This is a genomic window from Psychrobacter sp. NZS113 (assembly GCF_015864825.1).
Taxonomy (GTDB): domain Bacteria; phylum Pseudomonadota; class Gammaproteobacteria; order Pseudomonadales; family Moraxellaceae; genus Psychrobacter.
Genome location: NZ_JADYWL010000006.1, coordinates 57672 through 115342, shown reverse-complemented (window position 1 = coordinate 115342; position 57671 = coordinate 57672). Strand labels below are relative to the sequence as shown.

The window sequence follows — 57671 nt, the reverse complement described above, 5'->3', positions numbered from 1 at the left end:
ACTCATATTCAATATCGATACTAGCAGGTTGACTGATAAGGGTTTTATGTGTTTTCTCATCTATAATTTTGATGATACTGTTCGCCTCATAGCCATACTCGCCTACTTGATCAATGACTGCATAATAATCGTCTGAGAAATCTTGGATTTGATAGCTTTGCGCTAAGGCTGAATAGGACAAGAGTGATGAAGCTAGCAGTACCGTCGGTAAAGTAATTGGTTTACGTCTCTTGCTAGGTATGAGAGCAATGTTCATATAGATATCCTTAGCACCAAAGATGATAGAGAAAAAGAAACTGCCATTAAAGCGTACCATGACCACCACATTAAAAGCATTTATCACAATAGTTAAAGCCACTTAGCAATTCCTGATACAAACAGTCATACAGACAGCACAATCTGGATGCTGCTATGATGCGATTAATACTGACTATTGATGAGAGTTGACTGTGTGGCAGGTGTACCTTTTTATATTACCGATTGGCTTGGGGATTATGACCTTGGCAGCGAGCTTACTTTGTTTATTTGCTTACCTTATGTCTGATGATAATGCCACACGCTTACCAGCCTTTAACTGGTTTAAGCGCTTAATCGTCGTGGCATTTTTATTGTTGAGCGTGGGGCTATTTATGACCTTTAGATATTTTTGGCGTTGATTCAGACATTATAGTTTTAAGTGTCTTTTCGCTAAAATAATATAATCAGCTAACGATTTTTTCTAATTCTAATAGCTCCAAATCTTGACGCTTTGGCTCGCCATTATTGCCATCGTTTGGAAATGGCATTTTATTACCATTTAACTGATAGCCACGGCGCTCATAGTAGGCTAATAACTCAGGACGATGGCTTAAAATAGACATGGTTAAACGGCTCGGCTGATTCTGTGACTGTAAATGGCGATCTGCAAAGGTCTCTGCTGCTTGCAGGATCACATTACCAACGCCCTGCCCTTGTAGTACAGGATGTACTGCAAACATACCGATATAAGCTTTTTTATTTGAGGTAGCATTGGTTTTGATATCAACAGCGATACAGCCAAGTATCTCACCTGTTTCTTCTCCATCACGGTCGCCGGTTATCGTTTTTGGATAAACAAAGTAATAGTGGTTAGGGTCATTGATAACGGCAGCAAGCTCAGCTGCTGTGGTTCTAATACCACCAATCAAATCTGCCTCATTGGTCCAACCTGCTGTCTCGCGATAGCAGCAATTCAATAGCTGCTCAAGTGCGCTAATATCTTCTAACGTTGCTTCACGTAAAAATACAGAGTCTTTATCAAATTGGTCTGTTTTTGTATGACCTTGATTTATATTATTTTCGCTCATATTATAATTTTTCCTTTTTCGTCTATGTATAGTTGAATTCAAATAATTTCGATACAAGGAAACCGAGTGCAAGTTATACATGAGTATACTTAACGAGGATGACGATGTAGCGGATTTATATGGATTTGACTATATAAAAAACTGGCTTAGATTCCTAAGCCAGCCTAGGGCATGTCATCAATTAGATTGTGAGGCTTAAAATGAGAAAAATTGTAGATAAATGAGGAAGAAATTGTCGTGAATATGAATATATTGACAAAATTCCTGACGATATTTATCAAAATTTAGCCATTTTAAGACCACTAAATGTATTAATGTGTTAATTGATGACATGCCCAAGATACTAATACTTATTGCTTTGTAGTGCTAGAGTGATAACACTTTTGCTTGATTAATAATATCGAATCCTGAGTTGATTTGAGCACGAGTTGGGGCTTGACCTATACGTAATAGCTCAGCAAAAGCAATTAGCTCTTGGTCGCGCCCTAATGTACTGGCCGCAGTGGCTCGGCTGTCCTCGCCTTCGTCATCGAAATAGTACTCGATATAATCGAGCGTGTCTGGCGTACCAAATAAAATACTGTGCTCGGGTGTGGCCGCATGACCGCTATAGCGTAGGCTTTTGCCATATTGCATGGTCCAAAAAAACGGCACACGAGCATCTAGTGTTTCTACCGTATCATCTTTTAATATTGCAGCGGCCGCCACAAGCCCATGCTGTAATGCCACGCGCCAATGCTCAATACGCATACGTCCCATCTGTCCATATGCCTTTGCAATATCACCCAGTGCATAAACTCCATCACGCAATTGCAGTTTACTGTCGACCTGTACACCATCAGGATCATTGACCTCTTCTAACAGCGCAGTATTGGCAGATACTCCTGTGCCTAAAATCACAATATCGGCATCAATCTGCTCACCATTTCCCAGTATCACACCGCCCACTTGTGAAAAGGTTTGGTTCTCTTCTTTATTCTCAGACTGATTGACAACCCTCTTAACCTCAGTGATTGCATTGACCGTGGCATCAAATACAAAGTTAATGCCATTTTCTTCGTGCAACTTGATAAGTGCATCACTAACGGTTTCTGAGACGATATTACCCATCACCCGCTTGTCTTGACCAATTACCGTAATCGAGGCCGTCGTGCCTGCCTGTGCCAAGGCTGAGGCCACCTCCATACCAATAAAGCCTGTACCAATAATCACTACTCGCTGATCATGACTGGCCGCCTTTATCAGCTTGGCATCATCCATACTACGTAAGGTATAAACCCCATCCAAGTCTACCCCTTTAATTGGGGGAATAGATGGCGACGATCCTGTTGCTACCACCAAATAATCGGCAGATATGGTTTCATCACTACTATTATCATTGTTGCTGTGACTACTGTCACTAACAACCATTAAAGTACGCTCATTGGGCAATACTTTGCTCACAGTTTGATTCAAGCGCAAATCAATATTATTGTTCGTGGCCCAGTCGCTACCGCCAAGCAGTAATTTCTCTTCTGGCATATTCCCTGCCAAAAAAGCTTTGGACAATAACGGACGATTATAAGGAGCTCTATTGTCAGCACTAATCAATGTGATATCACCGCCATATCCAGTATTACGCAAATAATGTGCCGTCATAAACCCAGCCGCACCGCCACCAACAATCACGGTATGAGTGTCTATCAATTTATCATTTGGTATATCGGTCTTTTCTTTGACTGATGTCGTCACCATCAACTCATCGCCAGTATCAGTCAGTTGATATTGGGTCAAGCCTTCGGTGGCGATTGGCTCTAACAATGTGCCATCACGACTATCAAAAGTAGCATGATGCCATGGGCAAACCACACGGTTGCCACAGCGTAACCCGTTGCCTAAATCTGCCCCTGCATGTGGGCACTTACCATCAAACGCATGAAACTCATCGTCGTCTCGGGTGATTAAAATGATACTATCATCCTCTTGCTTGTATGATTTCATGCCGCCACTTGGAATGTCTGCCTTGCTGATAGTAACTGTGTTAATCGTTGCATTGGTCATAAGTCTTCCTTAACAGTTATAATAGATTTCTAATAAAAACGATATGAAAACAACTCTATGATCTTTTCATACCCTATTCATCGATAGTAGCAAGACCATTTAGCACACGCTGTTTTTTTGTATGTTTACTGCGTTGCAAAACGTAATTTTCACGTTTCATCTAAAACCCTCTATTACCCTGACTTCCATTTAAAACTTACAATCAAAATAAAAGATTACTTTATGACTTATCCAGACAACCATCTCGAAACGCCTACGACCTCTACTTCTGAACCACATTTGGAGAGCAAGCCAGTTACGAGTACATCCGTTGATATAGCTGATATTGATATTACAGCAGCCTCAGATACTGAGCGGTTGCCGCAGCCGATGCAGCCACCATTAAAACGGGCAACTTATAAGGCTAATACTACGGATTTCATCGTTAATGAGATATTGCCATTAGACTTCACCAATGAAGGTGAGCATCTATGGTTGCATATCGAAAAATCAGGTATGAACACTGCTTATTTAGCCAAACTATTATCAGAGTGGGCAGAGATTCCATTACGTGATGTTGGATATTCAGGACTGAAAGATCGTCATGCACTAACGACACAGTGGTTTAGCCTACGAATACCAAAGAAGCAGTTACCAGCAACTGAGTTTGCACCGATAGATATCGGAGAGACAGAGTCAGTCACTATTCTCGCTCAGTATTGGCATAACAAAAAGCTCAATCGTGGTACGCATCGTGCCAATCAATTCGTGATTACCTTACGTGATATTCAGTTTGAAAATATTGATACTGAGACACCAAAACCTGAGCAGCTATTGTCTGCAAAAAAAACAGTCGAGCAGTATTTATCGAATATTAGCCAAAGTGGTGTCCCCAATTATTTTGGTCCACAGCGCTTTGGACGTAATGGCAATAATATTAGAGAAGCCTTATCACTATTTGCACGTCCACCGCGAGCGCCTCGCCCATCGTCTAAAAAGAGTAAAAGCAAGCGTGCGCCACGTGAGCAAAACACGATGGAGTTGTCTGCCGCCCGTAGCTTGATATTTAATGAGATATTGGCAGTACGCGTACGAGATGGTAGCTGGAATACTGGTCTATCTGGTGAAGTGTTTAATCTAGATGGCTCAGGATCGATCTTTACCAGTGAAGAGATAGATGACACATTACGTGAACGAATGGCTAGTGGTGATATTCATCCAACGGCTGTGATGTGGGGCATAGACAATGATAAAGTCAGTAGTGCGGCGGCTGACGTTGAAAATGATACCGTACAACATAGCCCATTACTGATGCAGTTAGCAGCAGGATTAGAGCAGCGTGATATCAAAGCACAACGACGAGCGCTGCGTCTACCTATCGAAGCGTTAACATGGGAATGGCATGATTCAGAAGAAGACTCGCAAACGCTAGTATTGAATTTCACGCTAACGACTGGCAGCTTTGCAACCAGTGTATTGGCAAGTTTGGTACAGCAGTTAGTTTTTTAATCAACTATAGTATAGTCGGTAGATACTGATTACGACCTTCATAGATGGCAGTAGTCATCTATGAATGTTCAGCTGCTTGATTACTTTCTAATGACTATAAAGCGAATCTATCTTGTCATCGCCTGATTCTGACATCTCGTTAGCACTCACAACTTGATTGCGCCCGAGGCTCTTAGCCTTGTACAAAGCCTTATCTGCCCTACAAATTAAACGCTGGCAAATATCTTGGGGCAATTGTGTGAGTTCAGTTTGGTTATCAAACGTTTTTCCAATATACGATTTATTTAGCTGTGAATGATCAAGCTGACATCCCGTTTCTGTTTTGCCTGCCGCTCGATTCGCTTTCTTAAAAGACATGCATTCTTTATAAGTCAGCGTGTACAATCCGAGACTAGCGGTCACATTAAAGGTAATATTGTCATCGACCATGATGGTTTGTTCAGCAATGCTTAGCCGTAGTTGCTCAGCAATGACCATCGCACTATCATGCTTTGTATTTGGCAGTACAATCAAAAACTCTTCACCACCATATCGGCTAACAATTGTATCATCCGTTAAAGACTGCGACAGCGTCTGTGCCACTGTGATCAAGACTCGATCACCCACATCATGCCCGTAATTGTCATTAACTTCCTTAAACCAATCCAAATCCAATAGGATAACGCTGATATCTTGAGACTCCTCTATCGTCACCAATGCTTGCTTCATTTGCATCAGACCATAACGACGATTCTTTAGTTGTGTCAGCTCATCTTGATTGGCATGTTGTAAGGTTTCTTTTCTACTGTCATCTAATATCACCAACAAAGTACGGAACATATAAATAATAAAAATAGCTTTTGGTAGCGACATATAAATATGTGTAGAGCGCCACAACAGATTAGAAGATTGACGCAGGTAATTGACACTATCCCAATTTAACCTTCCATTTGGCAGAACAGTGGCAGCAGTAGCGTCTTTCATCATAGCCATCTCACTATAAGTCACATAACTATGAATATTAGGAGGCAGCGTCGTGGCTATCATTTGGCGTAAATTGGGTATCGTAATGCCAACATAAGGAATGAGTGTTACCACCAAAATAGCAATGATTTGCCCTATAAATGCTCGCCATACATACCGCCGGCTAATGAGCATCATACCCAACATCGTACCACCTACTAACGAGACACCCGCTACCAAGCTGCTATGTCCCAATACTGCGACAATAAAGGTAATATAGGCACTATAAATAGTGATGAGTATCGCTTGCCATGTATATATATTGCTCTTGGCTTTTCTAACTGGTGAAAAACGACTGGACATCCATAGTAAGAATACACCTACCACAGACACACCGATCCATATTGGATACAGCAGATTCATATCAATGTAATTACTATAAGCATCACGGCGATACCAAACAAATAAGCACCACAGCCAATGCGAAAAAACATCCATCACCATGAATGCTGCCAGTAGTGCCGTCCTATCAGCTGCTTGCCATTCAAAAACTGCTTTAGAAAGCTGTTTGTAGCCTAGATAAAACTTAGATACAGCCATAATGGGCTACCGCAAATAAAAAAATTGATAGAGCTAAAACCAGAATAACAACTCATGATTGCTACTTAAACCAAAACTACTTATTCAGTGTGGACATTTATGCCCGAGTTATCAATCCATTTGATAGATTCACACGTCAATACTTGACGCTTTGTTTTAAACATTATTTAAATCTATATATTAACTCAAGCAACGTTTAAGATTAACCTATAATCAACCACTTTTCAGTGGATTTTATAGGTATTTTTTGAATAGTTGTAACACAGATTAAGCAAACATCTTAAAAGACTGCCAAACCCCTTGCTGTTCAGGGTTCAAGGTCGGTACATCACCCAAACGTCGCCACGGCATATTACTACCATGAAAGTCGCTACCGATTGATGTGACAAGATCGTGCTCAGCGATACTACGATCAACCATTCTTCGGGTGCTAACTGGTTCACTATTAGAGGGCAGCTCACAAGCATCACCGCCCAGTTGGGCAAACTCTTCGATCAGTTTACGCACACGAGTTGCTGAGAGTTGATAACGAGTCGGATGCGCCAGTACAGCCTTGCCACCACACGCATGGATTAGCTCGATACCATGCTGCATCGTTAGCGCCTCGATCGCCACATAAGCAGGTTTATTGTCCGCCAGATATTTATCAAAGGCTTTTTGTACGGTTTTTACTTCACCACGCTCAAACAATACTTGACCAATATGCGCACGCCCTACTGCTTGAGGATTACCACCTGCTTTCACAAGTACAGCCTGCCATAGCTCGTCATAACTGATATCTAGCAGTTCACTGAGCTTTTCCGTGATTTTCTGACCACGAGTGGCGCGACTGTCTTGCAGTTGCTGCAATGTTGCATGCATTTTGTCTAAGTCTGTAAAATCAAGCCCGAGTACATGGATAATCTTGTTGGTCGATTTGTTTTTACCATAACCACCGCTGAGCGTATGCTCACAGCTTATCTCAACACCATTAATGAGTTGCATATCACAGGCTGTAGCAGCGACTCTCGCCTCATCAATCCCCGCCAGTGTATCGTGATCAGTCAATGCCAATACATTGACGCCAGCCGCATGGGCGCGTTGTATTACTTCCGTTGGTCCATAAGTACCATCAGAGCAAGTACTGTGGCAATGTAGATCGAATTTCATAAATAAGCCTTAGCATTTTAAAATAATAAGCATTAAAGAGAGTAAAAAGAGAAATACAGTGGTAGCTAGCCGTTGTGTTGTGTAGTCTATTCAATACGAAAGTCATTCAAGCAAACCGAGTGTAGATGTATATTAAATAATTCAAGCGAGATTAACGCAGTGACATTTTTATAGTGGAGTGACTGTATTTAATATATATAAAACTACTGACATTATCGAATAGTTATATTTGGCAGTAGTGCTGCTCATGAGCCATAATCATAAAGTGTTACTAAGCCAGTCCGCTATATAGTACGATTATCACGTTGATTGCTTTTTTTTGGTGCAGTAGACGTGTAAACTACACCCCATACGTTTTTGGTGGACACCCTATTTGTTATGAAAGCCCTATTAGACTTTATTCCTTTAATTGCCTTTTTCATTGGTGCGCGTCACAGTGGTATTTTGGCAGGGGCCGGTGCTTTACTCATCGCCACGATTATCGTTTATGCGATTCATTTTATTCGCCAAAAAGGCAGGTTTGATAAGCAGCAATGGGTTGTTTTATTATTAACCATTCTGTTTTGTGGTGGTACCTTAATCTTACGTGATGACATCTATCTGCGTTGGAAATCACCAATTATCAACGGTATCTTTGCCTTGACTCTATTAGTAAGTGCTGCGATTAATAAGCCTCTGATGCAGCTAGCAATGAAAGATGTTTTTTCGCTCACAATGAGTGGCTGGAAAAAACTCACCATCGCTTGGGCATTGTTTTTTGCCATGATGGGTGTCTTACATTATATCACAGCGTTTACGATGTCAGATGAAGCATGGATCAACTTTAAAACGTACGGCTGGATTCCAATTATGTTGGTATTCGTTGTGGCCCAGTTTGCGGTATTGAAAAATTACTTAAATCCAGAATTGACAAATAAAACCACTAAGTAAGAATTAGGCTATTATTTTATAATAAATACTATCTATAAATATCCGTATTAATCGCTATAAATTAAGCTTTATTGATTAGGGTCTGTTGAACATTCAATAGACCCTAAACACACTTTACATCAATCATCACTTTATTGAGGAAGTCTTATGTCCTTATTTGCCATTATTGGTCACGATGTTGCAGAGAGCAGCGCGCAACGTCAGATTACCCGTGTTGAACATCTTGACCGTCTTAAAGCATTGAACAATGAGCAGCGACTCATTATTGCAGGTCCAAACCCTATTGAGCATGGTCAAAGTGCTATGTCAGGCAGTCTAATCATTGCTGATTTTGACTCTATTGAGGCCGCGCAAGCATGGGCAAACGAAGAGCCTTACTTGCGTGATGGTGTGTACAGCCATGTAGATATCAAGCCATTCATTCAAGCACTACCAAAACCGGATGACAGCACATCAAACAAAGTAGCAGCGTCGTGAGCCAGCGTGTCTCTTATTTGAATACACGTCATTATAAACTCAGTATAGCTACCCTAATGTTTATGGCTGCTGCATCGGTACAAGCTGCACCAACAGTCACTACTATGGATGTGACCGACCCATTAGCAACGATACCGGTGACAGAACCTGAAGCACTAAACGCGCCACCAACCAGTAACTCGGCATTGGATATCAATCGTACTTTAGCAGCGCAACTGCAGCCGTCTAAACAGGCGCTGTCTGATGCCAATCAAGAATTACTAAGCCGCAATGCACAGCTGCAGCGCCAAGTAAACGACTTGCAGACTCAAGCAAATGTCTTGGTTTATGAAAGTAAAGGTCAGATTTTCTTATACGGGGCATTTACAGTATTAATCAGTCTATTGGTTGGTATCTTTATCTCGTGGCTAGTGTTTGTCCGCCGTGAGCGTTGGTAGCGCACTCTCTCTTTATTGCTCTGTCCTATGTGAGTGTCTATGTCTATTATGTTCACGTCTAAGTCCACGTCTGCACCTAAAGAAACGCCTGATTCTCCTGCGCAATCTAAAACTGCTAATTCACTAAACATCATCACTCCTGCCAAGATTAATTGGCAGGTAGACGATACGGGTAATCAAGTACCCGTATCAGGTGAGTTTGGCGATGTGTATTTTTCGCATTCAGACGGTCTAGCAGAGTCACGATATGTGTTTTTGGCATACAACCAACTACCAGAGCGACTGGCAAACCTTGCTCCAAAACAATGTTTTACGATCGCTGAATTGGGCTTTGGTACGGGACTTAACCTATTAGCCACTTGGCTGCTATGGCGACAGTTACGCGAGACTAATCCACAACTAGCAACGGCTCGTCTGCATTTTATTACCACTGAAAAGTTCCCGATACCCATTGCAGATTTAACACACATACTCACACTGTGGGCGCAGCGTGCGCCTGAGCTTACAGAGTTAATCACACCACTTTTGGCCGCCTACCCGCCCCTGATCGCTGGCTCTCATCGTTTGAGTTTTTTTGATGATAATTTGACCGTTGACATGTGGTTTGGTGATGCTGCTGAGAGCTTGGCTAGGTTAGCATTAGACACCTCTATAAAACCTACGCCCTGCGTTGACGCATGGTTTTTAGATGGCTTTGCCCCTTCTTGTAATAGCACTTTATGGGCAGAAAATATCTTTGCTCAGATACAACGCTTATCAGGCCCAAACACCACCGCTGCGACTTATAGCAGTGCAGGTATCGTTAAACGTGGGCTAAGAGAGCATGGCTTTGAGATTAGTAAAGTAAAAGGCTTTGGTCGAAAGAACCAAATGCTAACAGCCGTCATGACTGAGACTGCATTGGAAAGTTCATCTGCAGTTAATAGTCAGAACAAGCCTGCTAACATTACACAAAATATTCCTACTTATAGCAACCTTAAGCCTGATCACAGTATCGTCATTGGTGCTGGTGTCTCCGGATTGCTAACGGCTTGGTCACTGGCCAATCGTGGTATCCAAGTCACTTTATTAGACAAATCCGCACCCTTAGCAGGTGCATCAGGAAACCCCCGTGCCTTACTTGCTCCCAAAATGACACCTATTCATCATGTTGATGAGCATTTACATACTATGGGGTATCTCTACAGCAGCAGGCTGTATCATGTGCTAAATGAAACAGCTGCACAGCAAAATACAGCACCTATACTAGAGCCAACAGGCGCCCTTGATTTACTGATCAAAGCCAATATCGGCCCAAAGCAAATTGCAGATTATCCTGATGACATGGCAACCACGTTATCACTTGTACAGGCGCAAGATGCCAGCGGATTAAAGACGCAGGATGTATCGGAGAATCTATATCTACCGCAGTCAGGCTTAGTCAATCCACAAGCCTTAAAAGATACGATTCTGAACCATCCGCTCATCCACTTTCAGCAGTTAGCCGTCAATGATATTAGCGAGACAGAAAATGATGTTTGTGTTGAAGGGTATGATCAAAATCAACAAGTGACATCCATAACGGCTGATAATGTGGTGGTTTGTGCGGCATTTGAAAGCCATCAATTAGATCAGCGTATTTTTGACTGTCGAAAAATTCGTGGGCAGCTTTCTTGGTTTACGCCGACAGCCGAACAACTCGCAAGCTTACCTAAAATACCACTCAAATATAGTGGTTACTGTACGCCATTCACTGCCCAAGTATATGACGGACAATTAAACGATGTTACAGAGTGCAGTCCTCAGTTTCTACTAGGGGCGAGTTTTATACGTAATGATACGGACACGGGTATCCGTCAGGAAGAGCATCAGATTAGCCGTGATAAATTGGTCACTGCCATTCCTGAGATGGCGTCGGTTGTGCCGACAGATATAAGTGGATGGCAAGGACGTGCTGGTGTTCGTACCCAGACACCTGACTACCATCCTATCGTAGGACAATTGATTGATAGCGAACGCGTTTGGGTAATGAGTGCGATGGGTGCTAAAGGCTATGCCATTGCACCACTATGTGCTGAGGCTCTAGTAGATAGGATGCTAGGCTCGTTTACACCTTTATCAACCGCGATGCTAGCACGCCTATCACCAAATCGTACGCGTTTGCACACACCGCTGACTTAATTTTTTCTTGTAGTCGAAGACTTTACTCATTGCCTTCCATTCTAGATTTAACCGAACCGAAAAGCGATTTTCCAGAATCAGATTCAGGTGCCCCTTGATGAGCAATTTTAGCACTGCCGTCATTTTTCACCGTAGTCATAGGGCTAGCAGTCAAAGTTCGAATTTGTGCTTCGTCACGCGTGTTCTTTTGAATGGTCACAGCGGCAAACAAACTCATGGTAAACGCCATCATATAAAAGCCTTTTTCACTGAGACTTAAGCCTCCAGCATTCATTAGACCCATCACGATAAGTGCAATAGACAATCCTAAAGCTGCCCAACTGATTAAGTAATACATATTCGTCGTTGGGATACCCTCACTACGATCACGCAGGGTTTTTTGCAAACTGATTGCCGAATAAAGACCAAGCGCTAGCACTGCTAGATAATAGCCCTTTTCATTCAATAACATACTTTGTGCATTCCATAGTCCCAGTAGATATGCAAGCACACCGACCAGCATGACTGCCCAAGAAGTCCCAACATATGCAGTCGTCGGCTTATATGCGGCTAGCTGACTCTTAGTAATCGTGTCGTTGTTCATCATGGTCCTTAATTAAAATAAGCAAATATTCAGTAAAGAGATACAACTTTTATCGACCTCTGTTTTGCCTTAACATAACACAAGCGTGTTATATTGTAATCTAAAATTATTTTTAAGATAAACAGCCTTTTTAACGCCAGAGTCCCAACATGTCTTTTTTTGCCTTACTCATTTTGCTTAGCCTAATTCTTATCGTACCTATATTTTTTGTGATAAAAGAAAAATCTAAGCGCACTCAGAATGACTCTATACAACGTCATCAAGAATATCTAGCATCTGCGCATCATATCGCGTCCCAGTCTCAAGCAGAGGTGATCTCAAGAGAGAAGGTAGAAAACAACCAAACTAACAAGCTTGACGTTATTAATTTTTCAGCTCACCACCCCTTTATTAAGCTGCTCTATGATGAGCAAGTTCCTAAGGTCTTCCGAGCCACGATGGATGATATTGGGCAGCAATACGAATCGACTCACCATGATGAAATCACTGAATCGCAATTATTTACCCTTAATAAGCTCATCGCGACACGTGTGCCAGAATTGATTACGGATTATCTGAGCCTTAATCAACATTATGCAAAAACGGTCATCATTGACAGAGATCAACAAAATACCAGCTATGACGTCGTGTTGAGTCAGCTAAACTCAATTTTAGACTTTTCACAAAAACTGAATACCCAAAGCCAAAATGGGGTCGTTGATAAGTTACTGGCCAGCCGCCGATATCTGGATGATGTCTATAAAGAAAGTGGCATGGCAGCCGATAGTCTAAAGATAAAGTGAGCCTCGTATGTCTTATCACCAAACCACCCTTACGTTACCTGCTTATGCGCGCGGTATTCATATTATCACTCCGGTAATTGAAGACGCGATTGACCAGCTGATACCTCACTCTGACAATGCAGGGTTGGTGCATCTGTTTTTGCAGCATACCTCTGCCAGCCTAGCCATTAACGAAAATGCTGATCCCGATGTCAGACTAGATACCGAAGACTGGCTCAACAAAATCGCACCCGCTGATCAACCAGAGTATCGCCACACCCTAGAAGGTTCAGATGACTTGCCAGCCCATTTTAAAAGTATGCTGTTTGGCGTGAGCTTGACCATTCCACTCGTCAATGGAACGCTAGGATTAGGGACGTGGCAGGGTATTTACTTGTGTGAACATAGAGACAATCTTGAAAAATATGGCGGGCAGCGAAAGCTGATTATTACGGTTAATATTTAACAGCATCACTGACTCTTACGTTTTACTGTGCTTAAATAGAGCACGCTTATTGGATAATTGCCTTATTATGAACAACGTTACTGTAACCCCACTAAAATTCAAGTCCTACTATAAAATAATCCCCGCTGTTTTCTTTAGCGCACTACTACTGACTGCCTGCCAAAAAGACCCAGAACCTGAAACTGCCAATGAAGTACAGACGGAGACAGCTGTACAAACAACGCCCGTCATGACTAACATCAATGTTGCTGAGGATGCCGAAAGCATAGATAGTAACCCAGCACAATTACCAGAAAATTCAGAGCGCAACATTAATTTAAATAAGTTAGAAGGCGATCTTGAGACTACTAATGCCGCAGCAAACAATACTGCTGTAGCACCCGATCCTGAGCAGGCCATTAAAGGTGCACAAATCACGGATGTCCGTTATAAAAATGCAGCAGGTGAAACTCTATCCGTCGTCTTTGAAACCTCGGCGGCAGGTACTCTCAATGCTATTGTCACCTTGCCCAATAAACCAAAGCTGACGCTAAGCGCACCAGAAGGTCAAGGTAATAACCCTACGTATCGTTCAAACGATGGTAGTATTCAGTTAGTCAGCCATGCTGGCGGAGGCACTGTCGATCTCGTCCAAAATAACAAAGTCACGAGCTTTGATGCGGTCAGTGCAGAAGCAGAAGTCATCACTGAGTAATATCTGAGCCTTAACATTTATAAAAATTTGCCATAAAAAAGGCGGCACACGTTAAAATAATAACGTGTGCCGCCTTTTTGCTTATTCTTTTATTTTAGCCAAACCCAGTGGTTTGCCCAAACAGGCTGACCAACCAACTGATCATTGCCCATAATCCCCAACCAATCACCACAATAACGATTAACCCTAAAATATCAGGGATATGCAAATACAGCCAAGCGACGATTGGCTTACGCCAAAAAAAACCAAAACGACTTTGCTGTTGCCTATCTTCTAGTGATTGATGCAAAAATGGTCGATCCATATGCATCGTTTCGGTGATGCCATATTCATCACGTAGATGCTCATGCACGATACCCAATGTCTTACGACTCGGACGCATAAATATATCGAGCAGCGTCCCAATACCAGGCACGATACCGACTACCATATCAATAAGTGCTAGCCTGACTGCTGGTGTCATCTTATGCGCTGGCACACCTAACTGACGACCCAATATAAACGCGTAGCTCGTCAATGCTAATCCGGCCAAATCACCTGCCAGCGGAATGGTTGAAAGCGCCGCATCCGCACCCATACCTTGTTTGGTAAACGGTATCCGTACTAGCGAATCCATTGTATTGGCAAACTTTGCCAGTTTACGCTCGGTCGCGATGACTTGCTCGCGTGTTAGACCATGCTCAGCCAACCTTGCCTGATAATCTATAACTGACTCATTCGCCTCAGTTGGTCTTTTTGCTTTGAACCTCGGCAATTTATTGAACTTATCCATTAAATGTCGTCCATATACAAGCGATCGCAATGAGAGCAAAGATGTAACGGCCTACCCAGATATTGGCTAAAAATGCCTGAAAGCAAGCCAATGCATTGTAGCTAGCACAAGCACTGTTTTGCTTGGCAAACATCATAGCCACTAGCGCCAAACCAAATATTGGCGTAACACCCAATGTAGTCGGCGCAAAATAATGCCACATGACCACGCCCATAATGAGTAAAAACAATGTTTGTAGCAGCGAGATGATAATCACATCATAGCGGCCAAACAGTATCGCCGTTGATTTTACCCCAATTTTCAAATCGTCCTCGCGGTCAGCCATTGCATACTGCGTATCGTAAGCTACCGTCCAGCACATATAGGCTAAAAACAATAACCAACACCAGATGTCAGGAGCACCTTGTACCGCCACATAAGCCATCGGTATCGCCCAACCAAAAGCTGCTGCTAAAAATACTTGCGGCAAATGTGTATAGCGTTTCATAAACGGATAAATGAACGCCAATATAACGGCACCAAGCGACCAATAAAACACAGCAATAGGCAAGAAAAATAGCAGACTGGCACTTAATAACACCAACACTAAAAATGCAGCGATGGCTTCTTTACCTGATAAACGCCCGTCCGCTAATGGGCGTCCTTTGGTACGGGTCACATGGCCATCTACTTTTCGATCAGCAAAATCATTGATGGCACAACCAGCTGCCCGCATAAAGATTGCGCCCAATGCAAATATTATAAATATTTTGAGACTGGGCAGCGCTGCCGTTGCTCCTTGCTGCTGTGCTTGACCCATCGCAGCCAGCAGCACGCCCCATAATGTTGGCCATAGCAGCAACTCAATGCCCACTGGCTTATCAAAACGGGTTAGCTGGATGTAGGCCTGTAATTTGTCTTTAAATGTCATGGCTTTTTATTATCATCAATAGAATATGTTGTATGCGCCCTTATAGACTTTGCTAAGAGCGACTAGAATGACTACTTAATGAACTGACTACTGGCTACTGAACTTGTTGCCATAATCGATTGGCTTCGATTAGTGACAGCTCAGGATACTGTTTGCGTAACGCTTTAATCGCCGGAATCTTATCTTTCTTTACTGCTTGCTGACGCAAAAATGCCAATTGCTCTTGTGGATTGCTCAGCTCTTTTAGACGCGCTTCAAGCCGAAGGATTCGGGTACGCAAAATGATATTGATCAATAATAGCACCGCACCCATGGCCCAAATAATTAGCGTTGACATTCCTTGCTCCTAAATCCATTTTTTTAAACTTAATGATTATAAACCTGCTAACTAGGGCGCATCCTCATCACTAAATACCCTAGTTAAAGCGTTCTAAACAAAATAACCATCAAAACGTACTGCTTCATTATGCCAGCTTTCATTAGGTTGTTGGCTTGCTAACAATGGCGCATGCTGAGATCGTTTTACGATAACGCGCCCAGATTGCTGCTCATACTTACTGACAACCGCTTTTGCGGATATTAACAGCTGGCATTCTTCGTCCAATGTTGGAGGGCTTGCCAATTGATGCAATGCCTGCATGTGCTTACCAACTTTAGCACCCTTGCCTGTCTTGCTATCTTGATAGCTATCCTCTGGAAACATAGGATCCAGATAGACAACATCGATGACGTTACTCTCACTAGTATCTGAATCAGCTTCTAGTCTTTCAAAATAACTAAGCGCATCCGTATTTATAATCTGTAGACGCGACATCAGCTTTTGCCAATTCGGCAATGCACTCATGCGCTGCTGCTCTACCAATAATAGCAATGCCATCAATGGCTGCTGCTCAAGCATGATGACTTGGGCGCCCGTACTGCCCAATATCAAGCTATCATGCCCAAAACCCGCCGTCGCATCAATGATGCAGCTATCCGATGTGAGTTTGGCAGCTTGTAATAGCAATTCAGACTTACGTCCTGCACTCACCACACGACGTTGCAGTTTGTCCCACTCTGGTGCGACACTCAATCCATCACTAAGCCATGATAGTTTATTTTTATCGTCCAATAACAAAATAGGTTGAATGGCTATTTGGCTTAATTGCTGACGACGTTTTTGCGTCAACTTATCGACAGACAACTCAGCTTTTAATTCGATTGGTAATCGGTGCTGCTCTATCAATACTTGCAAGCTATCCACTTGGTCTTGTTGCGACTCACTCACATAGAGTAACTGGCACTGCATAAAGGCATTAGCCTGTTTAGAAGCTTGTTGCAAACTGCTCATGACTACTCTCTTTTTTACTACTTATAAAGCCATCAATCATCGTGAGGGCTTAACCTGCCATTTGATAACCAAAGCCCCAAGCGGCGACCAATACAATGATACCAGTGATAATGCGCAACCAAGCAAAGATCGTAAAGTCACGACGGCTCACCCATGCTACTAGCAAGCGAATGCAGAGTAAAGCAACGATAAATGATACGACTGTGCCAACGCCCAATACTAGCCAGTCTTCACTATTGGTCAATACGTCACCATGTTTGATTAAATCTAATAGTGCCGCGCCTACGATAACTGGAATACCTAAAAAGAATGAAAACTCTGCTGACGCTTTGCGCGAGACACCAAGCCATAGCGCACCAATAATAGTCGCACCTGAGCGTGACGTACCTGGTATGAGAGCTAAACATTGAAGCAAACCAATCATCAGCGCAGTTTTTAGACTGACGTCTTCTGCTTCTTCTGCAATGACCGTCTTAGGGCGTTTTTCTACATAAAATATCAGCAGACCGCCGATGATGAGCATAATCGCAACGACGATAGGATTGAATAAATAGGCTTTTATTTCATCGGCAAAGGTAAAGCCAACGATCATCACAGGAATGGTGGCGACAATTAGGCTAAGTCCCAGCTGTCTTGGATTGGTCATGCCTTCTGCTTTACCCGTTAGCAAGCCCATAAGCGCTTGCCATAGTCTGCCCCAATAGTCATAGATAACGGCCAAGATAGCACCTAGCTGCACAACGACGACAAACAAGTCGACCTTTTCTTTGGTCCAAAATCCCATCACATCTGCTGATAAAATTAGGTAGCCAGTGCTAGAAATGGGTAAAAACTCAGTGATACCTTCAACGATACCCATGATGACAGCTTGAATTAATAAAATGATATCCACGGTGGCTTTCCTAGATACAGACCTATTGGTTCGTACAGTTTTTAGTGTGTTGTTATATTTTACATAGCGTTAAAAATAATAGGGATTGACTACGCTTTACCTTGCTCTTTAAGGGTTTTCCAAGCTTGGTTACGTAAGTATTTCGGTAAAGCTTGTGATGCTTCGGTCCCACCTACCGCTATAAACTGGGCGATACCGAGCTGACCGATAACTACTGCATCCGGCGACACGTCTTCATGAAAAATCTGATTATCGTGCAATGTTAATAGACCTGAGCCATTACCAACAATGGCTATATCGAGCATAGTCTGACTGTCATAATCTAATAGCTGCTCAGTGCTATCACTATCAGCAATCAGCACTGGCTGCATAATGGCTGCTTCACTATCGATTACTGCATACTGCCCAAAATACACTTGCTGCATACGGGCATCAAGCGCGCTATATACTTGTGTCAGACCATACTGCTGATACGCACACTGTGCAATTGCTTGCAAGCTAGATACGCCTACGCAAGGGATGTCATGTGCCACAGATAGCGCTTGCACCACTGCTGTATTGATTCTAATACCACTAAATGCACCAGGACCTCGATTGAATGTTAATGCCTGTATATCAACAAGCTTTAACTGCGCTTCATATAAGGCCGCATCAATCATTGGCAAAATCTGCTGAGTCTGCTGACGTTTACCAGTCTCGGTATGACTCGATAGCACCTGACCATTCGAATCCAAAATTGCGATTGAGCACTGATCAAACACGGTATCCATTGCTAAAAACATCATAACCTCGGCTTATAGTCTGGGCATTTTAAAGTAACTTGATAACTGAATATTATAAAAGCGTGCTAGCTTCATAAAATAGCGCCTATCATAGCATTTAGGGCTGACGAATTTTATTACTTTCTGCGTTTTCCATACTTTATCCATGAGCGCTGAATTGAATTAAAGAAAAAGAAAAAACCTCAAAACCATATCAGTTTTGAGGTTTCCATCAGAAAGTCATAGACAGTACAGTCAGCTATAGTTGATTCAGTTTAAAAGAGATACAAGGCAACCGAGTACAGATGTATATGTGATACCTCAAGCGAGGTTAACGCTGTAGCTCTTTTATAAAGGATTGACTATATTGTTTAAAAGCGCGTTTTAAACTTTTTCGGCGCTTGATTCTGCATTTCCTGCATCTGCTTTTGCATCTCTTCGGTGCTCGGCATATTATTTGGATCAAGACCCATCTGTTTTGCCATTTGCTCTGGATTCACATCCTTTGCGCCGCTTTGCTGACCACCGCCACCGAATAGTGGGCCACCGCCGCCGCCACCTGCTCCGCCGCCGCCCATCAGTCCTTGCATAGATTTCATCATTTTACTGATGCCTTCAGGCTTGGAGATCATTTTCATCATTTTTGCCATTTGCTTATGTTGCTTGAGCAAGCGATTGACATCTTGAATCTCGCGACCAGAGCCCGCAGCAATACGGCGCTTACGGCTTGGGTTAATCTTATCGGGATTTTTACGCTCAAATGGTGTCATAGAATTGATTAACGCTTCCATTTCACGCACTTTTTCTTCTGGCTTGGCATCTTCGACTGCTTTTTGCATGTCAGAGCCGCCCATGCCTGGCATCTTATCTAAAAATCCTGCCATGCCGCCCATACTTTTCATTTGCTGGAACTGCGTCAAGAGATCCTCAAGGTCGAACTCGCCGCCCTTTTGCATCTTTTTCGCCATTTTTTCGGCTTTATCACGGTCGATTTTTTGCTCGACTTCTTCCACCAAACTCAGTACATCACCCATACCAAGAATACGCTGAGCAATACGTTCAGGGTGGAACAGTTCTAACTCATCTAACTTCTCACCGCGACCTAAAAACTTAATCGGCTTACCTGTGATCGCACGTACAGAAAGTGCCGCACCACCGCGTGCATCACCATCCGTTTTGGTCAGAATAACACCCGTCAACGGCAACGCATCATTGAAGGCTTTGGCGGTATTTGCAGCATCTTGACCTGTCATCGCATCAACGACAAACAGTGTCTCAGATGGATTGACGGCAGCTGTTAGCGCCTTAATTTCATCCATCATCGTGTCATCAATATGTAGACGACCAGCAGTATCGATAATCAAAATATCTTGATATTGGATTTTAGCTTCTTCGATAGCACGCAGCGCAATATCGATTGGGTTTTCGTCAGCGCTTGAATTCACAAATTTGGCGTTAACCTGACCTGCTACTTGCTCAAGCTGCTTGATGGCGGCTGGCCGATAGACGTCAGCTGAAACCAACATGACTTTTTTCTTATGACGCTCTTGTAAAAACTTAGCCAACTTACCAGCGGTAGTGGTTTTACCTGCACCTTGCAACCCTGCAAGCAAATAAACAACAGGTGGCTTACCCGTCATCTCTAGCTGCTGATTGGCACTGCCCATCATCTCAGTCAGTTCGTCATGGACGATTTTGACAAAAGCTTGTCCTGGCGCTAGCTCTTTTAGGACTTCAGCACCAAGTGCTTGCTCTTTAACACGCTTAACAAAGTCGCGAGTGACAGGTAACGCCACATCAGCTTCCAGTAGCGCCATGCGCACTTCACGCATAGTGTCTTTGATGTTGTCTTCGGTCAGCTGTCCAGTACCCACGATATTGCGCAGGCTCGACGATAAGCGTTCTGTTAAGGTATCAAACATAAATAACTCTCAGTTAAAATAATTCTCGGTTAAACCATTTGAATGGCTTATAAATAATATTAGGGTACATTATGAGGTATTAGCTATTGGCTCACATCCTCTAAAAATGCCCTATAAAAATTGTATTATCAATACTATAGCATCAAGCAGGGTCAAAACTTATAGGGTTTTTGCAAAATCGTTCGCTCCTAAATATATCATTTAGGGCTATTATTCTATTTAACTTACTCTGGCTAAACATTTATAAGGAATACGCAAGATGGTACTCAATTGGCTGCCATTTTATGATAAATTGGATAATTATTCTAATCATTCCAATAATACCACTTTAGCATTCACCTGAGCGGCTATTTTCACTCAGTATGAGACGAGGCTTTATGTCTGTGCACCTTGCATTCTTACTTGCTAGCCTAGCTTATATCTTAGTCAGCATTTACATCGGTTGGGCGCTGACTCGAAGTAAACCTATTCGCAAAGACATCAGCTTGAGTTTATTGACGGCTGGCATGATCGCGCACGCAGTACTGCTCTATCCCTACGTCGTAACCCTTTATGGTTTAAATTTTAATCTATTTAATACCATTAGCCTGACTAGTTTGTTTTTCTTGTTTTTCTATATGCTCTTTAGTCTCTATCGCCCCATCATTAGCCTTGGCATCTTAGCAGCGCCAACGGCACTCATGGGCATGACCATTGGTTATGTTGGACGTGCTCCTTATCAGCCCATCACTGATATCAGTATCGGACTTGAGGCTCATATATTGCTCTCTCTCGCCGCCTATTGTGTGCTGCTGATGGCAGCGGTGCAAGCGCTATTTTTACGCCTACAAATCCGCGAGCTAAAGCATCATACGATTCATCGATTTTGGGTCAACAAACTCCCCTCACTACAAAGTATGGAAAGCTTATTATTCGATATGCTTTTGGTGGGCTTTGTCTTGCTCAGTATTGCGCTAGGCATTGGTTTTGTCTATGTACAAGACTTGATGGCGCAGCACATTGTCCATAAGACCGTCTTTAGCCTGCTCTCATGGTTGCTATTTGGCACGCTACTATTTGGTAGTTGGCGCGCAGGGTGGCGTGGTAAACGTGCTGCCAACATTACCATTTATGCCTTTATCCTACTGGCCATTGGTTTTGTCGGTAGCAAGTTTGTTTTAGAGATGCTGCTATAAAAGTTAAAATCAGCAAAGGCATCATGGTCGACAGCAATAATTAGTGCTGCCGACTGCCATCGTATGAGATAAGTCTTCTACTCGATTCTTTTAGTTAAAAACCACGGTCTTGTTACCTGCCACAATCACACGATTTTGCACATGCCAGTTCACAGCGCGCGCCAGTACATTACGCTCGATATCACGGCCAATAGCGCGCAGTTCTGTCACACCTTGACGATGCGTCACACGATGCACATCTTGCTCTATAATAGGCCCTTGATCCAGTTCAGCAGTGACATAATGCGCCGTTGCACCGATCAGCTTCACGCCTTTATCATAGGCTTGACGATAAGGGTCTGCACCCACAAAGGCTGGTAGGAATGAATGATGAATGTTAATAACTTGCATCGGCCAACGCTTCACAAAGTCAGACGATAATATCTGCATATAACGCGCCAATACGAGCAAGTCATTGCCTGCCATCAATTTATGAATCTGCTCTTCTGCTTCAGCTTTATTATTCTTAGTCACTGGTACATGATGGAAAGCAATACCAAAGTTTTCTACCGATTGACTCAGGTCTAGATGGTTGCTGACGACAGAGGTAATCTCGCAATCAAGAAGACCGCGCTGGTGGCGCCATAACAAATCTAATAATGCATGATCAAACTTCGACACCAAAATGCCGACCTTAGTTTTAATCGCATTATTGTGTAGTCGCCACTCCATATTGTGGCGCTTGGCTACCGTATGACCAAAACTGGCTTCAAAATTATCAATAATATCGCTCAGTCCTGCTAAAGCAAACTCTAGGCGCATAAAATACTGACCGCCTTCATGGGCAGTTGAATACTGATCGAGAGTAATGATATTGGCACCATAGCGATGTATAAACTCAGATACGGCTTGTACGATGCCTGCCTGATCTTTGCATTTAATCAGCAATGTCGCGGTATCGATAGCAACTGGAGCTGCTGTATTTGTAGAAGTGGTACTCGACTGTATACTCGATGATGAAACAGTTTTTGTAGTGTCTGACATAGTAAGCCCAATTAAAAATAAAACTCGCTACTAGGTTCAAATGCTAGCAGCATAGGAAACTGGCTATTTTAGTCTTTTTTGCGAGTCTTTGCTGACTGAGTTGATGATTTTTTATAATAACTGATACAAAATAACCTCAAGTGAAAATTAATCTTTACTATTAAACAATCAACAACATAGACCGCTCATTTCAGGGTATAATAACCACCCTTTAAACCAACAATAATCATAAAAATATTTGAGTATTCATCTCTTTTATGGTATAAATGTCGGCTTTAAAATTTTCTGAATTGGTATGCTTGTTATTTGCCTTTAGATAACAGTAATATCAACTCAACATTCATATAGTTTTGTTTGGTGCAAAGCTGCCGCTTGCTGTGTCCATGCCGCAAAAACGTGCAACTTGCCCAGACTGGTATGAGAAAAACTCATACCTCATAGATTAGGAGTTCGCCATGTCTCGAGTTTGCCAAGTGACTGGAAAGCGCCCTATGGTGGGTAATAATGTTTCGCACGCAAACAACAAAACCCGTCGTCGCTTTCTACCAAACCTTCATCACCATCGTTTTTGGGTAGAGTCTGAAAATCGTTTTGTACGTCTACGTGTGTCTACCAAAGGTATGCGCACTATTGACAAACTTGGTATCGATAAAGTGTTAGCGGATATGCGCGCACAAGGTCAAAAAGTTTAAGTTAAGACTTGCAGCTTGATATGTTGATAATTTTCAGCAGTTGGGCTGCTTTTCTGCTACATCTTATGTAGCTACTTAATATTTTAGATCCGTACCTATCGTTTGAAGACCCCTCATTTACAGGAAAGCTATCATGAGAGATAAAATTAAGTTAGTATCAACAGCTGGTACTGGGTATTACTACACCACTACTAAAAACAAGCGCACTATGCCTGGCAAAATGGAAATCAAAAAGTTTGATCCAAAAGTACGCCAGCATGTGATCTTTAAAGAAGCTAAAATCAAATAATTACCATTTTAATTAATGGTGTTATCTGAAAAAAAAGGGTTTATCAATTGATAAACCCTTTTTTTCGTTTTGATTAATTAACTGTCATTGGCTACTAGCCAAATCACTTATCAGCTATAGTGCGTTGGCTCTTTGTCATAGACATGTGCATGCCATTGACTCATCTGCTTTTGCATAATAACCTGAATCGCTGCATGAATCATATGCTGACCAATCGCTTGAGTATCACTACCAAGCAGCTCTTTGAGTTTTTCAGAAAAATCAATGGTCATCAGTGGTGCTTCGTCTTGCTCAGCATCACGTAACAATAACCTACCATCGTCAGCTTCTACTAGCTCGAGCGTGGTTTCTTTAGCAAATCCTGCAAATTGATCGGTACTCTCGTTATCTACTTCTATATCGTTATCGATATCGTATGGCATGAATTTGCTCCTTATTATCCCGTCCAATACTGGCAAAAAAATCGCATATAGCCACATTATCGTTTTACAGTAATACGGGTAAAACTGTCTTACTCATACAATGGACGCTTTCACCTTGAAATTCAAGGGCTGTCACATAAGTCTTCTATATAGATGATTACTTAAATGAAATATCACTCATAAAATTAATGCCAGTAACGCAGCTTTCCTAGCGTAAATAAGAAGGCCACGAACATACCAAGATAATAGACTAGCTTTAGCTCAAGCGTGCGATCACGATATTTGAACGGTAGTGCAACGGTGGCAGTCGCGGTAGGCAGTATCAACAGCATAAGTAGCCAGTTTTCGATGACATTTAGCCAACCTTGTAAATCCGTGCCATTACGTAACGAAGCCAAGCCCAATAGCAAACACGCTATAATTAAGCTCGTAAACAAACCATTTGGTAAATCTTTTGGATAAATAATGTTGGCAATACTGGCCGGTATGATTCGCATGTAAAATCCCAGTCATACTTATAGAGCATGACTTCATGATTAAAAGTGTATAGAAAATAGCTTGTAAAAATATGATAACGCTACATTTATTAAGTAGCATCGTCCTTGCTGCTAAAGCCTTTAACTATAAGTGCCCATCAACCATAGCATCGACACACAGGCTGTCAACCAGCCTAGCGTCAACGCATTTCTCGTCTCAATATGCATACCTTTAACTTTATTGATCAAGCGTGAGCCAAGCCAAAAGAATAGCGGAATGCCAAGCACAAAGGTAGGTACGATTACCGCTGCATGGCGCACTACTTCTCCGACATCATCGCCCACCATTAAACGAAAACCATAACCTGCTAGACTGAGAACGAGCGCAAACACCGCTAGGCCAATAGTGATACCTTTCGGAACTAAGCTACGTTGCTGCGCTGTCCTTGCCACTGGTTCAGGTGACACTGACGAGTTGATTGAATTTTTTGTGTCCATATTTCACCTACCTTTACGGAACTTGCTGTTAGGCATCATTATAAGTTATGCAGCACATTTTAAAGCTTTCTTAACCCAGTAGTATTAGGTCAATTTCGCTATCACACGATATAGCAGTTATTGACAGCTATTAGCAACTATTAACAGTTGTTGGCCAATGCGAGCTCTACACGCATGGCGTCGATAGCAGCCTTATAGTCTTCTTGGTTAAATATCGCAGAACCTGCAACGAACATATCAGCGCCCGCCTCAGCTATCGCACGAATATTACTGGCTTTGACACCACCGTCAACTTCTAATCTAATGTCTCGACCACTGGTGATAATACGCTGACGAACTTGGCGCACCTTGTCTAGAGTACCTTCAATAAATGACTGTCCACCGTAGCCAGGATTGACACTCATCAGTAGAATTTGATCCACTTTGTCCATAACATAGTCTAAATAATGTAATGGCGTCGCTGGGTTCAATACCAGACCACATTCGGCACCACCATCTTTAATCAACTGCAATGAACGATCAATGTGTCCACTGGCCTCTGGATGGAAAGTAATCACACTCGCACCCGCTTCCAAAAACTGCTCAATCATACTATCAACAGGAGATACCATCAGATGTACATCGATAGGTGCATCAATGCCATAATCACGCAGCGCCTTACAAATCATACTACCAAACGTTAAATTGGGTACGTAATGATTGTCCATCACATCAAAATGAATTACATCGGCACCCGACTCTAATACCTTTTCGACTTCTTCGCCTAAACGTGCAAAATCAGCTGAGAGTATCGATGGTGCAATAAGATATGGCTTAGAAGGACTAATCATAATTGAGCTACCTAATTGATGTATAAATAAAGTATTAATAAAGTATTAATAAAATAGAAAGAAGCTTACGACTGGCTTGTCTATTATAGCAGTCATCAAGCGACTGATATTGAGTATAGAAGACTAGCGCTGCTTATACTGGGTTTTGCAATAAGCACGACCAACACCGAAATCTCGTTTCGCTTGATGTTTGGTAGCACGGTTACTCACTCGCTGACGCCATAATCGAAAAGACGAAGGCTTGAGCTCTTGGCGCATGAGTTTAATAACACCTGCCTCATTGAGACCGTAGCTGTACTCGATAGCGCCAAACGGTGTCCTATCTTCCCATGCCATCTCTATTACTCGCGAGATTTGGGTTTCATCAAGCACTCTATCACCCGCATCATTGATGTTTTTTGCGATAAACTCATCTGAGCTAGCTTTAGAGACTTGGTTGCCATTTTCAGTGATACTGGTGCGTTGTTTATTTTTTAGAGCCGCATCCATATCAGCTTGCATAGTCGCAAATGCTGACGGCGCATTTTCAGACTCTGAGTGGATTTCACGTGTTGAATGGATCTCACGTATTGAATGGGCATCACATATTGCGTTTGCATCGGAATTAGATACTGTTAAATCTTGATAACTTGCCATAACTTTACCTTTTAAACATTAGCGCGTGTTGAGCGGCTTAGTGAAAAGAGTTCGATATTGACGCTTAGCTAAGTTGTGCCATGCGCCAATGATGTTCGATATGGTCATTGATAACACTCTGAATGAAATAATAACTATGGTCGTGACCCGCCTGATAACGCAATGTTAAAGGCTGTTTTGCTTTTTCACAAGCCTGTTGTAGCTTAGACGTTTGCAACTGGCCTTCTGCTAAAAAGTTATCTGCAGCGCCCTGATCCACCAAAATACTCGAGTACTGCTGACCGACTTTTTCAATCGTCTTTGAGGCATCTGCTTGTGACCATAGTGACTCGTCCTTACCAAAATACTCAGTGTAAGCGGCCTCACCCCATGCCGACTCACTGGCAGCGCATACTGGCGACAGTGCAGAAACACTGACAAACTTACTTGGGAATTTAAATCCTAAAAGCAGCGCACCGTGACCACCCATCGAGTGCCCCGTAATGCCAATACTGTGGATTGGAAACTCTGAGCGCAGCAAGTCATATAGCTCATCGACGATGTAGCTTTGCATATTGAAGTTGTCTGCCCAAGGTGCTTGGGTGGCATCGATATAATAGCTGGCCCCTTGACCCACAAAATAGCGCTCATCATTGGGCACATCATGGCCTTCACTACTGCGAGGAGAAGTATCAGGCGCTATCAATATCATGCCAAGCTCACTACATTTCTGCTGAAAATGCGCTTTGTGCGTGACATTGTCAGCATTACAAGTGAGGCCCGACAAGTATAGAATCGCTGGGCAAAGTCGGCCAGCAAGTGCTTCTTCAGGCAGATAAATACTGAACGTCATCGGCGTTTTAGTAGACGTTGATTGATGACTATAATAGTGTTGCTCGCCATCAAAACAGCGATTCACGCTTTTCTTTGTCAGCGGTGAGTTGGCGGATAAACTGTGATTATAAGAATAGTTCATGAGTGATGTTCCTTTTGTTCAAAGCAAAATACGCAATGTTTAGTTTGTAGTAATGGCGGTCTCAACGACTGGCTGATTACCATCATTGTTATGAACGATATTAATAGCCGTATCGGACTCGTTAGTGATACTAGCGACGGATGGTCGAGTGTTATCAAATAACACTTGTTCGAACGCAGGCAATGCTGTTTCCATGAGGCTGCCGATGACCATCTGCGGCTCTGATGGCTCAAAGCCCATCAAGCTTTCGCGTTCACTGACACGCAATCTCGCGTCTTTGAATGCTGTCTCAAAACTGGTATTACTTCGTAGACTCTCAGCAAAAAATGCTTGCCCAAAGTAAGTCATCTCCGCTGTATTGGTACAGCCAAATGAGGCTTTATCAGTGGCTGATGCAGTAATTACTACGGTCGTTGGAGATGCCAAATCATCGATGAATGAGCCTGAATAACAAGCGGACACCACAATCACACGCCAGCGAATACCTGACGCATCTAGTGCCTCACGTAGCCAAGCGGCATCTAAATTATCCATCTCAATCGGTGGATTGGCCAGTTGCACGATGTCCTCGTTGCCATGTGAAGATAGCGTGAGAAATAAGACATCTTCGTCGGCATTCATCTGCTGACCGATTCTTTTTAGACCACGCAAGATACTGGTCTTGGTCGCGATTGGCTCATCCATCCAGCTATAGGTGTTGTTAATCAATGAAAGTGAGTGCCCACTAGTGCCAAAACGCACATCAAACAGCTCACGTACCTTGTTAATCTCAGAACGAAAAACGTTTTGATCAGAGAAACCTGCCACACCCATGAAGTACCAGTCAGTCTTACCTGGCGTACTTGGATCAATGCTGTTTAATGCTTGCTGTAACAAACGGGGCTGCTCATATAATGCAGCCTCTTCTAAGACAGGCTCTACAGGAATTTGCTTAAATATGGGTTGGTCAGCGACATTACGCTGCCAAATCGTGAGAAGTGCCACAGCACCTACCAGTACGATAACCCGCTCCCACCACGGTATACGCAAGCGATGGAAGAAAATCCACATCAACGCTAAGGTTTGCCATAAAAACAGCACTAAAAATAAGACGGGTAAAAATGAATAACTCCAATTGGGCAACCAACCATAGCTACTCAAGTATTGCACCAAGCTCTGTAATAGCGCTGATAATGTATCAGCAACCAACCACAACACTACGGGCACAAAGACCAGCGCTTGATTACCAGCACGCCGTGCCAGAATAATGCCGCTCAATAGAATAATCATTGGCCAAATTAGATAACTAACCAACCCTTGCTCATTAAAGATACTGCCACTTTCGGCAGCCAACCAAGAAAACAATACATTGCTACCGAGTGCTAACAGCGCAAACACAGCAAACTGTATAAAAGTGGGCTTGACCCAAGAAAACGCACGCGTCGACCCTACCAGCATCCATAAGGTTGCAATAATATTGGCAGCGAAGTTGAGCGAAAAGCGCTGAAGAGATACGGTTTTTAACGACGCAAGTGACAAAGACTTAGACCTCTAGCCAGCCGAGAAAATAAAGTGAGTCAATGATAATTATAGTCGGGGTAATTGAGAGTTAGTACAAGGCAACCGAGTGTACATAGTACAGCTGTACCACATACAAGATTGACATCATACTAATTTACCAATACTTTGACTATGTTTTGATATATTAGCCATTTACTGCCTTTAACTTACATTTTTGCATGGCCTATAAACATCAATTTTATATTTAATTCACTATGAAAGGGTTATAAGAGGCATCAAATACTGCCTAATAGTTTAGCTCGCTAATCTATCGCGATTGTAACGGATTGTCGGTCAAGAGGATAAGGCTGATTTGTAAAATTTGCTCATATTTGAGCCAAAAAAAAACAAAAAAGAGGCCTTGCGTACAAGACCTCTTTTTTTATTAAATACCAGTCATTATCTCATTAATAACTCATTAACACGTTTTAGATAAGCCGCTGGATCTTCTAATTGACCGCCATCTGCTAGCAATGCTTGATCAAAAATCACTTGCGCCAAATCATCAAACTGTTCGCTGCTTTCTAGCTTTTTAATCAATGGATGATCAGGGTTTACTTCAAGTGTTGGTTTGCTCTCTGGTACGTCCTGCCCCATCTGCTTAAGCATTTGAATCATCTGTGGTGACAGCTCACCTTCGCCCACAACTAAGCAAGCTGGGCTATCAACCAAACGCGTAGACACTTTGACGTCTTTAGCACGTTCGCTTAGAGCTGCTTTGAGCTTATCGACTACAGGCTTTAAAGTTTCTTCTGCTTTTGACGCTTCCGCTTTCTCTGCTTCGTCTTGCAAGTCACCTAAATCTACAGCACCTTTTGCGATGTTTTGCAGCGGTGTCTCATCAAATGAAGTTAAGAAGTTCATCGCCCACTCATCGACACGACTGGTCATCAAAATAACTTCGATGCCTTTCTTTTTGAACAGCTCAAGTTGCGGGCTATTTTTTGCAGCAGCCAAATTATCAGCCGTTAGATAATATATGGCTTTTTGGCCTTCTTTCATACGGCCTTTATAATCTTCAAAACTGGTCTTTAGACCGTTTTGCGTGCTGGTGGCATAACGAAGCAATTTGGCAATACGTTCTTGATTGCCCATGTCTTCGCCAAGACCTTCTTTGATAACATCACCAAACTCTGCATAGAACTGTGCAAACTTTTCTTGCTTATCACTATCTTCACTATTGCCCAAACTTGCCAATGTCGTCAAGATACGACGCGCGTTACCATCGCGGATAGACTTCACATCACGCGACTCTTGTAATAGCTCACGGCTGACGTTCAGTGGCAAATCTGCTGAATCGATAACACCTTTGACAAAGCGTAGATACATCGGTAGCAGCTGCTCTGCTTCATCCATGATAAAGACACGTTTGACATATAACTTGAGGCCATGTTGCTGCTCTCTAGTATATAAGTCTGCAGGTGCTTTCTTAGGGATATACAAAAGCTGAGTGTACTGCACACGGCCTTCTACACGGTTATGTGTCCACGTAAGTGGTGCATCCATGTCATATGAGATATTTTTATAAAAATCAACATACTCATCATCTTCAATTTCAGATGCTGAACGTGTCCATAGTGCACTGGCCTTGTTAATGGTTTCCCATTCGTCAGTCAATACCATCTCGCCACCAGTAGGTGCCTGATCATCAGAGCTGTCGTTCTCATCTTCTTTTACGTCTTCTTGCCAGATCTCTTTACGCATCTGAATCGGCAAGCTGATATGGTCAGAGTATTTATTTACCAGGCGCTTGATTTTGCCACGATCTAAATAGCTGTCTTCGCCTTCGGAGTACTCTTCTTTTAAGTGTAAAGTGATCGCAGTGCCACGTGTCTCTTTCGTGATAGGCTCAACCGTAAAGCTACCAGTGCCATCTGATACCCAGCGCACGCCTGTATCTGCAGGCTCGCCTGCTTTGCGCGATTCAACGCTAATCGTATCTGCCACGATAAAGCCTGAGTAAAAACCAACCCCAAACTGACCAATTAATTGGCCTTCTTGCTTTTGTGATTCAGATAATTTGTCCAAAAACGCTTTGGTACCTGACTTGGCAATCGTACCTAAGTTTTCGATAGCATCTGCTTCATTCATACCAATACCATTATCGGTAAAGGTAATGGTTTTAGCTTCTTCATCGACAGCGATGCGAATTTTTAACTCGCCATCATCTTCGTAGAGACTGTCATCATTTGTGCCTTCAAAACGCAATTTATCACAGGCATCAGAGGCGTTAGACACCAATTCACGGACAAAGATATCGGCATTAGAATATAGTGAATGCGTGACCAAATGCAGCAACTGCGCCACTTCTGCTTCAAACGTATGTTTTTTTAATTCTGGATTCAGACCTTCAGCTTGAGTTGCTTCACTCATAAAAACTCCTTTAAATTCTATGAAAGACCTATTATAAGATAACGATAAATTTACCAGAGCTGACTTACTAATATTAGAAAACCTGCCGTGCGCAATATCGTTAAACTGTCTATACTAATAGGGGCATAGAAGAAAATTTCAAGCGTAAATGGGTTATTCAATAAAAAACACCGCTTTAGTTTCCTAAAGCGGTGTTTTCAGATAGTACTTATTGTTGCTCAGTACTCATAAAAGCTTTCTTTCAATAGTAAACAACTCAAGTTGCACAGCTTATTCTGAATAAGCTTCTAGCAATATATCCAAAATAGTAGTCAATTTTTTTGAAAAACGATTGTTCTTTTTCATAGTAACCTTCAGTACAGCAATATTATGTTGTTAGACACTATTACAACCGATTACTATGATTATGTAAAATATATTAAATACATATTTTTGTTTTGTTTTTTAAAACAGCAACAATCATTAAACGTTTAGCGCGGCATCGGACGAATAGTCAGAATTTGCTCACTGCGACCAAATGGCCCTTGTATGTCATGCAACACAGCACTGGTCAGCCCTATCCCATCATCGCCGTATTGCTGCACGGCTTCAATACCGAGCCAGCGGCCTTGCGGTATACGATGCATATGAATTTGCAAATCAGTGTTTGGAAACATCCATTCTAACTTTGACAGCCCAAGACCAAGTCGCGGTACGACACCATTAGCGGTATCAACCATGCCTAGCAAGTGCACTATGTCATCGGTAGGTTCGCCTTCGATCATTTCCATATCATTAGTAATCCACACCATCCCTTTACCGGGGCGACGGTCAGGTTCTGCAACTAGGCGTACACTTTCGATAAAACCACCCGGCCACCCTTTCATATCCTCCCAAACTGGCAAATCTTCAGGTCTATGTTTGGCTTTTTGATCTTCAAGCCCTGCTATAGGACTAGTATCTTGCGTCATGAGTCGCCAAGCTCTTGCAATGATAGCATCGCGGCCACGACTACTCATCACTGCCTCAACCAGCTCAATGGTCTTGCCCGGACGAATACAACGCGTGGTAATGGTAAAGTCATCGAGCGGTATTAACCCTAAAATATCGAGGCTGATACGGGCAATACGAGTGCCTGCTTGTGGTGCATACCCCTTTAGTTCAGCAGTAAGCAAACCTGTCGCTGGTGCCATATGTTGCTCATGCTCATTCCAAGCACCTTGTGCATGCTTGGTTGGCTGATAGTATGCAACGCTAACGCCATCATCCTGTTGTTCTCGTTTGATAAACTTATAATAAGCGGTCATAACTGTCCTATGTTTTTGCTTTTTATTTTATTGAGTAAGCTCTTGCTTTCTTATCATGAGGATATTACGAGCTTTTCTTATAAAAAATAATAAAAAAATCATCAGCACAACAAGTGCTGCATAAAAAAACGTTCTTTCTGACATGAATTTCATCATGTTCATAAACAATACGAATGCTACTACCACGGTCACCAGCATATTAATTTTTAATTGCTTATTAACTTCAGCGAGAGTGGCCGTTGCTAGTACAAATTTATTGTTTTGCTTGTTCATTCTACTTTGCTCATAGTAGGTAGTTTTTAGTAGTAGGTAGTTTTTAGTAGTAGATAGTTTTTAGTAGTAGATAGTTTTTAGTCGATAACTTTTATAGTAGCTGGTTTTACGTTACTTACCGACTTGGGTGATCGGAATACGTAGGGCTTTAGGCAAACTAAATATCACATTTTCCTCAATACCTGATAGCTCGCTAGGGAGGTCGCCACCCCAGTCTTGTAGCTGTTGTAGCACTTCTTGAATCAATACTTCAGGCGCTGATGCACCAGCAGTTACCCCGATGCTCTGCACACCTTCTAACCAGCTTTTATCCATTTCGCTGGCATTATCAATCAAATAAGCATGGCAATTCATACGCTCTGCTAATTCACGCAGACGGTTAGAATTCGATGAGTTTGGTGAGCCAACGACCAATACCACCTCACAGCGACTGGCTAAGTCTTTTACCGCATCTTGGCGGTTTTGGGTGGCATAGCAAATATCGTCTTTACGTGGCCCTTGAATACTAGGAAACTTCTCACGTAACGCATCGATGACGCGTGCCGTGTCATCCATAGATAAGGTGGTTTGAGTGACAAATGCTAGACGCTCAGGATCCTGTACTGTCAATGCCGCGACATCACTCTCATCTTCAACCAAATGAATATGACCACCATGGCGACGGTTAAAGCGCCCCATCGTGCCCTCTACTTCAGGGTGTCCAGCATGACCAATCAATACCGCATCCATCCCATCTTGTGCAAACTTAGCGACTTCAATGTGTACCTTAGTCACTAGCGGACAGGTGGCGTCAAATACTGTCAAATCACGACGCTCCGCTTCATCTTCCACCGCTTTTGACACGCCATGAGCAGAGAAAATAACGATAGAGCCATCAGGCACTTCGTGAAGCTCTTCGACGAATACCGCACCGCGATTGGCCAAATCTGAAACGACAAATTTGTTATGTACCACCTCGTGGCGAACATAAATGGGCGGCTCAAAACGTGTTAATGCTTCGTTCACAATCGCAATCGCGCGATCCACACCAGCACAAAATCCACGTGGATTGGCAAGATAAATTTGCATAAGCAGGCCTATCATTAGATAATTTATAGTTAAAGCTTATTTTAAAAGCTTCAAGTCAAATATTGGGATAAATTCATTCTGCTACTTTAGCATAATTTGCTTTTATTGCTCTTGAAAATAGTATGTACTAATAGCAAAGAGTGATGCAACTCACTGATATGACAATATCGTCTGGACAAGAATGGCTTTAATTAAAATAAAAGCCGCAAAAGCAGTTTATAATGACGTATTCACTAACAGTTTATAATAACGTAATCCCTATCGCCTTGTATAATGGCGATTTTTATTTTTACCAGTCTTTAATTGTTTATCAGAACACACTCCATTAGGACAAATTGTATGACAGGTTCATTATTTATTATTACCGCCGCCTCTGGTACTGGCAAAACTTCACTGGTAAAGCAGTTACTTGCCACCACCAACGACTTAACCGTCAGCGTCTCTCACACGACACGCACACCGCGTCCTGGTGAGCTCGATGGTCATCATTATCATTTTACCGACGTGGATAGCTTCAAAAAAGCCATCGACGAAAACAAGTTCCTAGAACACGCAGAAGTATTTGGTAACTATTATGGTACTTCAGAACAAAGCGTGCGTACGCAGTTAGAGGCAGGCGTTGATGTCATCTTAGAGATTGATTGGCAAGGTGCGTTGCAAGTCAAAAAAATATTTACTGAAGCGACGATGGTTTTTATCTTGCCGCCTAGCCTCGCTACCTTACGTCAGCGCTTATCGACCCGTGCACAAGACAGTATAGAAGTTATCGAGCAGCGTTTGGCAGGTTCAGTGAACGAGATGTCACAGTATGTGCATGCTGACTTTGTAATTATTAATGACAACTTTGAAGTGGCATTGACTGAACTAAAAGCGATTATCGTGGCAGATAGACAGACACTCGCTCGCCAGCAGCAGCGTTATCATCGCACGATTAGTAACTTGCTCAACAGCAACACAGACCTATAAATCAAGCACCGATAACTGCCTAGTAGCGTATAAAATAAGTAGCGACAAACAGATACGCAAAAAGCAACTACGCGACTGGGCAAAAAATGCTATAATGTCTAGCTATTCCCCTTTTATATTTTTGATATTATTTTTATTGAGTAGCGGTAAAGTCCGAGACTAATAAAAACAACCGAGGTAGCTATTTATGGCACGAGTGACGATTGAAGATTGTTTGGATAATGTTGATAATCGCTTTGAACTAATTTTAGTAGCAAGCAAGCGCGCACGTCAATTGGCCAAAGGTCTCGCTGAGCCAATGGTTGATGTCGATAACGACAAGCCTACTGTATTGGCATTACGTGAAATTGCCGCTGGTAAAATCACTCGCGATATTCTGAATCAACCAGAGCATAATTTTGCGACCAGCTCGCTAGATTTAGCACTGTCAGGCGATCATAGTTTTTAGTAACTGATTGCTAAAATAAGTATGTAGCCACTATATACTTATAATAGAAACCACAGCTTATGCTGTGGTTTTTTGATTATAAACTATAATGATAGCCACTGGACTGGTTTAACCCCTATTTATACGTCAAAACCTACCATTGAGTTATAATTTTTAATTTTTTACAGCGCCGACTCGCTTAGCAGTTGACATTGAATGTGATTTGCGATTAATTAGAGGATGGGCTACCCATTCTTATGTTTTTTCTCAAGATTTTTATAGTATTCACTCAGTCACCATTTACCTCGACAGACAATCAGGCAAATAGGTAATGGAAAATAGGATCGTTACTTTATGAGTCAAACCTTACCCAAACTCAGTCATCACCTAGTGGATGACGCTCAATATAACTTGCTGCGCTCAGTAGGTTATCTCACTGCCGCTGAACGCCGTGATATTGTTGATGCCTGTGAGTTCGGTGATATTGCGCACATCAAAGACAAGCGCAAATCAGGGGAACCTTATATCACCCACCCGATTGCGGTTGCTGAGATACTGGCAGGTTTTCGATTGGACCGAGATACCGTTATTGCCGCCATTTTGCATGATACGGTCGAAGATACTGATGTGAGCTATGAGCAAGTTGAGCAGCGCTATGGCATCGTGGTGGCAAGATTGGTTGATGGTGTGACCAAGCTAAAATCCTCTTCGCATAATAAGCAACAAAACAAAGCCGCGACCTTTCATAAGATTTTGACCGCCACGCTTGCTGATCCGCGTGTGTTGATTATTAAGCTTGCCGACCGCTTACACAATATGTCTACACTTGACGCAGTGCGTCCTGAAAAGCAACGCACTACTGCACAAGAAACGCTAGATTTTTATGTGCCCTTTGCGCGGTTGATGGGTCTCAATGATATTGCTGATTATATCGAAGTACTGTGTTATCGCAATCTTGACTCTGATATGTATAACAAGATATCTGATAAGTTACTACAACATGGCCTAGGACGTAACTTTCAGAGAGAAGCCATTCATCGCTATTTGAGTATTGTACTCAATAACTTGGATCTGAATGGACTGGTCACTGTCTTAGACAATCGCGTGGTGATATACCGTCAGTTTTTCCGAAACCGTGGCGAGATTAATGCGCTACTACGTCATTATGCGTTTGAGATTATCCTCGACAATATCGAAGCATGTGACAAACTCGCTTATTACCTGATTAAAAAATACCAAATTGACGATACTCATATCGCTGATAATATTCGTCGACCACTACCGGGTGGCAATCAATCGCTCACGCTTATCTATGAACGCGATAACGATGTCGTCAAAGTGACTATTTTGACCAAGCAAATGCAAAATGCTGCCAGACTTGGGGTCATCGGTGCAGAACATGCCTCCGATGTCAGTCAATCAGTCATTCAAGCATCACTACGCAACATGAAAGACTTGGTCGATGAAGACAATTTAAATACACATAGTCCTGATTTTGCAGCAGCAGTCGCCACGATTAATGAGCTGATGGATTATCTGCACTCCAGTAAAATCATCTGCTATAGCCCAAAAGGTCGTGCCTATGAGCTACCACAAGGGGCAACGGCGCTAGACTTTGCCTACGCTGTCGGACCGATGGTAGGTAATGTGGCCGTTGGTGCCAATATTGAGGGCAAAGTTGCCAAACTTGGCACCGTGGTAAAAAATGGACAGCTGGTTGAAATTGAAGTCAACAGTCACTCAGAGCCGAAAGCAGAATGGCTTGGGTTTGTGGTCACCAACAAAGCCCGTGAAGAAATTTTACGTTGGTTTAAAGATTTATCCGCTGCAGACAAGCAGCACCATGGTCAGCAAGCATTGGACAGGGCACTAAGAACCTACCAAAAAAGTCTGGATGACTTGACCGAAAGTGACTGGAAAAACCTTACTGAATGGCGTGGGCTGACAGAGAAAGAGGCATTATTTGAACAGATAAGCTCTGGCACGTTATTACCACAACTCGTGGTGACCCGCTTATTCAGCGATGAAGTTCGTGATCTGCAAGCTCGAGAGCATAGCGATGACATGACTCAACCGCAGCAGCTCATAGTAAATGCCTCTGGGGTTGAACTCGACTTCGCCAACTGTTGTCATCCTATCTACGGTGACCCTATCGTTGGCCATTTATCGCGCCATGGTCTGGTGGTGCATCGACACAAATGCTTCTCTTTGGACGACATCCGTAAAGACAATCCCTATCAAGTGATTCAGCTACGTTGGCGTAATGATAAAGCGGTCAAACAAGGCGATCCAGATGAATACAATATTAAAAACACTGGTAAAATTCGCTTTCCTGCTTATTTAAAGCTCTCTGTCGCTCTCAGCGACGAGCAAATCACTGAAGTCGTTTATCATTTGCGTCAATTAAACATGGGCATCGAAACCGTCGACGTCCGTAACAGTGATACCATCATCCACATTATTGTACGTAGTCGCAACCACTTAGCACAGGGTATTCGAGAGCTGCGCTCATTACTTGGCTTTCCTAATATCATACGCCTATATCAACTATAGTATAATCAATCGATATAAATCAGATACAGCATCAGGCTCGCTCAGCCTACTATTTGTAGTACCTGCACTAGCCTTTGTTATTTATAAGAATAGTGCCTGAGTTGTTTTTACGTCGTATATAGGTCATCTTGAATAGGTTATCAGAGCGATGGCTTATCATTAACGCCTGCTTAAGAAAGCGTTGAATATTTTATTCAGCAATTTTAGAAAACTCTCAAATAATGATAAACTGTTTTACTTGATTTTTAGCACCTACAATTAAGGCATATCGTCATTTATACTGACATCTACAAAATGATGATACGCCACTATCAACCAAACCAAAAAAGCATAAAAAGGACATAATATGACTCGTCAAACTATCCAAACTGATAAAGCCCCTGCCGCTGTTGGTACTTACTCACAAGCCGTAAAAGTCGGCAATACTGTTTATATTTCAGGTCAATTAGGTTTTGATCCTGATGCGATGGAATTGAGAGAAGGTTTTAAAGCACAAGCAGAGCAAGTATTTGAAAATATCAAAGCCATCTGTGAAGCTGCTGGTGGTAGTTTGAACGACGTGGTTAAATTCAATGTGTCGTTAACTGATTTGAGTGATTTTGCTGTTTTAAACGAAGTATTTGTAGCCAATTTGAGCGAGCCATATCCTGCCCGTGCAGCGGTTCAAGTAGCAGCATTACCTAAAGGTGGCGTGGTTGAGATTGAGTCTATCCTATATATCGACTAATTTTGACAGTTACTAATTTTAATGGTGACTCTGCTTAAATAAAATATTGTATATTGAACCATCATAAGCTTAGCATCATGCTAAGCTTATTAGTCTCTGTCTCTTTTTTGACATCAATCTCATCAAACTGCGAAGCCTTTTATGTTGGTACAAGTTGCTCTGCCCGTGCCCCTTTATCGGGTATTTGACTATAGCCTACCAGCGAATGTACATGCTTTGCCAAATACGATTGCCATATCCATACCGCATATTGGTAGCCGCGTTGAGGTATCATTCGGTCGCCAGACTCTAATCGGTATCGTAGTGGCTCATATCTCCGAAGCCGATAGTAGCGTGCCACTCAATAAGCTCAAACCTATCAATAAATGCCTGGATGCTGAGCCTATTCTAGACGACCGTATGCTAAAGCTCGCTTCTTGGATGTCGCGTTATTATCACTATCCTCTCGGGGACGTTCTAGCAGTCATCTTACCAACCCTCGTTCGTCAGGGTAAGCCGTTAGATCTGCTGATTACACACTGGCGAATTCTGCCCCATATCACTGACGATGACTTTCATACCAATGCAAAAAAGCAGAAGCAGCAATTTGATATGCTCAAGCTGCATGGCGAGCGCGGTGCGAGTGAAGACGTACTGTTATTAGAAGGTATGCAAAGAGCGTTCTTAAAAACGTTGGAAGAAAAAGGACTTATCGAGCGCTATATTGAGCCAAAACAAGCACCTGCGCCTGTCAAACTTGCAAAAATGCCACTTGATCTCAACGATGAGCAAAAGCTTGCTGTTGAAGCCATCGTCGCTGCTCATGAATCTGGATGCTATACAGGGTTTTTACTCAACGGCATCACTGGTAGCGGTAAGACTGAAGTCTATCTACAAGCGATGCAGGCAGTATTAGAAGCCGGCAAACAAGTCTTAATTTTGGTGCCCGAAATTGGATTGACGCCGCAGACGCGTGCACGATTCGCCAGTCGCTTTGCCGCACATATTGTTTTGCTACACTCAGGAATGAACAATACCCATCGTTTACAAGGGTGGCAAGACTGTCGTACAGGTCATGCGCAAATCATCATTGGTACACGCTCATCAGTGCTGTACCCCTTTGCTAATTTAGGGTTGATTGTCGTCGATGAGGCACATGATGGTTCCTACAAACAGCAAGACACACTGCGTTATCATGCCGCTGACGTTGCATTATATCGTGGGCTACAAGCCAACATCCCAGTTGTGCTAGGTACAGCCACTCCTTCTCTTGAACATCTAAAATTGGTCGATGACGGCAAACTCGTAGAGTGTCAACTGCTCACTCGCCCTGGCAATGCCAAGCCTGCCACCATGCAACTCATCGATGCACGCCTGCAAAGCACCCATCAGCAAGCACAGGACGATGGTGCGCGCTACGATACAGGTTTGACCGATGCATTAATTGGGGCGATACGAAAAACACTAGAAGCGGGTAATCAGGTATTAATATTCCTAAACCGTCGCGGCTATGCGCCTGTTTTATTATGCGAGGCTTGTGGTTGGCAGGCCGACTGTCCGCGCTGTGATGCTCATTTAACTGTTCATTATAATAGCCGGTCTCAACATAACACTTACGTCAGCAGCTCTTATTTAAAATGTCACCATTGCGACTGGCAATCCTATATTCCTACTATATGTCCTGATTGTGGTAGTCAAAATTTGGATGCCAAAGGTATGGGAACTACGAGGCTCAGCGAAAACCTGCATGCTATTTTTGCCAATCCGCAAACCAGTAAAGAGCTGTACCCCATTATTCAGATAGACCGTGATACCACAAGACGTAAAGACAGCTGGGAAAATATCTACCAGCGTATCAACGAAGGCACTCCTGCTATATTAGTCGGCACGCAAATGGTCGCAAAAGGTCATCACTTCCCCAACGTCACACTGGTCTGTTTGCCTAACGCTGATCGTGGCTTTTTATCAGCAGATTTTCGCTCACCTGAGCACACTGCACAGCTCATGATTCAAGTGGCTGGGCGCGCTGGACGCGGTGATAAATCTGGACAGGTATTGATTCAAACTCTACAACCAGATAATGAACTGTTATTAAAACTGGTAAAGGACGGATACCTATCCTTTGCGCGTGAACTACTACAAGAGCGTAAAATGATGGGACTACCGCCTCATACTCATGCTGCGTTGATACGCTGTGAGGGCAAGACACTTGCCGCCACTACTCAAGCGCTCAAAGATGCCATTAGTATTCTACCGAACGCACACCATCTTGCCGTGCTTGGTCCTATCGATGCACCGATGAGTAAAAAGAACAGTCGTTACCATGCGCAACTACTGCTCTTAGCCAAAGATAGACGCCAATTACACCATGTACTAAATCAATGGTGGGAGCCAGTACTTGCCTTGCCAAATGCCAAGTATCTTAAGCTTACCTTGGACATTGATCCAGTTGGTTGGTAACCTAAATACCTTAAGCACCTATCGCTAAACTCTGTAAAGCCAACATTGACGATCGAATTCAATGTCAGAGAATTTGAGGGTTGTTATGACTACAGAAGATTCAAAGGCTAATGCAATTCATGATACGCATCAGAGTGCTGCTGATACGCATGAACATCAGCACGATGAGCAAAACTCTCATGATTCACACTTAGAGCAGTTAACTTCACCGCAAGATACCAAAGGCTACCAGCGCACATTGCTATTTAGCTTCATTATCATCACTGGCTACATGTTCATTGAAGCCATTGGTGGCTGGCTTACTGGCAGTTTAGCGTTATTGTCTGATGCAGGTCATATGCTCAGCGATGCAGTCGCACTTGGTGCCACCTTAATGGCATTCAAAATTGGCGAAAGAGCAGCCACTCATCAAAAGACTTTTGGCTATAAACGCTTTGAGATATTGGTCGCGACCGTCAATGGCGCTACGCTCATTATTATTGCGTTAATGATTTTTTATGAAGCACTTAAACGCTTTAACGCTCCTTCTGACATTGCTACTCAGAGCATGCTTATCATCGCGACTATCGGTATGCTTGTGAATATTTTGGTCGCATGGCTGATGCACCGAGGTAGCCATAATGGAGAGGCACATGGTCATAGCCATGAGGGAAATGACACCAAAGCAATAAATAATACAGCTGACACGAAAGAACCCGTTAACCTTAATATGCAAAGTGCTTACTTACATGTATTAAGTGATTTAATGGGGTCAGTGGCTGCGATTATTGCAGCGCTATTGATGATGAGCTTTGGTTGGGTGTGGGCAGATGCGGTAGCGTCAATCATCGTTGCCGTCTTGATTCTCTTTAGTGGTTACCGCGTTGTACGTGATTCTGTACATATCTTGATGGAAGGTACGCCAGCAGGAATCTCACTAATCACGGTCAAGGAGACATTGGTTGCCCATCCACAGGTACAGAAAGCCCATGACCTGCATGTTTGGAGTATTACCAGTGGTCTCAATGCCTTGTCTTGCCATGTTGTCGTCGATGGCGAGATGAACATTCACGAATCAAGCCTATTGATTGCCAATTTAGAACAACGCTTGCTCACGCTTGGCATACATCACGCTACCATCCAAGTCGAAAGCTCATCGCACCCGCAGACTAAGTCACATAGCGATGCGTTGGTCTGCGATATTTCCGAACAAGCAACTGATAATAACAGTCACATTGGACATAACCATTGACTATGATCCATTTATAACAAGCAAATGAATATAAAATAAGTAAATGTTAACAAATAAAAAATCTCAAATTCATGTCACCCTAGTTTCTATCAATGTAATAGCATGTCACAAATAATGAAAAATTGAGTCTCGTTGCCATATTTTTAATAGAAATTCTGTATACTTAAGACTTAAAAAACTTATTCACGATCTATTGAAGATATACCATTATGTCTAGACGCTCAGCGCCCTTTGTCGCCCCTGACTATATCGACGATCCCACTTCAAAAGACGGCAAAAAACACGCCAAAGTTTTGCTGTCAACGATGCAAGAAGATATTGCGAGCTTTCGTGATGAGCAATTTCCACCTGATATTTTGCGCCAAATTCGTGACATGCCTATTTATGAAGGCAACTTGGCAGAAGTCCAAGCCTACCAACAGCGCTGGCAAACGATACTTGAGCGCGCGATGGCATTTTACCCTGCAGCCAATCTACCGCCCGACTATCTACCACTACCAGCCAGCCTTGAGATTCCTCAGTTTATCTATCACGTTCAACGTCTGCATTTAACCAAGACTCGTGCCAAAGAATCCAAAAGCTTTGGTTCAGTGGGTGCGCTGACTGATAAATGCGGTGATTATAGTGCTGATGAAATTGCACGTATGTCGGCAGTATTCGATAACGATGATGAGGCACGTTTGGTTGCACATCGTGAGTTTATTGATCTACGCGCTTATGTATTTTGCCGTGATAATAAAGGTGAGATGCTAGAGCCCGAACGGGTACGCTTTTATCGTACTGGACTCATCGTCCATGCTTTACCCGATTTTAAAATAGTCGATAGCAGACAGACCCCACGTAAGCGCCGTAATGATGCTTATAACAATCCGCTTGCTGATAATGGCATTTGGAAGATTTACCGTAAAAAATAACCTACGTTGACGCTATATTATTTTTACTATAGCCACTTTATATTGTTTGTCTTATTACCCCATCTTAAGGATCTCAGATGCTTGCTGCCGCCGCCGGCTCACCAAATTTAATGTTACAAGCTACAATCTTCTTAGGAGCAGCACTGCTCTTTGTACCCCTTGGTAAACGATTTGGTATTGCGACGGTCTTAGGTTATCTCATCACAGGTCTGATATTGGGCCCTAGCGGCCTAGATGTAGCGGGCGACGCTGAGAGCTTATTACACTTTTCTGAGTTTGGCGTGGTGATGCTGCTATTCATCATTGGTCTGGAGCTTCAACCTTCACGACTATGGGCATTACGGCGCTCCATATTTGTACTTGGTGGCTTGCAAGTCGGCCTGACCGGCACGCTACTGATGTTACTTTTACATCATTTTTTCTCCTTACAACTGGATACTGCTTTTATCGTAGGCTTTGGCCTTGCCCTCTCTTCTACTGCATTTGTATTACAGATATTGACTGAAAAACAGCAGCTTGCCAGTACACATGGTCGAGAAGCTTTTACTATCTTGCTATTCCAAGATATTGCCGTTATTCCTTTACTAGCCGTTATTCCGTTTTTGTCAGGGGTGCGCGAGCAAAGCTATGATTTGATTTATTTTGGTAAAGTGTTTGCCGTATTTGCTGGACTCATTTTTGCCAGTCGCTATGTTGTTCGACCATTCTTTAAATTTGTGGCATCAAGTGGCGCGTCAGAACTGTTAACGGCAGTCGCCCTATTTATCGTGATGGGTGTGTCTATTTTGATGGGGCAAATTGGTCTATCGATGGCTTTAGGTGCATTCTTAACTGGTGTATTGCTAGCGGATTCAGAGTATCGCCATGAGTTAGAAGCGAGTATCGAGCCCTTCAAAGGTCTGCTGTTAGGCTTGTTCTTTATGTCGGTTGGGATGCTAACCGATGTCAAACTCATATTAGCCGAGCCCGTCTTTATCATCGGCTGTGCAGTGGCACTGATAGTGATCAAATTCGGTGTCGTTACTTTGATTGCAAAAGCATTAGGCAATCGTTGGCCGACCAGTCTCAGACTCGGTGTGACTCTCGCTCAAGGTGGTGAGTTTGCTTTTGTGCTGTTTAGCGTCGCTACCGCGCAAAATGTCCTGCGTCCTGAGCTTGCCAATACACTCAATCTTATCGTGACTATCTCTATGGCTCTCACGCCAGTGGCATTCTTGTTATTAGAAAAGATAGGTGAGCCCTTATTTGCCAAAAGCAAACCAAGCCGTGAATATGATTCGATTCCAGACCATGAGCATCAGGTGATCATCGCCGGATTTGGCCGCGTTGGTCAGATTATTGGTCGTGTTCTGCGTATGCACAATATTGAATTTACCGCCATCGAGCGCTCCGCAAATCGTGTGGATTTTGTTCGAAAATTCGGTAACCAAGTTTACTATGGTGATCCAAAAAACCCTGAAATCTTACGCGCTGCTGGTATCAAAAAAGCACGCGTCTTTATTCTCGCTATTGATGATTTGGAGCGCTCAATCACGACCGCTCAATATTTACGTAAAAACTATCCAGATGTAATTGTATTAGCACGCGCGCGTGATCGTCAGCATTACTACCGCCTACGTGAAGTGGGTGTCCGTCATATATGGCGTGAGACTTATTTATCGTCTTTGGATATGTCGCGTGAGTCGTTACAACTGCTCGGTATCTCACCAGAAAAAGCACGTGAGACAGTACAAACTTTCCGTGATTATGATGATGATTTGATTGAACGTCAGCAAGCTATTTATGATGATGAAGCCAGCATGATCGAATCGGCGCAATCAGCAATGGCAGAGCTTGAGAGCTTATTTGATGAAGACATTGGTAAAGCACGAAAAATGGATCTGACCGATTTTTATGAAGCGTTAAAGAGTCAAGCGACGCCAGTCGATGAAAAAGACGATATCGTCACAGACGCTAAAAAATAATAGCGCAGCGCCCTATTCAGGCAAGCAGCTTGACGGTGCTTGCCGTTTGTTTAGCGACGTCATACAGTTCCAACTATCGCTGTCTGGCACATGATAAAAGACCAGTGTCTGATCATTCAGATAGCGTATCGGAAACTTGATGTTCTGAATCGTTGCAATCACTGCACAGTCAGTTTCTGCTACCCCTGCGACAGTGTCATTAATATCAATATTTACCTGCTCTGTTCCCGTATTCAAGGACGAATTAGTTGGGCACTGTCCTGTTTGCTGATAAAGTAATGCCACACGATTTTGTGTCGTTTTGACCGTATCATAAGCATCAAATACCACCTCATTTGCTTTTGGCTTGGCAATAATAGGTAAAAACTGCACCTTAATCACCATTAAGGCAAACGCAAACAATCCAAACCCCAAGCCTAGTCCAAACAGAGTTACCCCACCTTCCCTCTGCAAGTGAGCCTTCTGCGCGTTCTCATCGCGCTGATAGTCCTCCACAACATCGGCAATTTCACGGCGGGCCATACGGTAATAATAAGCGTCTGTCCAACGTGCAACCATAAACGACCAAAACAGCCAGATTATCGCAGCAATGCCTATACGCGTGGCCACCTGATAAGCATCAGGAATATAAGACATCGCCAAAAACTCAAAGGCAACCAGCACCAATGCCACGTTGAGTTGGATAAACGACCATCCTGCAACACTATATACAATAGCATCCATATAGCGCTTGCGATAGAGCAGCCAAGGAAAAGTCACAAAAAATGCGGCCCAGTGCCATTTTGGTGACAGATAACCTTGCTCATCGAACTGCTCAAAGCGCTTGAGATAATAGTGCTGGCTACGATGACCGATAAACCACTTATCCAGCTGTTTACGCTTCGCAGTAGTCAGCTGATCCTGATAAAATGGAGGCGGCGAATCTGTCTCAATAAATAGCATAGTGAGGTGCCCTATTTACTATAAAGAAAAGTTTGAATTCATTATGCATGTTATATGATAACGCCAAAACCGCTGTACAGAATAGTAAACGACCGATAAATATAGTTGATTCAATGTAAAAGAAGTACAAGGCAGCCAATTACGAATATATCTGCAATACGTCAAACGAGATTAACGCTTTGACTCTTTCATGGTAGGTTAAGCATAAGCGTATTAAAAAAGCATTGTCCGTTCACAGCTGTATAGATTTAACTTATAATAAGCGTACATCACCCATTTTATTAAGTCTTGTCAATCCTATGAGTCAACATCCTGATATTAACGATAACATCGATAGTACGAGTACTACTGATGAGCAAACAAACCTTAGCACCAGTATTGAAAGCAATATTGATACTGACATTGATGACAGTGTTGGTAATGAGATAGCGCCTGAAGAAGGCAAACATATTCGTATCGTCAATACGTTTATGAAACGACGTACGCACATGAATAAGAATGCTGAACTGGCACTGACTGCTCCAGAATTTTCTGAGTATCTAGTCAATAACAGTTTTGGTGATGGCAATTTAGAGGGTATCAATAATCTACGCACATTATTCGCTGATAGCCCTAATGGTAGTGAAGCGCCACTTACGGTAGAGATTGGTTTTGGACTGGGTGTTTCATTTATTGAAATGGCAGCAGCAGAGCCTAGCCGCAACTTTGTTGGTGTCGAAGTGCATGAGCCTGGTATTGGTAAATGTGCTTATATGGCAGGCACACAAGGCTTAAAAAACGTCAAAATCATCAACGGCGATGCTATTCAGTTGCTCAAGCAATTACCAGAAAATCATATCGACCGTATCCAACTTTACTTCCCTGATCCATGGCAAAAGAAGCGTCATCACAAGCGTCGCTTTGTCAGTGCGGAACGTATGACCATCGTCACTCGCAGCTTAAAACAAGGTGGCTGGTTTCATACGGCGACAGACTGGGAGCATTATGCATTTTGGATGGTTGAGGTATTAGATGGTTTTACAGGGTTGACCAATCAAGCGGGTGCAGGTAACTTCACCGATCGTCCTGACTTTCGTCCAATGACCAAGTTTGAGCGTCGCGGCCTAGAACGTGGGCATGGCGTATGGGATTTAATCTATATCAAAGATTAATACTAATAACATATTTGTGATAGACCTAAAAAAGCGGCTAATATATTTAGCCGCTTTTTTTGCTTTACAACTGAGCATTTACTGGTTTTCAGATTAATTATTGATAAATTATCAGCTGTAAGCCTTATTTTAGGAGCTTTCACTACTTTTATAAAAAAAACTTATAAAATATTAATACGTGAAACATAGCCCTTAGCCTGTGGTTTATGGCTAAATATATATTTTGACAATTGTGACAATAGTATTAATTCTTGATTATTCCATATCGATAATCTACGCAAACATCGATGCTATAAGGGTTTGGTGAGTTCTCCCCATAAGCTGTGGATAACCCTGTGTATAAGTCACCACTTGACAAGAAATTCCCTAGATAACTTAAAGGGTAAGGTAAAATCGTTCATTTTTTGTACAATTAAAAAATTATTAGAAATCATATACTTACATTAACCTAGTAACTATTTAAAATTATTTTTAATATTATTAAAATAAAATTTCATTACTGGCGATGTTTCACAATTCGTGAATTTTTAGGCTTTGTCTGCTGTGGACAACTCTTAAGCCTATTGACAAACAGTACCATTATATTGTCCAAAATAATAGTTCCTATTTTCATTATTTTAGGCAAACCATCAGCTATATATAATGCGACAGTTAATGTCGTCTACCGTCACTCGATCCACTAAATGACCTTTGAAATTTGTTATAATTACTCTACCCAATCAATAGTACTTAAGAGAAAATATTTGTGACATGCATGTACAGCAAGGCTTAATAGCCATGCCAACAAATGCTAATTATGAACTTATTTTTGCTTATCTCACGATTTGATTTTACTGTATAGTAAGGTGACATAATAAACATTACTGTCTATCTCATCGAGATGACAACCTATTTATCCTAGGTAGATGCTGAATGCTTCTTCCTATTTAAGTGGCAACCCGCACTATTGAGCCGCTACTTTCTATCGTACAAATATATTACGTATAACGCCGAAATTGATAGTTTTACATTAATGATTGAAAATAAGGAATCTAGTATGGACGACAATAAAGCCAAAGCACTTAAAGCAGCACTTGGTCAGATTGAGAAGCAGTTTGGTAAAAACACCATCATGCATTTAGGTGATGACTCAGCTATCATGGATGTCGATGTCGTATCGACAGGCTCATTAGGTCTAGACATTGCGCTTGGTATTGGTGGTCTACCAAAAGGCCGTATCGTTGAGATCTACGGCCCAGAGAGCTCAGGTAAAACAACGATGACCCTGCAAGCCATTGCAGAGTGTCAAAAGCAAGGCGGTACCTGTGCCTTTATTGATGCTGAGCATGCGCTCGATCCTGTCTATGCACGCAAGCTAGGTGTAAACACGGATGAGCTACTACTCTCACAGCCTGATAATGGTGAGCAAGCGCTTGAAATCACCGATATGTTGGTTCGCTCAGGGGCAATCGATATGATCGTGATTGACTCAGTTGCCGCCTTGACACCGCGTGCTGAGATTGAAGGCGAGATGGGCGACTCACATATGGGTCTGCAAGCACGTCTGATGAGCCAAGCCCTACGTAAGATTACAGGTAATGCCAAACGCTCTAACTGTATGGTGGTCTTTATTAACCAGATTCGTATGAAAATCGGCGTTATGTTTGGTAGTCCAGAAACCACAACTGGTGGTAACGCCTTGAAGTTCTACGCCTCTGTACGTATGGACATTCGCCGTATTGGTGCAGTGAAAAATGGTGATGAAATCATCGGTAACCAGACCCGTGTTAAAGTCATCAAAAACAAAATGGCACCTCCATTCCGCCAAGCCGAATTTGAAATCACTTACGGCGAAGGTACTAACCACTTAGCCGAAGTCATTGATTTGGGCGTTGAGATTGGTGCGGTTGGCAAAGCAGGCTCTTGGTACAGCTATGGCGACGAAAAAATCGGTCAAGGTAAAGCCAACTCTGTATTATTCTTAAAAGAGAACCCTGCGATTGCTCAAGAAATCGAAGACAAGATTCGTGACGAAAAACTTGGGTCAAAAAAGAGTGCGAAGGATAAAGAGATTGACGAAGCCAAAGAAAAATCAGGTGCTGAACCTGTACAATAACGAAGCGATCAATAACTGTTATCAATTATCATGATTTATTATGAAAATTAAAACCTTAGCTGAAATACTCGCTGAATCGGACACCGATTCAGCGAGTTCTCCTAATACCCGACCAAAAAAACATACTAAGCCTGCTAAGCACTCATACAAAGATGAGCCGCACAAACCTCGTAAAAATGGCAAGCGACCTACCTATTCAAATAAAAACAAATCTATAGCTAATGACTTACCAATAAGTGACTCGTTAATTAGTGTTTCTACTGCTGACATAGAATCGAACGACTCACTCTTCTCTTCCTCTATCAATCAAAAAACTTCCAAACATAAAAAGCGTAAGAAACGAGAAAAACGTTTTCATCCAGCGGCTAACTTTAGCCCTGAGCCTAGTAATGTGCCTACTTATCTGCCACCTGAAGCGCAAAGTATTAAAGAGATGCTAGCAGAAGTTAAGCATAACGTTCATGGAGGTGAGATAGATAATAGCTTAGCAACAGATAATGGTCGTAGCACTGATCTGTCTTTGAGAAAATCAAAAAATGAAGCTGAGCTTTCGACTATTGATGATAACGACATAGACAATCAAAACGATAATATACCAGCTGCTCTCAAAGCTTATCTACGTACACCTGAACAGAAACAAGCAGAGATCGATGCGATTAAAGCCGAAAGCCGCTTACGTTGGTTGGCATTTTATTATTTGTCGCGCCGTGAATATGGCAAATCTGAGCTCAAGCAAAAACTCATCGATAAGGAACAAGATCCAGAGAAAGTTGATTCGCTCCTTGATGAATTCGAGGAGAAAGGTTATCAAAGCGATTACCGCACTACTCTGATGCTAATACGTGAAAATATTCGTAAAGGCCGTGGACGCGGTCGTATTAAGCAAGAATTTTATCGTAAGAAAATTGCTATGCCTGGTAATATCGATGAGCTGATTGATATGGCCAATACTGAGTCAGAGGAATTTAGCGAATTTGTAGATGACAATGATGACAACTTGGTCGATGGCGTAGACTGGCTGAAACTGGCTGTCACAGCACGTACTAAGAAATACGGCGATGATATACCTGTTGAACAAAAAGACAAAGCCAAGCAGCTTCGGTTTCTACAATATAGAGGATTCAATACCGATATATGTTTTGCCGCGCTTAACTATACATTAGATACGTTAGATGAGCGTTTTTAACCAACACTCACCTATATATTGACTAGGCCGTGTTTTCAATTCACTCGATATTCATCTAAATGAGCTAAAAATGGCTAAATCTTGCCAAACTACGTCAAATAGCTAGTTAATATCCCGATATTATCTGCACTATTTTTCTTGTTTGAAGGCAATTTATCTCACTTTTATCACCGTTTTTAAAATGAAGACACGCCCTAGATAAAACAATGTAGTCGATTCAATTTAAAAGTAGTACAAGGCAACCGAGTGTAGATGTATGTTAAATACTTCAAGCGAGGTTAACGCAGTAATACTTTTATAGTGGAATGACTATAGATTTAGATAGTCTATTAATAATAACCAAGCACTTTCCACCAAATTAAACCAGCGCCTATCCAAATAACTAAATTAACCACACTCATAATCGCACCAATACTCCACCACTCTTTCAACGTCACATAGCCAGAGTTGAAAATTACAGGGGCTGTACCAGTCGCATAATGAGTCAATGTCATCATGATATTACCCGCTGCAGCTAAGATTAAAGCATATAACATTGGCGGCGCGCCTAATGTCAGGCCGACCGCATAAAATGCTGCAAATAGTGCGGTAATGTGGGCTGTGGTACTAGCGAAAAAATAGTGTATATATAGATAGACTAAGGTCAGAATTGTCACTGCACCTATCCAACCTACCCCAGTCGTCCCAATGAGAGACTCAATATTTCCTGCAAACCAACTAATCAAACCAAGCTTGTTCAGATAAGCAGCCATCATAATCAGGGCACCGAACCAAACAATAGTGTCCCATGCAGACTTCTCTTTGAGAATGTCATCCCACGTCAATACACCAGTCAATATCAATGTCGTCAAGCCAATAAAGGCGGTTGTGGTGGCATCAACGCTATACTGCTCACCCAAAATTAACGCAGGAATATTAGCCCACAATACCAACATAAGACCAAATACACCGAGCATTATTTTTTCGTGGGTGCTGATTTTACCCATTTCTGTCAGATTATCTTTTGCGAAGTTTTTGGCATCAGGTGTTGCTTTGACATCAGGAGGATAAATCAGGTAAATAACTAATGGCATGACGATCAGACAAAGCATACCAGGGATAAACATCGCCACTGCCCATGTCATCCACGACAGCTGAATATCGCCACCCGTCGCTTTATTCACCAGCTCTACGACTAAAGGGTTGGGGGCCGTCGCAGTAATAAACATACCAGAAGTAATAGGATTGGCGTGATAATTCACCATCGCCAAATAGCGACCAATTTTATTTTGAGTGCCTTCTTCTGGCGTCGAATGAAAGCTTTGTGCAATGGATTTCATGATAGGGTGAATAATACCACCACCACGCGCCGTATTAGACGGTGTAATGGGTGCCACCATCAGCTCAGCAGCGGCCAAGGAATAAGCCACGCCAATGGTTTTTTTACCAAAGATAGAGATGAAATAGTAAGCGATACGGCGACCCAAGCCTGTCTTTATTAATCCACGCGATATCATGACCGCAATACCAATTAGCCAAATCAGAGGGCTTGAATAGCTTGATAAGGCATCGCTAATGGCTTGCTTTGGACTATCACTTGTGACGCCTGTCAATGCAACTAAAGTCACGGCAATAATAGCAATGGCACCAATCGGTAATGCCTTTCCTATGATGGCAACAATGGTAGCGATGAATAGTGCCAGCATATGCCACGCTTCTGGTGTCACACCCGTCGGCACAGGAATGACAAACCAAATTATCAAACCAACTAAAATAGCAACAGCCGCTTGAACAGGCTTAAATGGCATAAATAAAAATCCTTATAAAATCATTAGACGATTAGATGAGTGTACCTTTAGTTCAATGCTCTTATAGTTCAGTGCTCTTAAGATGACGGGACTACGGCCATAATTTAAGTGATCGTCTTAGCTATTTTATAAGATTTATATGACCCTTATGTTATTGTTTACTGTTTTTAACATATCTGTTTAGATTAAAAGACAAATTAATGATAACTATTCTGTTAAATATGGTATTGATATAGAAGCCATAAAAAAATAGCCCGTCTAGTGACGGACTATTTTTTGTTCAGTTTTCATCGACATGTTTAATTTTGCAAATAGAAACTTACTTTATAAAAGACTACTTAAAGGTATTCAATCGACTAGATAACTGATTAATAATCTGGTCAATCTCTTCATTGGCTTCATTTTCAGTATCTAAGTTACCATTCGGTGTCAGCTGATTCATGACTTCAGGCAGTAATTCAGCGAGGCCCTGACGTACTTCTGCATCATTAGCACCGGTATGCGCAGCTACTTGTTTGATCTCATCTTCATCAAACAAACGATCGATATCATTAGGATTAAGGATATCGTTAGTTTCTTGGCTACTCATCCAAGAGCGCGCTTTGCTCTCATGACCCATAGCAGTAATTTTCGATAGTGCACCACTCAAGCCACCATTGCGCTTGATCCAACTAAGTACCATTGGCATCAATGCAGCTATCAGCATGCCTTTGCCACCAAAGCCACCACTTTGGTTTTGACTACCACCTAATACACTACCTAAGATATCTCCTAAGCCACCAACACCTGAGCTCATACCACCGCTTTGAGTGCTTCCAGTCAGACCACCTAGAATATCATCCAAACCAAAACCATTGTCAGCCTGACGATTATTTTGTGGATTATTGGCACTGGCCTGATTGCTTCCTCCCAATACACTACCTAATATATCACCTAAACCACCAGTACCACGCGAGTTCGCGCTTTGGTCGATAGGACTACGCTGTGTACTTTCTGGCTTCATCGCACTACGGGCAACTTGGCTCACTAAACTCCCTAACAAGCTCATACTCTACTCCTTTTTTTTATCATATTATTTATTATCAAAGAATCTCTACTCTGTCTCAACATACTGATATTTAGTTAGTATACGACGACTGTAGAGCGCTCTTGAACGAAACACGTTACTTTTACAAGATAACAAATTGCTTTCATTATCGAGAGAGCTGTTTTGTTATAAGCTGTGATCACTCATTAGCCTTAACCTTATAACGAAAAGCTAAAATTGAAAAGGCGAAAATACTAGTACTGAAATATAAGGATTAAAATAACAACCGCTTACTTCCTCTTAGCAGAGCTCACATTGGCTAAAACATTCAATTCTCGCCATTGCTCAGCGCTCACTTGATCACGAAATATTGTTATTGATAAAGAACGTTGATAAGGTTCTACAATATCGAACTCAAAGCTCATAGCCCACCGATAATTATGGACATCGACCATCTGTGCCTGCCACAGCTCATCACCACGACTGGTTCTAATCATCAGCTGCCACCCTCTATCAACACGCTGACTCAAGGGCGGCTGGCTCATATGCAGCAGTCTAGGTCGTGACAGTATCAAATAACCGGTAACCGCTGCTGCCACTATCAAGATAATGATATATTGCCATACGCTTAGAGTAGCAAGCCATGCCAGCATAACCATAGCACTTGCTAAACTCATATACAGCAACACGCGCAAATAGCTAGCAGGCTGAATAGCAGTATCAATACGTAGCGAAGTTGCCATAGTTATATTTGAGTGCCACAGTAAATATAAAGCATTAAGCCAAGTCTTTAGTATGACGCCATGTTTTAATTTTATTCACTAGCGCCCATATGTCTTCGTTTTCTGGACGATTTTGATTGGTGAAATAATCTAATAAATCAGGATCTTCATGAGTTAACATCTCTGAAAATGTATTTTGCTCTTCAGGCGAAGCTGTCAAATATAGCTCTTTGACATAAGGATCAATATAAAAATCTAACTCTTTGAGTCCACGGCGGGCTTGATAAATAATGCGGCGTTGCTCATTGGTTGGTTCTGGTTGTGTGGTGGTCATAAAGCTACCTTCGTCAATTTAAATAGTTTTTAATAGTGTATTTAGATGTTTCTAAAATCGTTTTTTATTTCTTTAAATAAAGCATAAAACACTTATAGCATTGGACAACAGCGTAAACGAGTACAAATATCTATTGATGTCGATCATACTCAGACAACTGATTCCATAGCGCTACTGCTTGCTGCATTATGGCCACGTTATGGGTACGAATGATGCCCGCACCTTGTTGTAATGCAAAAATGCCTGCTGCCATTCCTGCTGCATCACGCTCTGCTGCTTGAGTATTGGCCACTGCTTCAACATCGCTTTTACGCAGTACTTCTGCTAAAAACCGCTTACGTGAAATGCCAAACATCATTGGCAGTCCTAGTTTCTGCAACTGCTTAAGCTGGCTTAATAGTGCGCAGTGATGTTCATAGTTTTTCGCAAAGCCAAAACCTGGGTCGATAATAATTTTTTCACGCTTGACGCCAATGCTGACTACCTCGTCAATACGGGCTAATAGCTCGGTACTGACATCATCGATCACGTTATCATACTGTGCCAAGTCATTCATCGTCGTTGGCTCACCGCGCATGTGCATGAGCATGACTGGTATATCAAGCTTAGCGGCCATCATAGCAGCACCTTCACGCTTCAGAGCCCGTACGTCATTCCATATGTCAGCACCGGCTTCAAATGCGGCTTCCATAACTGCTGGATTACTGGAATCAATAGACAGCCAAATATCATTCCCAAAAGATTGCCTAATGGCTTGAACAACAGGTACAACACGCTGCATCTCGTCACTAGTAGCAACAGTATCAGCATTTGGGCGAGTAGATTCCCCACCAATATCAATAATAGTCGCGCCTTCATTCATCATTTTCTGACAGTGCTGAATGGCTTTATCTACCGCATTGAACTGCCCACCATCGGAGAACGAATCTGGCGTGACATTAAGTATACCCATAATATGAGGCACGGATAAATCTAAAGTTTTATCACGACTAGATATCTTATAGTTAGGTAAGGCTTGGAATAATGACATAACCCATTTATCTCTCATAAGAACAATTTTAATTATTACTGTCTATGCTCATGATAACAGTAAATCTTACTCTGCCCTAAATCCTTCATAAAACAATGACAATAAAAAAGCCCTTTATATAAAGGGCTTTTTTATTGAACATCTATAAACTAAGTGCTACATCGCTGGTAATGGTGGTGGTGTTGTGCCCGTTGTTTTGATGTCATTCTTTGACAAATTGACTTCATTATGCTGATAGACTCTCGGTGGACGCGGCGCTTCACCTGCTAGGATATCTTGTAGTTGGTCACGATCGATAGTTTCCCAGTTCATGAGAGCCTCAACCATGGCATGCATTTTGTCTTGATTGGCTTCAATCAATTCACGAGCGATATCGTACTGCTCTTCTAGCATACGGCGTACTTCTTCATCAACCTTTTGCTGAGTGGCTTCAGAGATCGTACGACCACCACCGCCGAAATAGCCTTGTGAGTTGTCATCATCTTCGTACACCATAATACCAAGTGCATCAGACATACCGTACTTAGTAACCATCGCACGTGCCATTTTGGTGGCGCGTTCAAAGTCGTTCGAAGCACCCGTCGACATTTGATTGATAAACACTTCTTCGGCGATACGACCACCAAACAAAATAGCAATGTCGCTCAACATTTTCGATTTATACATACTGGTCTGATCGTGCTCAGGCAATTGCCAAGTCACACCAAGGGCAAAACCACGAGGCATAATAGTAACTTTATGCACAGGGTCTGTACCCGGTAGTAGTTCAGCTACCAACGCATGACCTGCTTCATGATAGGCAGTCGCACGGCGCTCTTCTTCACGTATCACCATTGATTTGCGTTCTGGACCCATATACAGCTTGTCTTTTGCATCTTCAAAGTCATTCATATCGACGCTGGTCTTGTTACGACGTGCTGCAAATAATGCGGCTTCGTTTACAAGGTTGGCAAGCTGTGCACCACTGAATCCAGGTGTACCACGAGCAAGAGAACTTGCATCTACACTAATCGTGTTTGGTAATTTTTTCAAATGAACTTTTAAGATTTGCTCACGGCCTTTGATATCTGGCAAGCCTACTTGTACTTGACGGTCAAAACGACCTGGACGCAATAATGCTTTATCAAGCACATCAGCACGATTAGTTGCGGCAATAACGATAACACCTTCATTGCCTTCAAAACCATCCATCTCAACCAGCAACTGGTTAAGTGTTTGCTCACGCTCGTCATTACCGCCACCCATACCAGAGCCACGATGACGACCGACTGCATCAATCTCATCAATAAAGATGATACATGGTGCACTTTTCTTTGCTTGTTCGAACATGTCACGTACACGTGATGCACCGACACCGACGAACATCTCAACGAAATCAGAACCTGAGATAGAGAAGAAAGGTACCTTAGCTTCACCAGCAATGGCTCTTGCTAGTAGCGTCTTACCAGTACCCGGCGGGCCTACCATCAAGATACCACGTGGAATGGTCGCACCTAGCTTCGTGAATTTATCTGGAGCGCGTAAAAACTCAACCACTTCCACGACTTCTTCTTTGGCTTCTTCACAACCAGCCACGTCTTCAAAGTTGACGTTGATTTGATCTTCGGTCAGCATTTTAGCTTTTGATTTACCAAAGCTCATAGGGCCGCCGCCTTTTCCGCCTGCGCCGCCTTGCATATTACGCATGAAGAATAAGAACAGACCAATAATCAATAGAATTGGGAAGCTGGCGATCAATAATTGCATCAATACGCTTTGGCGCTTTGGTGCAGTTCCTTGAACTTCGACTTGGTTTTCACGTAGCAGTGGCATCAGCTCATCATCTGATACAGCAGGTCTAATGGTCTCAAAAGCTGAGCCATTTTTCTTCTCGCCGGTGATCTCTTCGCCGTCAATTTCAACACTGGCTACTTGGTTTTCTGACACAGCGGTCACAAATTCAGAGTAGTTAAGGCTATCCGGCTCAGATGATTGATCGAAGCCGCTAAACACCAGCACTAAA

At 42.5% G+C, this 57671-nt stretch carries 54 protein-coding genes (2 of these 54 cut by a window edge); 22 read left to right on the top strand and 32 right to left on the bottom strand.

Annotated elements, in window-relative coordinates; translation table 11 throughout:
- The 3 genes from I6E61_RS10305 to I6E61_RS10295 all read right to left on the bottom strand — a co-directional run.
- Positions 1-358, bottom strand: the start of a protein-coding gene (locus tag I6E61_RS10305) for a hypothetical protein (protein ID WP_197134257.1). It extends 806 nt beyond the left edge of the window; 358 of the gene's 1164 nt are visible here — the first part of the coding sequence; the start codon lies at positions 356-358; the stop codon falls past the left edge of the window.
- A 343-nt stretch (positions 359-701) separates the two neighbouring features.
- A complete protein-coding gene (locus I6E61_RS10300; protein ID WP_197134254.1) occupies positions 702-1325 on the bottom strand; it encodes a GNAT family N-acetyltransferase in 624 nt (207 codons plus the stop codon).
- A 366-nt stretch (positions 1326-1691) separates the two neighbouring features.
- Positions 1692-3365, bottom strand: coding sequence for an FAD-dependent oxidoreductase (locus I6E61_RS10295; RefSeq protein WP_197134251.1), 1674 nt, complete (start codon positions 3363-3365; stop codon positions 1692-1694).
- Between the two features lie 222 nt (positions 3366-3587).
- On the opposite strand from I6E61_RS10295, the gene truD reads away from it, so the two are divergent.
- Positions 3588-4853: a tRNA pseudouridine(13) synthase TruD gene (truD, locus tag I6E61_RS10290; protein ID WP_197134248.1), complete on the top strand. Its 1266-nt coding sequence runs from the start codon at positions 3588-3590 to the stop codon at positions 4851-4853.
- 87 nt (positions 4854-4940) lie between these two features.
- Here truD and I6E61_RS10285 read toward each other — a convergent pair whose 3' ends face one another.
- Both I6E61_RS10285 and I6E61_RS10280 read right to left on the bottom strand, forming a co-directional pair.
- Positions 4941-6395, bottom strand: a complete 1455-nt coding sequence (locus tag I6E61_RS10285; RefSeq protein ID WP_197134245.1) for a GGDEF domain-containing protein — start codon at positions 6393-6395, stop codon at positions 4941-4943.
- 267 nt (positions 6396-6662) lie between these two features.
- Positions 6663-7544, bottom strand: coding sequence for a PHP domain-containing protein (locus I6E61_RS10280; protein WP_197134242.1), 882 nt, complete (start codon positions 7542-7544; stop codon positions 6663-6665).
- A gap of 378 nt (positions 7545-7922) precedes the next feature.
- On the opposite strand from I6E61_RS10280, the gene ispZ reads away from it, so the two are divergent.
- The 4 genes from ispZ to mnmC all read left to right on the top strand — a co-directional run bounded on the left by ispZ (position 7923) and on the right by mnmC (position 11548).
- On the top strand, positions 7923-8474 hold the full coding sequence (gene ispZ / locus I6E61_RS10275) for a septation protein IspZ (protein WP_197134240.1): 552 nt from the start codon (positions 7923-7925) through the stop codon (positions 8472-8474).
- A 147-nt stretch (positions 8475-8621) separates the two neighbouring features.
- Positions 8622-8951: a YciI family protein gene (locus I6E61_RS10270; RefSeq protein ID WP_197134237.1), complete on the top strand. Its 330-nt coding sequence runs from the start codon at positions 8622-8624 to the stop codon at positions 8949-8951.
- Positions 8948-9388 (top strand): hypothetical protein, encoded by a 441-nt coding sequence (locus I6E61_RS10265; RefSeq protein ID WP_320158586.1) that lies wholly within the window; start codon positions 8948-8950, stop codon positions 9386-9388. Before I6E61_RS10270 ends, I6E61_RS10265 begins: the two co-directional genes overlap by 4 nt.
- Positions 9389-9436: 48 nt before the next feature.
- Positions 9437-11548, top strand: a complete 2112-nt coding sequence (gene mnmC / locus I6E61_RS10260) for an FAD-dependent 5-carboxymethylaminomethyl-2-thiouridine(34) oxidoreductase MnmC (RefSeq protein WP_197134690.1) — start codon at positions 9437-9439, stop codon at positions 11546-11548.
- 22 nt (positions 11549-11570) lie between these two features.
- Here mnmC and yiaA read toward each other — a convergent pair whose 3' ends face one another.
- Positions 11571-12131: an inner membrane protein YiaA gene (gene yiaA, locus I6E61_RS10255; protein ID WP_197134234.1), complete on the bottom strand. Its 561-nt coding sequence runs from the start codon at positions 12129-12131 to the stop codon at positions 11571-11573.
- 149 nt (positions 12132-12280) lie between these two features.
- Between yiaA and I6E61_RS10250 the strand changes: the two genes are divergently transcribed.
- The 3 genes from I6E61_RS10250 (at position 12281) to I6E61_RS10240 (ending at position 14052) form a co-directional block, all read left to right on the top strand.
- A complete protein-coding gene (locus I6E61_RS10250) occupies positions 12281-12913 on the top strand; it encodes a hypothetical protein (protein WP_197134232.1) in 633 nt (210 codons plus the stop codon).
- 7 nt (positions 12914-12920) lie between these two features.
- Positions 12921-13358, top strand: a complete 438-nt coding sequence (locus tag I6E61_RS10245) for a secondary thiamine-phosphate synthase enzyme YjbQ (RefSeq protein WP_197134229.1) — start codon at positions 12921-12923, stop codon at positions 13356-13358.
- Positions 13359-13425: 67 nt separating this feature from the next.
- Complete coding sequence (locus tag I6E61_RS10240) at positions 13426-14052, top strand: hypothetical protein (protein WP_197134226.1); 627 nt, start codon at positions 13426-13428, stop codon at positions 14050-14052.
- Between the two features lie 94 nt (positions 14053-14146).
- On the opposite strand, the gene I6E61_RS10235 is transcribed toward I6E61_RS10240, so the two are convergent.
- The 7 genes from I6E61_RS10235 to ffh all read right to left on the bottom strand — a co-directional run bounded on the left by I6E61_RS10235 (position 14147) and on the right by ffh (position 20639).
- Positions 14147-14824, bottom strand: a complete 678-nt coding sequence (locus I6E61_RS10235) for a DUF4112 domain-containing protein (RefSeq protein ID WP_197134223.1) — start codon at positions 14822-14824, stop codon at positions 14147-14149.
- Positions 14817-15734: a 4-hydroxybenzoate octaprenyltransferase gene (ubiA, locus tag I6E61_RS10230; RefSeq protein ID WP_197134220.1), complete on the bottom strand. Its 918-nt coding sequence runs from the start codon at positions 15732-15734 to the stop codon at positions 14817-14819. Before ubiA ends, I6E61_RS10235 begins: the two co-directional genes overlap by 8 nt.
- A 94-nt stretch (positions 15735-15828) precedes the next feature.
- Entirely contained in the window at positions 15829-16071 is a 243-nt protein-coding gene (locus tag I6E61_RS10225; RefSeq protein ID WP_197134217.1) for a hypothetical protein, read from the bottom strand.
- 93 nt (positions 16072-16164) lie between these two features.
- Positions 16165-17064 (bottom strand): class I SAM-dependent methyltransferase, encoded by a 900-nt coding sequence (locus tag I6E61_RS10220; protein WP_197134214.1) that lies wholly within the window; start codon positions 17062-17064, stop codon positions 16165-16167.
- A 49-nt stretch (positions 17065-17113) separates the two neighbouring features.
- A complete protein-coding gene (locus tag I6E61_RS10215) occupies positions 17114-17956 on the bottom strand; it encodes an undecaprenyl-diphosphate phosphatase (protein ID WP_197134211.1) in 843 nt (280 codons plus the stop codon).
- Between the two features lie 89 nt (positions 17957-18045).
- On the bottom strand, positions 18046-18738 hold the full coding sequence (gene tsaB, locus I6E61_RS10210; RefSeq protein WP_197134687.1) for a tRNA (adenosine(37)-N6)-threonylcarbamoyltransferase complex dimerization subunit type 1 TsaB: 693 nt from the start codon (positions 18736-18738) through the stop codon (positions 18046-18048).
- A gap of 350 nt (positions 18739-19088) precedes the next feature.
- A complete protein-coding gene (ffh, locus tag I6E61_RS10205; RefSeq protein WP_197134208.1) occupies positions 19089-20639 on the bottom strand; it encodes a signal recognition particle protein in 1551 nt (516 codons plus the stop codon).
- Positions 20640-21001: 362 nt separating this feature from the next.
- Between ffh and I6E61_RS10200 the strand changes: the two genes are divergently transcribed.
- Positions 21002-21814, top strand: coding sequence for an inner membrane protein YpjD (locus I6E61_RS10200; RefSeq protein ID WP_197134205.1), 813 nt, complete (start codon positions 21002-21004; stop codon positions 21812-21814).
- Between the two features lie 90 nt (positions 21815-21904).
- Here I6E61_RS10200 and purU read toward each other — a convergent pair whose 3' ends face one another.
- A complete protein-coding gene (purU, locus tag I6E61_RS10195; RefSeq protein ID WP_227685787.1) occupies positions 21905-22837 on the bottom strand; it encodes a formyltetrahydrofolate deformylase in 933 nt (310 codons plus the stop codon).
- 455 nt (positions 22838-23292) lie between these two features.
- Between purU and rpmB the strand changes: the two genes are divergently transcribed.
- Together rpmB and rpmG are read left to right on the top strand one after the other, a co-directional pair.
- Positions 23293-23529: a 50S ribosomal protein L28 gene (gene rpmB, locus I6E61_RS10190; protein ID WP_194364745.1), complete on the top strand. Its 237-nt coding sequence runs from the start codon at positions 23293-23295 to the stop codon at positions 23527-23529.
- A 133-nt stretch (positions 23530-23662) separates the two neighbouring features.
- Positions 23663-23818, top strand: coding sequence for a 50S ribosomal protein L33 (gene rpmG / locus I6E61_RS10185; protein ID WP_010201403.1), 156 nt, complete (start codon positions 23663-23665; stop codon positions 23816-23818).
- 110 nt (positions 23819-23928) lie between these two features.
- Here the strand turns inward: rpmG and I6E61_RS10180 are convergent, their stop codons facing one another.
- The 11 genes from I6E61_RS10180 to ispH all read right to left on the bottom strand — a co-directional run bounded on the left by I6E61_RS10180 (position 23929) and on the right by ispH (position 34174).
- Positions 23929-24240, bottom strand: a complete 312-nt coding sequence (locus I6E61_RS10180) for a hypothetical protein (protein ID WP_110923263.1) — start codon at positions 24238-24240, stop codon at positions 23929-23931.
- A gap of 185 nt (positions 24241-24425) precedes the next feature.
- A complete protein-coding gene (locus tag I6E61_RS10175) occupies positions 24426-24737 on the bottom strand; it encodes a hypothetical protein (protein ID WP_197134189.1) in 312 nt (103 codons plus the stop codon).
- A 120-nt stretch (positions 24738-24857) separates the two neighbouring features.
- A complete protein-coding gene (locus I6E61_RS10170; RefSeq protein ID WP_197134186.1) occupies positions 24858-25214 on the bottom strand; it encodes a hypothetical protein in 357 nt (118 codons plus the stop codon).
- A gap of 140 nt (positions 25215-25354) precedes the next feature.
- Positions 25355-26044 (bottom strand): ribulose-phosphate 3-epimerase, encoded by a 690-nt coding sequence (gene rpe, locus I6E61_RS10165; RefSeq protein WP_197134183.1) that lies wholly within the window; start codon positions 26042-26044, stop codon positions 25355-25357.
- A gap of 123 nt (positions 26045-26167) precedes the next feature.
- Positions 26168-26416 carry a TIGR03643 family protein gene (locus I6E61_RS14310; protein WP_320158589.1) on the bottom strand — a complete coding sequence of 83 codons (249 nt, stop codon included), beginning with the start codon at positions 26414-26416 and terminating at the stop codon, positions 26168-26170.
- Between the two features lie 328 nt (positions 26417-26744).
- The gene (gene fghA, locus I6E61_RS10155; RefSeq protein ID WP_197134180.1) at positions 26745-27635 is read right to left on the bottom strand and encodes an S-formylglutathione hydrolase; all 891 of its coding nucleotides are present in this window, start codon (positions 27633-27635) and stop codon (positions 26745-26747) included.
- Positions 27636-27674: 39 nt separating this feature from the next.
- Positions 27675-29153 carry a C13 family peptidase gene (locus I6E61_RS10150; RefSeq protein ID WP_197134177.1) on the bottom strand — a complete coding sequence of 493 codons (1479 nt, stop codon included), beginning with the start codon at positions 29151-29153 and terminating at the stop codon, positions 27675-27677.
- A gap of 420 nt (positions 29154-29573) precedes the next feature.
- Entirely contained in the window at positions 29574-31547 is a 1974-nt protein-coding gene (gene htpG, locus I6E61_RS10145) for a molecular chaperone HtpG (protein WP_197134174.1), read from the bottom strand.
- A gap of 470 nt (positions 31548-32017) precedes the next feature.
- Positions 32018-32833: a thioesterase family protein gene (locus I6E61_RS10140; RefSeq protein ID WP_197134171.1), complete on the bottom strand. Its 816-nt coding sequence runs from the start codon at positions 32831-32833 to the stop codon at positions 32018-32020.
- A 27-nt stretch (positions 32834-32860) separates the two neighbouring features.
- On the bottom strand, positions 32861-33106 hold the full coding sequence (locus tag I6E61_RS10135; protein ID WP_197134168.1) for a hypothetical protein: 246 nt from the start codon (positions 33104-33106) through the stop codon (positions 32861-32863).
- A gap of 111 nt (positions 33107-33217) precedes the next feature.
- Positions 33218-34174 (bottom strand): 4-hydroxy-3-methylbut-2-enyl diphosphate reductase, encoded by a 957-nt coding sequence (ispH, locus tag I6E61_RS10130; RefSeq protein ID WP_197134165.1) that lies wholly within the window; start codon positions 34172-34174, stop codon positions 33218-33220.
- A 339-nt stretch (positions 34175-34513) separates the two neighbouring features.
- Between ispH and gmk the strand changes: the two genes are divergently transcribed.
- The 8 genes from gmk (at position 34514) to I6E61_RS10090 (ending at position 45395) form a co-directional block, all read left to right on the top strand.
- Positions 34514-35140, top strand: a complete 627-nt coding sequence (gene gmk / locus I6E61_RS10125; RefSeq protein WP_197134162.1) for a guanylate kinase — start codon at positions 34514-34516, stop codon at positions 35138-35140.
- A 187-nt stretch (positions 35141-35327) separates the two neighbouring features.
- The gene (gene rpoZ, locus I6E61_RS10120; RefSeq protein WP_110923274.1) at positions 35328-35588 is read left to right on the top strand and encodes a DNA-directed RNA polymerase subunit omega; all 261 of its coding nucleotides are present in this window, start codon (positions 35328-35330) and stop codon (positions 35586-35588) included.
- Positions 35589-35921: 333 nt separating this feature from the next.
- Positions 35922-38120, top strand: a complete 2199-nt coding sequence (locus I6E61_RS10115; RefSeq protein WP_197134159.1) for a bifunctional (p)ppGpp synthetase/guanosine-3',5'-bis(diphosphate) 3'-pyrophosphohydrolase — start codon at positions 35922-35924, stop codon at positions 38118-38120.
- A gap of 346 nt (positions 38121-38466) precedes the next feature.
- Positions 38467-38847, top strand: coding sequence for a RidA family protein (locus I6E61_RS10110; protein ID WP_197134156.1), 381 nt, complete (start codon positions 38467-38469; stop codon positions 38845-38847).
- 141 nt (positions 38848-38988) lie between these two features.
- Positions 38989-41286, top strand: coding sequence for a primosomal protein N' (locus I6E61_RS10105; RefSeq protein WP_197134153.1), 2298 nt, complete (start codon positions 38989-38991; stop codon positions 41284-41286).
- An 85-nt stretch (positions 41287-41371) separates the two neighbouring features.
- On the top strand, positions 41372-42517 hold the full coding sequence (locus I6E61_RS10100) for a cation diffusion facilitator family transporter (protein ID WP_197134151.1): 1146 nt from the start codon (positions 41372-41374) through the stop codon (positions 42515-42517).
- 209 nt (positions 42518-42726) lie between these two features.
- Positions 42727-43431 carry a hypothetical protein gene (locus tag I6E61_RS10095; protein WP_197134148.1) on the top strand — a complete coding sequence of 235 codons (705 nt, stop codon included), beginning with the start codon at positions 42727-42729 and terminating at the stop codon, positions 43429-43431.
- A gap of 77 nt (positions 43432-43508) precedes the next feature.
- Entirely contained in the window at positions 43509-45395 is a 1887-nt protein-coding gene (locus I6E61_RS10090) for a monovalent cation:proton antiporter-2 (CPA2) family protein (RefSeq protein ID WP_197134145.1), read from the top strand.
- 12 nt (positions 45396-45407) lie between these two features.
- On the opposite strand, the gene I6E61_RS10085 is transcribed toward I6E61_RS10090, so the two are convergent.
- On the bottom strand, positions 45408-46337 hold the full coding sequence (locus I6E61_RS10085) for a DUF2628 domain-containing protein (protein WP_197134131.1): 930 nt from the start codon (positions 46335-46337) through the stop codon (positions 45408-45410).
- Positions 46338-46636: 299 nt separating this feature from the next.
- Between I6E61_RS10085 and trmB the strand changes: the two genes are divergently transcribed.
- The 3 genes from trmB (at position 46637) to I6E61_RS10070 (ending at position 50769) form a co-directional block, all read left to right on the top strand.
- Complete coding sequence (gene trmB, locus I6E61_RS10080) at positions 46637-47488, top strand: tRNA (guanosine(46)-N7)-methyltransferase TrmB (protein ID WP_197134128.1); 852 nt, start codon at positions 46637-46639, stop codon at positions 47486-47488.
- A 1036-nt stretch (positions 47489-48524) separates the two neighbouring features.
- Positions 48525-49583, top strand: coding sequence for a recombinase RecA (gene recA, locus I6E61_RS10075; protein ID WP_197134125.1), 1059 nt, complete (start codon positions 48525-48527; stop codon positions 49581-49583).
- Positions 49584-49623: 40 nt separating this feature from the next.
- Positions 49624-50769, top strand: coding sequence for a regulatory protein RecX (locus I6E61_RS10070; RefSeq protein ID WP_197134122.1), 1146 nt, complete (start codon positions 49624-49626; stop codon positions 50767-50769).
- 329 nt (positions 50770-51098) lie between these two features.
- On the opposite strand, the gene I6E61_RS10065 is transcribed toward I6E61_RS10070, so the two are convergent.
- From I6E61_RS10065 to ftsH, 6 genes are all read right to left on the bottom strand, one after another.
- Positions 51099-52556: an anion permease gene (locus tag I6E61_RS10065; protein WP_197134119.1), complete on the bottom strand. Its 1458-nt coding sequence runs from the start codon at positions 52554-52556 to the stop codon at positions 51099-51101.
- A gap of 334 nt (positions 52557-52890) precedes the next feature.
- Positions 52891-53604 carry a YidB family protein gene (locus I6E61_RS10060; RefSeq protein WP_197134116.1) on the bottom strand — a complete coding sequence of 238 codons (714 nt, stop codon included), beginning with the start codon at positions 53602-53604 and terminating at the stop codon, positions 52891-52893.
- Positions 53605-53873: 269 nt separating this feature from the next.
- On the bottom strand, positions 53874-54326 hold the full coding sequence (locus tag I6E61_RS10055) for a hypothetical protein (protein ID WP_227685783.1): 453 nt from the start codon (positions 54324-54326) through the stop codon (positions 53874-53876).
- 34 nt (positions 54327-54360) lie between these two features.
- Complete coding sequence (locus tag I6E61_RS10050) at positions 54361-54639, bottom strand: succinate dehydrogenase assembly factor 2 (protein ID WP_197134113.1); 279 nt, start codon at positions 54637-54639, stop codon at positions 54361-54363.
- A 130-nt stretch (positions 54640-54769) separates the two neighbouring features.
- Entirely contained in the window at positions 54770-55669 is a 900-nt protein-coding gene (folP, locus tag I6E61_RS10045; RefSeq protein ID WP_197134110.1) for a dihydropteroate synthase, read from the bottom strand.
- Positions 55670-55825: 156 nt separating this feature from the next.
- Positions 55826-57671, bottom strand: the 3' portion of a protein-coding gene (gene ftsH, locus I6E61_RS10040; protein ID WP_197101570.1) for an ATP-dependent zinc metalloprotease FtsH. 50 nt of this gene lie beyond the right edge of the window; the window shows 1846 of its 1896 coding nt (coding positions 51-1896); the start codon falls outside the window, past its right edge — the gene reads right to left on this strand; the stop codon is at positions 55826-55828.

What these genes read in the sequence shown, in the direction of transcription:
- gmk (WP_197134162.1), top strand. Translation starts at nt 34,514, where the DNA reads ATGACAGGTTCATTATTTATTATTACCGCCGCCTCTGGTACTGGCAAA.
- ispH (WP_197134165.1), bottom strand. Translation starts at nt 34,174, where the DNA reads ATGCAAATTTATCTTGCCAATCCACGTGGATTTTGTGCTGGTGTGGAT.
- purU (WP_227685787.1), bottom strand. Translation starts at nt 22,837, where the DNA reads ATGTCAGACACTACAAAAACTGTTTCATCATCGAGTATACAGTCGAGT.
- I6E61_RS10245 (WP_197134229.1), top strand. Translation starts at nt 12,921, where the DNA reads ATGTCTTATCACCAAACCACCCTTACGTTACCTGCTTATGCGCGCGGT.
- I6E61_RS10100 (WP_197134151.1), top strand. Translation starts at nt 41,372, where the DNA reads ATGACTACAGAAGATTCAAAGGCTAATGCAATTCATGATACGCATCAG.
- I6E61_RS10140 (WP_197134171.1), bottom strand. Translation starts at nt 32,833, where the DNA reads ATGACCGCTTATTATAAGTTTATCAAACGAGAACAACAGGATGATGGC.
- I6E61_RS10295 (WP_197134251.1), bottom strand. Translation starts at nt 3,365, where the DNA reads ATGACCAATGCAACGATTAACACAGTTACTATCAGCAAGGCAGACATT.
- htpG (WP_197134174.1), bottom strand. Translation starts at nt 31,547, where the DNA reads ATGAGTGAAGCAACTCAAGCTGAAGGTCTGAATCCAGAATTAAAAAAA.
- yiaA (WP_197134234.1), bottom strand. Translation starts at nt 12,131, where the DNA reads ATGAACAACGACACGATTACTAAGAGTCAGCTAGCCGCATATAAGCCG.
- I6E61_RS10175 (WP_197134189.1), bottom strand. Translation starts at nt 24,737, where the DNA reads ATGCGAATCATACCGGCCAGTATTGCCAACATTATTTATCCAAAAGAT.
- I6E61_RS10055 (WP_227685783.1), bottom strand. Translation starts at nt 54,326, where the DNA reads ATGGCAACTTCGCTACGTATTGATACTGCTATTCAGCCTGCTAGCTAT.
- I6E61_RS10050 (WP_197134113.1), bottom strand. Translation starts at nt 54,639, where the DNA reads ATGACCACCACACAACCAGAACCAACCAATGAGCAACGCCGCATTATT.
- I6E61_RS10285 (WP_197134245.1), bottom strand. Translation starts at nt 6,395, where the DNA reads ATGGCTGTATCTAAGTTTTATCTAGGCTACAAACAGCTTTCTAAAGCA.
- ffh (WP_197134208.1), bottom strand. Translation starts at nt 20,639, where the DNA reads ATGTTTGATACCTTAACAGAACGCTTATCGTCGAGCCTGCGCAATATC.
- truD (WP_197134248.1), top strand. Translation starts at nt 3,588, where the DNA reads ATGACTTATCCAGACAACCATCTCGAAACGCCTACGACCTCTACTTCT.
- I6E61_RS10180 (WP_110923263.1), bottom strand. Translation starts at nt 24,240, where the DNA reads ATGCCATACGATATCGATAACGATATAGAAGTAGATAACGAGAGTACC.
- trmB (WP_197134128.1), top strand. Translation starts at nt 46,637, where the DNA reads ATGAGTCAACATCCTGATATTAACGATAACATCGATAGTACGAGTACT.
- I6E61_RS10135 (WP_197134168.1), bottom strand. Translation starts at nt 33,106, where the DNA reads ATGAACAAGCAAAACAATAAATTTGTACTAGCAACGGCCACTCTCGCT.
- tsaB (WP_197134687.1), bottom strand. Translation starts at nt 18,738, where the DNA reads ATGTTTTTAGCAATGGATACCGTGTTTGATCAGTGCTCAATCGCAATT.
- I6E61_RS10235 (WP_197134223.1), bottom strand. Translation starts at nt 14,824, where the DNA reads ATGGATAAGTTCAATAAATTGCCGAGGTTCAAAGCAAAAAGACCAACT.
- I6E61_RS10090 (WP_197134145.1), top strand. Translation starts at nt 43,509, where the DNA reads ATGCTTGCTGCCGCCGCCGGCTCACCAAATTTAATGTTACAAGCTACA.
- mnmC (WP_197134690.1), top strand. Translation starts at nt 9,437, where the DNA reads ATGTTCACGTCTAAGTCCACGTCTGCACCTAAAGAAACGCCTGATTCT.
- rpmB (WP_194364745.1), top strand. Translation starts at nt 23,293, where the DNA reads ATGTCTCGAGTTTGCCAAGTGACTGGAAAGCGCCCTATGGTGGGTAAT.
- folP (WP_197134110.1), bottom strand. Translation starts at nt 55,669, where the DNA reads ATGTCATTATTCCAAGCCTTACCTAACTATAAGATATCTAGTCGTGAT.
- I6E61_RS10110 (WP_197134156.1), top strand. Translation starts at nt 38,467, where the DNA reads ATGACTCGTCAAACTATCCAAACTGATAAAGCCCCTGCCGCTGTTGGT.
- I6E61_RS10220 (WP_197134214.1), bottom strand. Translation starts at nt 17,064, where the DNA reads ATGAGCAGTTTGCAACAAGCTTCTAAACAGGCTAATGCCTTTATGCAG.
- I6E61_RS10070 (WP_197134122.1), top strand. Translation starts at nt 49,624, where the DNA reads ATGAAAATTAAAACCTTAGCTGAAATACTCGCTGAATCGGACACCGAT.
- I6E61_RS10085 (WP_197134131.1), bottom strand. Translation starts at nt 46,337, where the DNA reads ATGCTATTTATTGAGACAGATTCGCCGCCTCCATTTTATCAGGATCAG.
- recA (WP_197134125.1), top strand. Translation starts at nt 48,525, where the DNA reads ATGGACGACAATAAAGCCAAAGCACTTAAAGCAGCACTTGGTCAGATT.
- I6E61_RS10060 (WP_197134116.1), bottom strand. Translation starts at nt 53,604, where the DNA reads ATGAGCTTGTTAGGGAGTTTAGTGAGCCAAGTTGCCCGTAGTGCGATG.
- I6E61_RS10105 (WP_197134153.1), top strand. Translation starts at nt 38,989, where the DNA reads ATGTTGGTACAAGTTGCTCTGCCCGTGCCCCTTTATCGGGTATTTGAC.
- ubiA (WP_197134220.1), bottom strand. Translation starts at nt 15,734, where the DNA reads ATGACATTTAAAGACAAATTACAGGCCTACATCCAGCTAACCCGTTTT.
- I6E61_RS10200 (WP_197134205.1), top strand. Translation starts at nt 21,002, where the DNA reads ATGAGACGAGGCTTTATGTCTGTGCACCTTGCATTCTTACTTGCTAGC.
- I6E61_RS10095 (WP_197134148.1), top strand. Translation starts at nt 42,727, where the DNA reads ATGTCTAGACGCTCAGCGCCCTTTGTCGCCCCTGACTATATCGACGAT.
- I6E61_RS10065 (WP_197134119.1), bottom strand. Translation starts at nt 52,556, where the DNA reads ATGCCATTTAAGCCTGTTCAAGCGGCTGTTGCTATTTTAGTTGGTTTG.
- rpe (WP_197134183.1), bottom strand. Translation starts at nt 26,044, where the DNA reads ATGATTAGTCCTTCTAAGCCATATCTTATTGCACCATCGATACTCTCA.
- fghA (WP_197134180.1), bottom strand. Translation starts at nt 27,635, where the DNA reads ATGAACTATTCTTATAATCACAGTTTATCCGCCAACTCACCGCTGACA.
- I6E61_RS10225 (WP_197134217.1), bottom strand. Translation starts at nt 16,071, where the DNA reads ATGTCAACGCTAATTATTTGGGCCATGGGTGCGGTGCTATTATTGATC.
- I6E61_RS10300 (WP_197134254.1), bottom strand. Translation starts at nt 1,325, where the DNA reads ATGAGCGAAAATAATATAAATCAAGGTCATACAAAAACAGACCAATTT.
- I6E61_RS10240 (WP_197134226.1), top strand. Translation starts at nt 13,426, where the DNA reads ATGAACAACGTTACTGTAACCCCACTAAAATTCAAGTCCTACTATAAA.
- rpmG (WP_010201403.1), top strand. Translation starts at nt 23,663, where the DNA reads ATGAGAGATAAAATTAAGTTAGTATCAACAGCTGGTACTGGGTATTAC.
- ispZ (WP_197134240.1), top strand. Translation starts at nt 7,923, where the DNA reads ATGAAAGCCCTATTAGACTTTATTCCTTTAATTGCCTTTTTCATTGGT.
- I6E61_RS10250 (WP_197134232.1), top strand. Translation starts at nt 12,281, where the DNA reads ATGTCTTTTTTTGCCTTACTCATTTTGCTTAGCCTAATTCTTATCGTA.
- I6E61_RS10170 (WP_197134186.1), bottom strand. Translation starts at nt 25,214, where the DNA reads ATGGACACAAAAAATTCAATCAACTCGTCAGTGTCACCTGAACCAGTG.
- rpoZ (WP_110923274.1), top strand. Translation starts at nt 35,328, where the DNA reads ATGGCACGAGTGACGATTGAAGATTGTTTGGATAATGTTGATAATCGC.
- I6E61_RS10280 (WP_197134242.1), bottom strand. Translation starts at nt 7,544, where the DNA reads ATGAAATTCGATCTACATTGCCACAGTACTTGCTCTGATGGTACTTAT.
- I6E61_RS10115 (WP_197134159.1), top strand. Translation starts at nt 35,922, where the DNA reads ATGAGTCAAACCTTACCCAAACTCAGTCATCACCTAGTGGATGACGCT.
- I6E61_RS10270 (WP_197134237.1), top strand. Translation starts at nt 8,622, where the DNA reads ATGTCCTTATTTGCCATTATTGGTCACGATGTTGCAGAGAGCAGCGCG.